Genomic DNA, 50,287 nt, shown 5'->3' with positions numbered 1-50,287 from the left:
CATTCACTTGTCTGGTGACAATGGCAAGGAGGTCACACCTGTTCCCATGCCGAACACAGAAGTTAAGCTCCTTAGCGCCGATGGTAGTTGGATTTACGTTCCGCTAGAGTAGGACGTTGCCAGGCAACTAAATCGTATGGATGCGATGAGCCGATATTGAGACCGAAGGGTCTCTTTTTTTATGTCTAAATTTAGCATCAAAGCCGAAGGCAAAAAGAAAGTAAAATAAAAGAATAAACGGCACAAACTTCGGTGAGAACATGTTAGCATCTATTTAACTTTGCGAAGAGAAAGCGATTGAAGCTGATGAATTGAGGAAAGAGAGCAGCGAGTTTAGTTGGGCTAAATGAGCCAACGAAAGACGAAAATGAAGAAAGATGCGACCGCTTGCCTCAAAGCAAAGGAAGCTCCATAGCGCCGATGGTAGCAGATTACGTTCCGCTAAAGGGATAGATTCAATTGAAGAGAGATTGAGACATTAATCATTTGTGCTCTGGGAAACCGATATACGGTGTCCCAAAAGTAGGATCCTCGGCAGATACTGTCACGATTCGACAAAATTTTGAGAACAATTTTGCTCATCGTTCGGTTCTGCTCAAATCCTAAACACTTTTGACCCAACCTCTTCTTTTTTGTTTTAAATAAATTAACTCTACATTCAATCATGCTAATGAAAAAACCAATGATTTGGTTTCCTATTTTTAAAATGTAAAAAGCCTCAATAAATCTATATTTGAAAAAGAACTATCACATTTATATCCCTCTTATATATAAAAATACCCAAAGCTAAAGTTGAAAATGTTGAATATCAAAGAACAATTGAAGACAAAATGAACGATAATGCAAGATATACATTTTAACAGTTTATTAACTATTTAAAGTTATAGTATAATATTTTTAAATAAATATAAATTTATATTGAAATCTTTTTATACAAATAGTATCCTATTGAATGACGATGCAAAGAAATAGAGAAGGTCATCTCCGAAAACAATTAAGGAGTAGAGAACTGTTATGGAAAGAAATAACAAGAAGGGATGGAATTTTCTATCAAATACACAAAATAAGTATTCTATTAGAAAATTCTCTGTAGGCATTTCATCAATTTTAATAGGATCTTTCATTATTTTTGGAGTCGATAATGAAGCACATGTCGCAGAACCAAATGATGCACAAAATATTTCTACAAATAATGACAAAAGTCATAATGAAACACAAATCACTCCAGACCAATCTGCGAATAAGCAAGAAGATACAAATTTGAAGTCATCTTCTCAAGCAAAACCTAAAGAGGAAAAGAGCGTTAATAGTGCTAAAGACGAAACGTTAACTCCTCAGGAAAATAATAGTGAGAGTAACTCACAAAATAATGCTGAAACTACACAACCTAAAGTTTCAAATTCAGCACCTACTACAAGCACTAGAAGTAGTAAGGATGATCAACCATCAGACAATTCAACGTCTAACCAAGTTGATGCAAGTCAACCAACTAGTGAAGATAGTGCTATAAAACCAAAAAGACGTGTGAGACGAGATGTTGATGATAGCAATGTTCAAGTAGTCGGCAAATTGGCATTTAGTGGTACTGATGATACTGAAAAATATTATACATTACCTCCGGATATTACAAATAACCGCCGTGAAATGAATCATAAATTTTCTTTTACAAGTTCAGGATCTAGTATTTTTAATAACGGGAAATTAATTTACGAAGTACCAAAACGTTTTGTTGTGGCACCGCCTGCATTTTCTAAATCAGAATATGTAACTAAGAAATCGGATCTATCCGATGCTACTACATGGCGCTATCAATTTGATTTAAGACCTATAGCAGGAGCGGCTGCGGGGGAAATTGATATTTCACAAATTGTTGGTGGAATGATTTGGTCAGGTCCAGGTGATGGAGACGTTATCACTTCTACTATGAAAATATATCAAGGCGATACTTTACTTGATACACAAGAAACTCATGCCACATTTGAAAATGTTAAAGGTGGACTTTACGCCGACCGTGGTCAAGTTAAACCAACGTCAATATGGCAAATTCCAGGTAATAAAAAAACCATAGCTAATTCAGAACCGACAATTGGAGTTCTCGAGGCAGATGGTACAGTTTCTGATAAATCAGATGACTATGACTATAAAGTGCCGTTTCCAAGTGATCATAATTTTTTAGAAAATGATAATGTGACTACTACTTCAAGAGATTATAGCCGATATACAGATTTCACTTATAGTATTTTAAATATTCCTAGTTGGCTTGAACTAGACCCTAACCCTTACATTACAAATAATAGATTATGGACTCAAGATGAAACTGGAATTCATTTACATTTAAGTGAAGGTCAAGATTTAACTAACACAGCGTATGAACCTTCTTTAAAATTAAAAAAATCTGCGCTCACTCCTGAGATTTTAAAAAAATTTAAAGATGATGGATTTGTTGTGGCTAATCTAATATGGCAAACGGTAGGTCGCTTACCAAATGGACAAGATTACGTACAATCTTTACCAGCCGATGGAGGCATTAAATTCAAAATGCTTAACAGACATGGTATACCTACTGGTCATGTAGCCCTCCACTCATTACGTATTCTCGACCCTTCGAGATTATTTACTAAAGCTGATCATAAACATGAAACCTTTAGAGTATTAAAATATCTGACTGATCGTGACCAATCTGACAACTATGCGCCAACGTATATGCATTCTATTCAAATTCCTAAAGGGCAGGACGGAGACTATTTTACAAAATTTGATTTCAACCTACGTTTTATAAAATATTTCCAAGACAAATGGGATAAATATGCAGGTAATAGTATTACTTTAAAAGAACCGTTTATTTTGTACGGAGTTAATAGTGACGGTTCGACAACAAAATTAGCCGAATGGAAAGAAATAAATAAAACGAATAAATCATATGAGTTTGGTGATAAACGCTATAATCATTTAGTGCTTCAAACGCCTATTATACGTGACACTGTTACGCCAAAAGGTGCAACAGAAAAAGATATTTTCGAATGGGGTACAGAAGTTACTTATGCAGTAGATGAGAAAAGATGGCAAGACGCTGCAAAAGATGATAACGTATCACAAATGCAAAATACGCTAATTTTAGATCAAGTGCCAGAAAACACGGTAGAGGCAGCTAGTGCTGTGCCAACACGTGGTTTATCTGATGAATTGTCTAGTCCAAAAAATTCATATATCCATACTAAAGACTTATTCAATCATACGTTGGCTAAACCTGTATTTAACAATACAAATGGTTTCCAAGGCAATATATTAAATTATAATGATAAAGCTAATGTAATAGTGAAAGCTAATGATAGTGATTACTTAAAGTATTTAAGTACAGACGTGACAGATTATCGCTCAGATATAGATAATAATCGACTAGATAATATAAAAAATGTTTATTTATCACTTAACGCTCCGGATGGGACAGCGATAGGTAATGTGAGAATATGGACTAATAAAGACTTAATCCGTAATGCGAACGATGCTGATTTCTTGTATCTTGGAAATTCAGCAACGCTTCAAGATAGACCAGTCATTGATCCTATCAAAGTCATTCCTAATTATAAGAATAGTGGACGAACATTATATGTTTATAAAGTGCCGGATGGCTATGATTGGAATAAAACGCTTAAAAACGATCGTAATTTATTCTTTTTAAGAGACACGCCTGAAATGACATTCGATATCTTTAACAGAGGTACCTTACCAAGTGGTTCTTATTCTATTCGTTACGCAACAATTTGGGATAAAGATTCTGAATTGGTACGTCCTATTCTAGACCAAACATTAAGTCGTAACCACATTGATTTATCGGAAGTTATTACCGATGATTTGAGCCCATTAACGAATGACAACAGAGTATCAGTTATCAACGTGCCATTTAACATTGCACTCGCAAGAGAATTTGCGTCTTCGTTAACGATTGGTAAAGATGCTACAGATAGTTTTGACAAATCACGTGTAGATGTTGGTTTAGGAGAAAATGTAAACTTACAAACAACTACAATTAACTTCACCAATAGCGTCGGCATATTAAAAGAAATTGTAGTAACTATTCCTAAAGATAATGTTCAAACTATATTAACTGAAACATTACCAAATACAGATAAATATCACGTGGTTTATACGACAGATAGTGATGTGACAAAAGGTACATATACTGAAACGCCAACAGATTTATCTAAAGTCACTGCAATTAAATATGTGTTTAATTCACCACTTGTAGTCAATAAAGATGAGGTCTTTAAAACAAATGTAAAAGTAACTGTACCAGTGGATGCCCCAATTTTAACAAAAGCGCATTCACAAATCTTTACACTAGGTATGGATAATGTATGGTTAGCAGGTAATAAGGTTGAATTAGAAACAGAAGATAACCGTGGCGCTTTAGTGGTGAGATACACAGATGAAGCAGGTAATGATGTTCAAAATAACACTACGTCTAAAGGTGCAAAAAATACAGAATATAATGTAGACATTCCTCAAATGATTAATAATCATAATCATCACTACAAATTCTTAAAAGTGGATGATCAATTTGACCCTATAAAAGGTTATTATGTGAAAAAACAAACAAAAGTTGTCCACTTAATTTATAAAGAAGTATTTGAAGTAAGTGTCTTTGCCGACTTTAAAACAACAACTGGCGAGGTATTAAGTCCACAAATTACAGTTCTAGACCATCAACTTGAAGGTACACATTATACGACAACAGCACCTACTTTTGCCGATAAAGTGGTTTATGAGAATAATAAAAACGGTCATATTAAGAAAACAATCCATTACCGTTTAGTAGCAATACCGAAAAATCAAAACGGTGAAGTCATTGGAAATCAAGATATCATGGTGCATTATGTTTATGAACCTGTAACAACATATGAACTCGTTCCAAACAATCCACCACAAGTAGATAAACCGCAATTAAAAGTGACACGTTATATTGATAGACATGGTAGAGATATTATTAAACCGAAAAAAGGTAAACATAAACCTTATCCTAATATTCCAGGCGGTTGGACATATACAGGTATTGTTGAAGCACATGATGGTATTACTACTTACATTTATGAAAAAGTTAAACATCATCCAACACCTAAATGTAAAAAAGTGACTCCACCAGTTAAACACCATGAAGCACCACCTATGAAACAACATGTTAAGGTGAGCTCACCTATCAAAAAAGAACATGTATCAAAAGAGAAACCACATAGTACTCATCATACAGTAGAATTACCAGAAACAGGTAAGCCTGAAGGTAACACGTCACTATTTGCGAGTCTCTTATTAGCATTAAGTGCAATCTTTATGTTTAGAAAAAAAGATCGAACATCTAAAACAAAATAATTAAATAATTTTAGAGGGTTAAGACAATAAAGTTTAAAGTGTCTTAGCCTTCTATCTATAAAATAGGCCAGAAATTTGGAAACTTAAAAGGAAGAATTATATTATATTGCGTTAAATAACTTTAATAATATAGATAAAAGAGAGAATTCATAGGCATATATGTTGATATAATATCAACTAAACTAAGTTATAATATAATATTTTTAATTAAATATAAAATTATATTGAAAAATTAGCATACAAATAGTATTCTATTGAAGACGATGCAAAAAATAGACAAGGTCATCTCTGAATAAATTAAGGAGTAAAAACAGCTATGAGAAATAACAACAAAAAGGGAGTTGATTTTTTGTCGAATAAACAAAATAAATATTCGATTAGAAAATTTTCTGTAGGCATTTCATCGATTTTAATCGGGTCATTTATTATTTTTGGGGTAAATAATGAAGCGCATGCTGCCGAACAAGAAAACAATTCAACTATTTCTACAAATAATGATACTAATCATCAAGCTTCTCAAGATGTTTCAAACAACACAACAGATAACCAAGAAGATACTAATGTAAAACCATCTTCTCAAGATGCTCAAGTAACGCCTAAAGAGAACAATGATACAACTACAGATAAAAAAGAGAACGGCACTTCTCAAGAAGCAAATAAGGATACTACTGCACAAACGAATGCTGAAAGTAACCAACCTAAAGAAACAGATGCTACGGCTACTACGAGTCAAAATAACGATAATAGCGAACAACCTACAGAAAATCCAACATCTAATCAAGTTGACGCACATCAACCAACAAGTGAAACAAGTTCTACAACACCCAAACGACGTGTAAGAAGAGATGTTGATGATGACGATGATGACGATGAGGGAGTAGAAGTTACAAGTAGGCTAGTATTTAGTGATACACATACCAATAATAAACATTTTAATTTAACATCAGATGTAAACAATCACCGTCGTGTAATGAGCACTACATATTCATTTGCGAGTTCAGGACATAATAGTATAGATAATGGGAAACTCGTCTATGAAGCACCAAAGAGATTTATTGTAGAACCACCAGCATTTTCTAAATCGGAATATGTAACTAAAAAGACAGATTTATCCGATGCAGATACATGGCGCTATCAGTTTGATCTTAGACCTATAGCAGGTGCAGCGGCTGGTGAAATAGAAATTTCACAAGTTATTGGTGGAATGATCTGGAGCGGCCCTAGTGATGGGGATACAGTCACTACATCTATGAAAGTGTATGAAGGCGATAATTTACTTGATTCTCAAGAAACTCAAGCTACATTCGATAACGTCAAAGGGGGACTTTATGCCGATTATGGTCAAACGAAACCTACGTCGATATGGCAAATTCCCGGAACCACTAAAAGTACAGCGAGTTCAGAACCAACTATTGGTATTATCTCGAAAGATGGTACAGTCTCTGATAAATCTGATAACTATCGCTATAATGTGCCATTGCCAAGTGATAACTGGTTCTTAGAAAATCGTGACGACGCAACTACATCAAAAGATTATGGACGTTACACTGACTTCACGTATAGCGTGTTAAATATACCTAGCTGGCTTGAGTTAGATCCAGAGGCTTCGGGTAATCAATATTGGACGCAAGACGATAAAGGTATCCATATGCATTTAACTGATGGGCAAAAATTACCTTTTGTAGCTTATAAACCGTCATTAAGATTAAAAAAATCTGCACTTACATCTGAGGATATACAAAAGTTTAAAAAAGATGGATATATCAACGTCAATTTATTATGGCAGACGGTTGGACGCTTACCAAATGGCCAAGATTACGTCCAAAGTTTACCTGCTGATGAAGGCATTAAATTTAAAATGATTAGCGAAGCGGGTTCGGAAGCTGGAGATGTATATTTCCAAGCCTTGAGACAACATGATCCTTCACGCTTACTATCTAAAGCCGATCATTTACACGAAACATTTAGTGTTATTAAGTATATTAATAACCGAGATCAATCTAATAAGTACGCTTCAACTTATATGCATTCTATTCAACTTCCGAAAGGACAAGAGGGAGATTATTTTACAACATTTAGTTTGCTCCCTGCTGGAGCGAGATATTTCAATGGTTCGTCAATAAAAACCTCTGAAAATGATACGTATGAGTTTAAAACACCTTTTATACTCTATGGGGTAAATAGCGATGGTTCAACAACTAAGCTCAATGAATGGACAACGTTAAATAAAGACAATTCTACATATAGAATTAATAATAGTCATTATAATCATTTAGTTCTTCAAACACCTGTACTTCGTGACACGATTTCAACAGCTGATGAAGCACAAAAAGATGTTTTCGAATGGAGAGCAAATGTTACCTATGCAGTTGACGAAAAAAGATGGCAAGATGCGGCTAAAGATGATAGCGTCACACAAATGCAAAACAGCTTGATTATCGATCAAGTAAAACAAAATACGGTTGAAGCAGCAAGTGCTGTGCCAACGCGCGGATTATCTGGTTCTTTATTCCATCGTAACTATTCTTATATTCATACAAAAGAAGCGTTTCCACATAAATTGGCGACACCTGTGTTAAAGAATACAAATGGTTTCACAGGAAATACATTAAATTACAATGATAAGGCTAATGTAATAATTAAGGCCGACACAAAAGACTATTTAAGATATCTAAGTAAAGATGTGTTAGATGATACTTCAGACATTGATAATACTAAATTAGATGATATAAAAAATGTTTATTTAACACTTAGTGCGCCAGATGGAACTGCGCTTGGAAATGTTCGTGCGTGGACTAATAACGAACTCATCCGTACTTCTTTCTGGTGGGATGATGCTTCATTGGAAAATACATCGAAATCTTCGCTTAAAGATAGACCAGTGATAGACCCAATTAAGGTAATCCCAAATTATAAAAACAGTGGTAGAACATTATATGTTTATAAAGCACCTGAGGGGTATAACTGGAATCAAACGAGTAAGACAACGGGCGCGTATCGCAGTTCATTAACACAGAATACTCCTGAAATTACATTCGATATCTATAATAGAGGGACATTACCAATTGGTTCATACTCAATTCGTTATGCGGCAATTTGGGATAAGGATTCCGAGCTTGTACGTCCTAGTGACGACCAAACATTAAGTAGTAATCATCTACTGTTATCGGATGTTATTACTGATGATTTAAGTGCGAATACAAATGAAAAACGAGTTTCAGTTATTGATGTACCATTCAAAATTGCACTTGCCAAAGAATTTGCGTCTTCGTTAACGATTGGTAAAGATGCGACTAATAGTTTTGATAAATCACGTGTAGACATCAATCTAGGAGAAACTGTTAACTTACAAACTACGACAATCAACTACACTGATAGCCCTGGTATCTTAAAAGAAATCATTGTCACTATTCCTAAGGACCATGTTCAAACGACATTAGCTGAAAAGATTCCTGATACAAGTAAATACCGTGTGGTTTATACAACAGATAGCGATGTGAAGAATGGTACATATACCTCAAATCCAACTGACCTATCTAAAGTCACTGCAGTTAAATATGTATTTGATACACCACTTGTAGTGAACAAAGGAGAATCTTTTAGTACTAACGTAAAAGTAACTGTGCCAAAAGATGCGCCAATTTTAACAAAAGCACATTCACAAATCTTTACTCTTGGTACGGATGATCTTTGGTTAGCTGGTAATAAGGTAACGCTTGAAACAGAAGACAACCGAGGCGATTTAGAAGTTAGATATACGGATGAAGAAGGAAACGCTATCCAAAATAACACAACTTCTAAAGGTGTAAAAAATACTGAATATAACGTAGATATACCACAAATTATTAATAACAATAATCGTCACTATAAATTTGTAAAAGTAGACGATGAACTCGATCCAATAAAAGGTCATTATGAGAAAAAACAAACAAAAGTTGTTCACTTAATTTATAAAGAAATTTTTGAAGGAAGTGTATATGCGGACTTTAAAACTACTGATGGTGAAGTGATAAGTCCACAAGTGACAATTTTAGACCATCAAGTGGAAGGTACGCACTATACAACAACTGCACCAACGATTGAAGATAAAGTCACTTATGAAGATAATGAAAACGGTCGTGTTAAAAAGACGGTTCATTATCATTTAACAGCAGTACCAGAAAATCAAAGTGGCGAAGTAGTTGGCAATCAAGATATTACAGTGCATTATGTGTATGAACCAATTACAACTTATGAACAAGTCCCAGATAATCCGCCACAATATGATTTACCAGAATTAAAAGTGACACGTTATGTCGATACAGATGGTAATGAAGTCCAAGACGCAGAAGAAGGTACACAACAGCCACCAGATGTTATTGGAGATAAATGGCAATATACATCACAAATGACTGAAGAAGATGGCATCACAACATATGTGTATGAAAAAATCAAAACAGAAGTGCCAAACGAAGCGCCACAATACGACTTACCAGAACTAAAAGTGACACGTTATGTTGATACTGAGGGTAATGAAGTTCAAGATGCGGTAGAAGGCACACAACAGCCACCAGATGTTATTGGAGACAAATGGCAATATACATCACAAATGACTGAAGAAGATGGCATCACAACATATGTGTATGAAAAAATCAAAACAGAACTACCAAATGAAGCACCACAATACGACTTACCAGAATTAAAAGTGACACGCTATGTCGATACAGATGGTAATGAATTGAAAGCTCCAGAAGAAGGATTACAAACACCACCAAGCGTTATTGGAGATAAATGGCAATATACGTCACAAATGACTGAAGAAGACGGTATTACAACATATGTGTATGACAGAATTCAAACAGGCGTACCAAATGAAGCACCACACTATGACTTACCACAATTACAAGTTACGTGTTATGTAGATAAGCATGGTAACCCAATTATGAGTGCAAGAAAAGGTAAGCAAAATCCATATGCTGATATTCCAAGTGGATGGAGATACACTGGTATTGTTAAGGAACAAGATGGTATTACAACTTATGTATATGAAAAGGTTAAAGAACAACCGGCTCATACGCCTAAATGTAAAAAAGTGGTTGCTCCAATTAAACCTGATGAAAAATTATGCCCACCACAAGAAATTAAGGTGACTGTACCAGTGGAAAAAGAACACCCACATAAAGCAACACAACATAGTACATCTCATAAAATGGAATTACCAGAAACAGGTAAAACAGAAGGTAATACATCAATTTTCGCGAGTCTACTATTAGCTTTAGGTACACTGTTTATGTTTAGAAAAAAAGATAGAGACACTAAAACAAAATAACCGAATTACTTTAGAATCACATTCTAAAGTGACTAAGCTCCCTTCAAAGTAAAAATTAAAACTTTTGGAGGGAGTTTTTCGTTTTCAAAAATTAAATAATAGTGCTTAAAAACTTATGATATTTTTTGACACTACAAGATATATTCAAGTAATGTTGAATCAATAAAAGAGTAATGGTGAAAAAATTTAAAATATATACCTTAATTCCAAAACCACAAGAAAGTGTGACTAAATTGAAGCATTCTCATCTTCCTATTACGACACAACTAAATAAATTAATAGATAATCATGCGATTTCTTTACATGTGCCAGGGCATAAAAACATGACGATAGGGCATCTTAAACAATTAAAAAGAGAAATGGATATGACTGAAATTACTGGTTTAGATGATTTGCATCACCCTGAATCAATCATTTTGGATAGTATGACAGAGATTGATAAACACCCAGATTATGATGCTTATTTTCTTGTAAATGGGACGACTTCAGGTATTTTAGCGGTCATTCAGGCGTTTTCAAATAGAGCTGGCAACTATTTATTAAGTAGAAATGTGCATAAATCTGTGTTTCATGGAGTAGATTTGACACGTCAAAGTGCAGAATTAATGCCTATGATTAAAAGTCAGACAAGCCAACATTATCTTCAACCAGATTTTGAACATATATCTTATAACGAACAGAAACTAGCCGTGATAACCTACCCTAACTATTACGGTGAATGTTTCGATATCAACAATAGCGTGCAGTCTTTACATCAACACCATATTCCTGTGCTTGTAGATGAAGCACATGGTGCGCATTTTGGGTTGCCTCATTTTCCTAAATCAGCGTTAGAAGTGGGTGCAGACTATGTCGTGCAGTCTTACCATAAGACATTACCAGCACTCACAATGGGGTCAGTCTTATTTATTCATAAAGATGCACCTCTCAAAGAAGAAGTCGTGCGCTATTTAGCGTATTTCCAAACCTCAAGCCCATCCTATTTGGTAATGGCAAGTATTGAATTAGCCCATCAATTTTACAAAGGTTATGAGAGCAGTACATTTTTTGAAAAAAGGGCACGATTCATCGATGTCTTAACTCAAACGGGATTTGAGGTTAAACACGTAGATGATCCATTAAAATTATTAATTCGTTACCCAGGTTATTCGGGATATGAAGTACAAACATGGTTTGAAGCGTGTGAGATTTATACAGAATTAGCAGATACACACCAAACCTTGTTGATATTGCCACTTTGGCATGAAGGTGATAGCTATCCTTTTCAAGAATTATTACATAAGATAGCAACAATGAAGTTACCTCTCAAAAAAGACAAAGCATTAAAATCGTTACCCTTAGTATTAGAAGAAGGATTCTATTCTTCAGAATCGCTTGAACACACGAAATGGATTGATATAGAATTAGCTGAAAATAAAATCTTAGCTAAACATTTAATTCCTTATCCGCCGGGGATACCTGTTTTCTTAAAAGGAGAGAAAATCTCACGAAATATGATAAAATTAATGCAATATTATCTTCAGGGCGAAGGCAGAGTTGAAGGCCTAAGCCATAACAAAATATTAGTTAAGGATGAATAGAATGTCAGCATTTATAACATTTGAAGGCCCAGAAGGTTCTGGTAAAACGACGGTTTTGCGTAAGGTATTTGAACAGTTAAGTCATGACTATGAAGTGATTACGACTAGAGAACCTGGAGGCGTACGTACTGGTGAAGCGATTCGAGAGATTGTATTAGAAGGCGATAACATGGATATTCGCACAGAAGCGATGTTGTTTGCGGCTTCACGACGAGAACACTTGGTAGAGAAGATATTACCTGCGTTAGACGAGAATAAAATAGTCTTATGTGATAGATATATTGATAGTTCTCTTGCATATCAAGGCTTTGCACGGGGTATAGGTATTTCAGAAGTGAAACAGTTAAATGAATTTGCGATTAATGGTCGATATCCTGATTTAACAATATATTTGGATATTACTGCGGAAGTAGGTCGAGACAGAATTTTAAAAAATCAACGAGATCAGAATCGACTTGATAAAGAAGATTTAGCTTTCCATGAAAAAGTAATCGAAGGATATCAACATATCATTCAAGAAACACCTGATCGTTTTGCGGTAGTGGATGCAACACGAAATGTTGATGAAGTAGTGACTGAAACTTATAGGATAATCTTAAATTTTTTAAAAAAATTATGATATAATATCAAGAAGAGGTGTTTTAAGATGAAAATGATTATAGCGATCGTTCAAGATCAAGATAGTCAAGAACTTTCAGACCAACTCGTAAAAAATAACTTTAGAGCTACAAAATTAGCAACTACTGGTGGATTCTTAAGAGCTGGTAATACAACATTCCTATGTGGTGTTGATGATGACCGGGTTGATGACATTTTAACAGTAATTGATAATACTTGTGGTAATAGAGAACAACTCGTTTCTCCAATGACACCAATGGGTGGTAGTGCAGAGTCATACATACCTTACCCAGTTGAAGTTGAAGTGGGTGGCGCTACGGTATTTGTAATGCCAGTTGATTCATTCCACCGCTTTTAATCTTTAAAATAATGAGTAATGTAGAAATTAGAAAACAAAGACACCTTAGATAACGATGCAATATTCGAGGTTGGGACATTAAAAGTTTGTGCTCTAGGACACCGACACGCGGTAGTCTAAAGCAGGTTTTTGTAGGATACATAATGATTCAACAAAATTTGAAATACAATTTTGTTTAGCGTTAGATTCTACTCAAATCCGAAAGCTTTTGTCCTGGCCTTTTTTCATATAAGAAGACGAATAAGGAGTATGCAAACATGGATGAACAACAAAAATTGGCTAACGCTTATCATTCAAATAAACTATCGCATGCGTATTTATTTGAGGGTGATGACGCACAATCAATGCAACATGTAGCGATGGAATTTGCAAAACTTATTCTTTGTAATGGGGACCAACAATGTGAATTAAAAGTAGATAACTATAATCAACCAGATTTTATCTATGTAGCTTCTGAAGAAAATACCATCAAGAAAGAACAAATCGAACAACTTGTACACCGTATGAACCAGCTACCTATAGAAGGGACACACAAGGTCTATATTATTGAAGACTTTGAAAAGTTGACTGTGCAAGGTGAAAATAGTATTTTGAAATTTTTAGAAGAGCCTCCTAAGAACACCATCGCGATTTTAATGTCTACGAAACCAGAACAAATATTAGATACCATACATTCACGTTGTCAGCACGTTTATTTTAAACCAAGTGATAAACAACACTTTATAGATAGATTAATAGAGCAAGATATTAATAGGGCTGTCGCTGAAATGTTGAGCACATATACAACGCAGTTAGACACAGCTAAAGATTTAAACGAAGAACACGATTTAGTCACGCTTAGGAAGTCTATCGTACATTGGTGTGAACTATTATTAACCAATAAACCTATGGCGCTTATAGCGATTATTGATTTGTTAAAGAACGCTAAAAATCGTAAATTACAATCGCTTACGTTAGCAGCGGTTAATGCTTTTTTCGAAGATATTATGCATGCTAAGGTAGGTACTGAGAACGACTATATTTATCCGGACTTAAAGGCAGAAGTTGAAAAGTACGCAAGCCAATTAACATTTAATCAAATTATATTAATGTATGATCAAATTACGGAAGCGCATAAAAAGTTAATGCAAAATGTTAACCCAACGCTCGTATTTGAACAAATTGTAATCAAAGGTGTGAGATAAAATGCCAATTATCGTAGGTGTACAATTTCAAAAGGCAGGGAAATTGGAATATTACGCGCCTAATGATTTAGGCGTCGACACTGACGACTGGGTAGTGGTCGAGTCTAAACGAGGCATTGAAATTGGGAAAGTAAAATTTCCACCAAAGAGTGTGGAAAATGGAGATGTGACACTACCTTTAAAAGAAGTGATACGTGTTGCAACTGAACAAGATATTGAAAGATATCATCAAAATGAAGAAGACGCTAGTAACGCATTAGCATTATGTAAAGAATTAGTGAAAGAACAACAACTAGATATGCGCTTAGTCAATTGTGAATATACACTAGATAAGTCTAAAGTTATCTTTAATTTTACAGCAGACGATCGTATCGATTTCCGTAAACTAGTAAAGAATTTAGCACAGAATTTAAAAACACGTATCGAACTTAGACAGATTGGTGTGCGTGATGAAGCCAAACTACTAGGCGGTATTGGACCTTGTGGACGTTCACTGTGTTGTGCTACGTTTTTAGGTGATTTTGAACCTGTATCTATAAAAATGGCTAAAGATCAAAACTTATCATTAAATCCTACGAAGATTTCAGGTGCTTGTGGACGCTTGATGTGTTGCTTAAAATATGAAAATGACTTATACGAAGAAGCTAGAGCACAATTACCAGATGTAGGCGATAAAGTAGATACCCCTGAAGGTAAAGGCCAAGTAGTTGGTTTGAATATACTAGATATTTCTATGCAAGTTAAGGTCGAAGGTTTAGAGCAACCTATGGAATATAAAATGGAAGAATTAGAAGCTTTAAATTAAGGAGGGTTTAGTACTCTTGAATCGTAATGACTTATTTGAAAAAGTTATACAACTTGAAAGCAATGTAAAGCAATTAAATCAAGATATGAGCGAACTCAAATCGTTGGCCATCCAACTTATTGAAGAGAATGTTACATTACAAGTTGAAAATGATAATTTAAAAACATTAATGGCTAAAAGTGAACAAGATGTTGAAGTAGCCAAAGTTTCTAATACTATTAACGATGATAAGAAAAAGACTGACAATACTAATGACACGAAACGGTCAATTAAAAACGTTAAAAAGCCTTTACCAAGTAAAGATAATTTAGCGGTACTTTATAGTGAAGGTTTCCATATTTGTAATGGTGAATTATTTGGGAAACACCGTTATGGCGAAGATTGTCTATTATGTATGAATGTGCTAAATAGCTAAGTATTCTTTTTATCGTAAAATATTATAATCACGGTTTACCAATAACATAAAAGATAGAAACTGATAATATATAGTTTGATAACAAGGGATGGATTTCAACACGCATGACTGCTAATTTGTGTTGTAAAGACATCCCTTTTTTAGGAGTAAAACGATGTTAAAAAATAACGAACGCTTTGACTACTTAATTAAAGAAAATTTAAAAATTATTCAAAATGATGATGTGTTTTCATTCTCTACGGATGCTTTATTATTAGGCCATTTTACAGAAGTTAGAAAGAACGACAAAATTTTAGATTTATGTGCTGGAAACGGGGTTATTTCCCTCTTATTATCTGCAAAAGGTCAACAAGCAATTGAGAGTATCGAAATTCAAGAGCAGCTTGTAGATATGGCAAGACGTAGTTATGAATATAATCATCTTACTGACCGATTACATATGCATCACATGGATTTAAAAGAGGTGTATCGAACGTTTAAACCGTCTCAATATACCTTAGTTACGTGCAATCCGCCTTATTTTAAAACGAATCAACTCAACCAACATCAAAAAGAAGCCCATAAAATTGCACGACATGAGGTGATGTGCTCCCTAGAAGATTGCATGCTAGCTGCTCGTCATTTATTAAAACAAGGTGGCCGTCTCATGATGGTTCATCGCGCAGATAGATTGATGGATGTCTTAACGGAGATGCGACGTGCGAACATCGAGCCTAAGCGTGTGATTATGATTTATAGTAAAATAAATAAATCAGCTGTAACGGTAGTGGTTGAAGGGCGTAAAAACGGGAAACAAGGTTTAGACATTGCCCCGCCATTCTATATTTACAACAGTGACGGACAATATAGTGATGAGATGAGAGATGTGTATTATGGATAAACACTATGTGTATATAGTAAAATGTAGCGATAATAGTTTATATACTGGTTACGCTAAAGATGTAGAAGCTCGAGTGGCGAAACATAATGCTGGAAAAGGCGCTAAATATACTAAAATAAGACGTCCGGTAGTGTTAGTTTATCAAGAATTATATACTTCTAAGTCTGAGGCATTGCGCAGAGAATATGAAATTAAAACGTTCACTAGACAACGAAAATTAAAAATGATTGAGGAGAATTGAGATGGCCACACTATATTTAGTTGGTACGCCTATAGGTAATTTAGGCGATATCACCTTTAGAGCAATCGAAACGTTGAAAAATGTAGATTTTATAGCATGTGAAGATACGCGAGTAACGAAAAAGTTGTGCCATCACTATGATATACAGACCCCTTTGAAATCGTACCATGAACATAATAAAGCGCAACAGACTGACTATTTAATTAGCTTGCTAACTGAAGGACATGACGTAGCGCTAGTTTCAGATGCTGGATTGCCTTTAATCAGTGACCCTGGCTATGAACTCGTAGTGGAAGCACATCAATATGATATTCAGGTTGAAACAGTACCGGGCCCGAATGCCGGTTTAACAGCATTAATGGCAAGTGGGTTACCTTCATATACGTATACATTTTTAGGATTTTTACCACGAAAAGATAAAGATAAAGTAGATATTTTGCAGGAAAGAATGTATCAAGATAGCACATTGATTATTTATGAATCGCCGTTTAGAGTGGTTGAAACGTTAAAAGCGATTATCAAAGTAGATCCTAACAGACGCATAGCTATTGGACGTGAATTGACTAAGAAATTCGAACAAATCGTTATGCGTGAGGCGACCACGCTATTGGATGCTTTGCAAGATGGCGATATACCTCAAAAGGGTGAGTTTGTTATCCTTATTGAAGGCGCACAACCATTGGAAACTGAACAATGGTTTGAAAGTTTATCAATTATCGAACATGTGAATCATTATATTTCGGAACAAGATTTAAAGCCTAAAAAAGCAATTAAGTTAGTAGCCGAAGACCGTCATATGAAGACGGGCGAGGTTTATGATATTTATCACGAAGTTAATTAATCTTATTTTTTGAAAATGAAGACCCCCTGGTTAAATCATTTTCAAAAAATAAAATGACAAGATAAGACGACTCCCATAAGACAATAAAATTATGGTAATGTAAATAAGATACGATACTAAACTTTCTATATAAGTTATAATTAAAAAGTAACGTAAAAATATGAGATTAAGTCATTATATTTGGCTTAAAAAATGTTAAACAATACTAAAATGAATTATTATTTGATGGAAACGAAGAGGAGGACCAGTGATGGTGAAAGAAACATTTTATATTACAACCCCTATTTACTATCCAAGTGGTAACTTACACATTGGCCACGCATATTCAACGGTTGCAGGTGACGTGATTGCACGTTATAAACGCATGCAAGGATATGATGTTCGTTACTTAACAGGTACGGATGAACATGGTCAAAAAATTCAGGAAAAAGCGCAAAAAGCAGGTAAAACTGAATTACAATACTTAGACGAAATGATTAGTGGCATTAAAAGCCTTTGGAATAAACTTGAAATCTCGAATGATGACTTTATTAGAACAACTGAAGAGCGCCACAAACAAGTTGTTGAAAAAGTCTTCGAACGTTTATTAAAACAAGGCGACATCTATCTAGGTGAATATGAAGGTTGGTATTCAGTGCCGGATGAAACATATTACACTGAATCTCAATTAGTAGATCCTGTATATGAAAATGGCAAAATCGTAGGTGGTAAAAGTCCAGATTCGGGCCACGAAGTTGAGTTAGTTAAAGAAGAAAGTTATTTCTTTAATATCAATAAATATACAGACAGATTATTAGAATTCTATGATGCTAATCCTGACTTCATTCAACCGCCATCAAGAAAAAATGAAATGATTAACAACTTCATCAAACCAGGTTTAGAAGATTTAGCAGTATCACGTACGTCATTCGACTGGGGTGTCCGTGTACCATCTAATCCTAAACACGTGGTATATGTATGGATTGATGCATTAGTCAATTACATTTCAGCACTTGGCTATTTATCAGATGATGATGAATTATTCCAAAAATATTGGCCAGCCGATGTACATTTAATGGCTAAAGAAATCGTACGTTTCCATTCTATTATTTGGCCAATCTTATTAATGGCTTTAGACTTACCACTTCCTAAAAAAGTGTTTGCGCACGGTTGGATTTTAATGAAAGACGGCAAAATGAGTAAATCTAAAGGTAACGTCGTAGATCCTAACGTATTAATTGACCGTTATGGCTTAGATGCGACACGTTACTACTTAATGCGTGAATTACCATTTGGTTCAGATGGTGTATTTACACCCGAAGCTTTCGTAGAGCGTACAAATTATGATTTAGCGAACGATTTAGGTAACTTAGTTAATCGTACAATCTCTATGATTAATAAATACTTCCACGGTGAATTACCGGCTTATGAAGGGCCAAAACACGAATTAGATGAAAACATGGAAGCTCTTGCGCTTGAAACAGTGAAAAGCTTCAACGACAGTATGGAAAGTTTCCAATTCTCTGTAGCACTTTCTACAGTATGGAAATTTATTAGTCGTACGAACAAATATATCGATGAAACAACACCATGGGTATTAGCTAAAGATGAAAGTCAAAAAGAGATGCTTGGTAATGTGATGGCACACTTAGTTGAAAATATTCGCTTTGCGACAGTATTATTGCGCCCATTCTTAACACATGCGCCAAGAGAAATTTTCAATCAATTAAATATTAATGAGACAGAGTTATTTGAATTAGCAAGTCTTGAACACTATGGTGCGCTTAAAGAACCTGTAATGGTCACTGAAAAACCAACACCAATCTTCCCAAGATTAGATACAGAAGCGGAAATTGCTTATATTAAAGAATCTATGCAATCGCCTAAATCTGAAGAAGTTGAAGAAGAAGTGCCAAGTAAACCTCAAATCGATATTAAAGACTTTGATAAAGTAGAAATCAAAGCTGCAACGATTACTGACGCTGAAAATGTTAAAAAATCGGACAAATTATTAAAAATCCAAGTCGATTTAGGCACTGAACAACGTCAGATCGTTTCTGGTATCGCTAAATTTTACCGTCCGGAAGACATTATTGGTAAAAAAGTAGCAGTGGTTAGTAACTTGAAACCAGCTAAACTTATGGGTCAAAAATCAGAAGGTATGATTTTATCTGCTGAGAAAGATGGCGTTTTAACATTAGTTAGCTTGCCAAACGCTATTGCAAATGGTGCAATTATTAAATAATTCACAAATTGAACGATAGGAGAGATAAAATGTTAATCGATACACACGTTCACTTAAACGATGAACAATATGATGAGGATTTAAATGAAGTCATTACACGCGCTAGAGAAGCAGGCGTGGACCGTATGTTTGTAGTAGGATTTGATACACCTACAATTGAACGTACAATGGAATTAATCGATAAGTACGACTTTGTTTACGGTATCATCGGTTGGCACCCAGTTGATGCAATTGATTTTACTGAAGAACGCTTAGAGTGGATAGAGCAACTAGCGAAACATCCTAAAATTATTGGCATCGGTGAAATGGGTCTAGATTATCATTGGGATAAATCACCTGCCGATGTTCAAAAAGAAGTATTTAGAAAACAAATTGCCTTAGCTAAAAAAGTGAACTTACCAATTGTGATTCATAATCGTGAAGCGACACAAGATTGTATTGATATCTTGATGGAAGAACATGCGGAAGAAGTCGGCGGTATTATGCATAGCTTTAGTGCTTCTCCAGAAATCGCTGGCGTTGTGATTAATAAATTGAATTTCTATGTGTCTTTAGGCGGACCTGTGACATTTAAAAATGCAAAACAACCTAAAGAAGTGGCTAAGCATGTGCCAATGGATAGATTGTTAGTAGAAACAGATGCGCCATATCTATCTCCTCACCCATATAGAGGAAAGCGTAATGAGCCTGAGAGAGTAACATTAGTTGCGCAACAAATCGCTGAATTACGTGATATGACATATGAAGAAGTTTGCCAACAAACAACTGAAAATGCTGAAAGATTATTTAAATTAAATCAATAATAGTGATGTGAGAAAGATGTTGAATAGGACTGTCGTAGTCTCGTTTTATAATAAATGGCGACATGACTTCATCTTTCTCATTTTTTCTATTTGTAGATAGTCTAAATATAATCATTCAATAGGATATTTGTCTCCATTTTCCCAAAAAGTGTGCATAATATGAGATAAAGGAAAGGTGATGGTACGGCAATATGAAGATTAATGAGTTTATCGTGGTAGAAGGCAGGGATGATACAGAGCGTGTTAAATCTGCCGTGGAATGCGACACGATTGAAACAAATGGGAGCGCCATAAATAAAGAAACATTAGCTGTGATACAAAATGCGCAAGAAACAAGAGGCGTTATCGTATTAACAGATCCCGATTTCCCGGGTGATAAAATTCGTAATACGATTACTGAACATGTTGCCGGCGTGAAACATGCTTATATTGATCGTGAAAAAGCAAAAAATAGACGTGGTAAGATAGGGATTGAACATGCGCATCCAAGAGATATTAGGGAAGCACTCATGCATGTGAGTTCTCCGTTCGAAGAAGCTGAAGAATCGATAGATAAAAATGTATTGATAGATTTAGGCTTAATTATAGGCAAAGATGCACGTCGTAAAAGAGAAATATTAGGTCAGAAATTACACATTGGACATTCAAATGGGAAACAATTACTGAAGAAGCTAAACGCATTTGGTTATACTGAAGCGGATGTACGTGAAGCTTTATCAATGGATAAGGAGAGTGACGCATAGGTGGAAAGAAAAGATATTGCTACGCCTTCGCGAACGCGAGAGTTATTAAATCAATTTGGTTTTAATTTTAAGAAAAGTTTAGGTCAAAACTTCTTAATCGATGTGAATATTATTCATAAGATTATCGATGCAAGTCAAATTGACAAATCTACAGGTGTGATTGAAGTAGGGCCGGGCATGGGCTCTTTAACTGAACAATTGGCTAAACGCGCTAAAAAAGTTATGTCATTTGAGATTGATCAACGCTTAATTCCTGTACTAAGAGAAACGCTCGCACCTTACGATAACGTGACAATTATTAATGAAGATATTTTAAAAGCAGATATAGCAAAGGCGGTAGAAACTCATTTAAGTGATTGTGATCATATTATGGTGGTAGCTAACTTGCCATATTATATTACAACACCAATATTGCTTAACTTAATGCAACAAGATATTCCAATTGATGGCTATGTAGTGATGATGCAAAAAGAAGTGGGAGAGCGTCTCAATGCGCAAGTAGGAACAAAAGCATACGGTTCATTATCTATCGTAACGCAATACTATACAGAGACGAGTAAAGTACTCACCGTACCTAAATCAGTATTTATGCCACCACCGAATGTTGACTCTATTGTAGTTAAATTGATGCAACGAGAAACACCGTTAGTCGAAGTGGATAATGAAGATGCATTCTTCAAGCTTGCTAAAGCAGCATTTGCGCAAAGACGTAAAACCATCAATAATAACTATCAAAATTTCTTTAAAGATGGCAAAAGTCATAAAGAAAGTATATTAAAGTGGTTGGAACAAGCTGAGATAGATCCGAAAAGACGTGGAGAAACACTTTCAATACAAGATTTTGCACGATTGTATGCAGAAAAGAAAAATTTCCCAGAATTAGAAATTTAAATTGTTGACAAAGTGCTATTACCTTGATAAAATTTAAATTTTATTTGACGAAACACCTCAAAATATGGTATTATGTAACTTGTAGCGAGGTGGAGCAATATGCCAAAATCAATTTTGGACATCAAAAATTCTATTGATTGTCACTTAGGAAATCGTATTGTACTAAAAGCCAACGGTGGTCGTAAAAAAACGATTGAACGTTGTGGTGTGTTAAAAGAAACATATCCTTCAGTTTTTGTTGTTGAATTAGACCAAGATAAGCATAATTTTGAAAGAGTTTCGTATACATATACGGATGTTCTTACAGAGAACGTACAAGTTTCATTTGAAGAAGATAATCATCAAGAAGTAGTTGCACACTAATTTGAACATATAAACATAGAGTTGCTTAGTGTAATTCGTACTCTATAATAAAAAATGTGGGTGTTGGGCTTATATAAGTTCAACACTCTTTTTTGATATAATGAAAATTTCTATTAAAGCGTTTTTTTACAAATTATTTTACATAATATTTATTTTGACATCTTAATTTTTATCGTAAAACGGATATTAGTAGAAATTAAAATGTCTTTCATTAAGATTTTACATAAATTTGTGTTGTATCTATCAAATATTTTAATTCTTTATGTTAAAATCATTTTATTACTATTGATGAAGAGAGGGCGGAAAAATGATATATGAAACGGCACCTGCCAAAATAAATTTGACGCTCGATACACTTTTCAAAAGAGATGATGGATATCATGAAATTGCCATGGTAATGACTACAGTTGATTTGAATGATAGATTGTCTTTTCAAAAGAGAAAAGATAAAAAGATTGTGGTAGATATTGAACATAATTATGTGCCAGATGATCATAAAAATCTTGCTTATCGTGCTGCAAAATTGATGATGGACACCTACAACTTAGAGCAGGGTGTCACTATAACGATTGATAAAGATATACCAGTATCTGCAGGATTAGCTGGAGGATCTGCTGATGCGGCGGCAAGTATGCGTGGTATCAACCAGTTATTTAATCTGAATCGACCACTTAAAGAGTTAAGTGACTTGGGAATACAGATTGGTACAGATATTCCGTTTTGTATTTATAATAAAACTGCAATTTGCGAAGGTAGAGGCGAAAAGATTACTTTTTTAAACAAACCGCCTTCTGCATGGGTAATATTAGCAAAGCCTGATTTAGGAATTTCTTCTCCTGATGTTTTTAGAGCTTTAAATCTGAATGAGGTACATCATGTAGATACACGTATGTGTGAAGAGGCGATTACTACCGGGGATTATCAAATGTTATGTCAAAGCTTATCAAACCGTCTAGAACCAGTATCGATGGCTATGCATCCCGAAATTAAAAAGATAAAAAATAATATGTTGCAATGTGGCGCTGATGGGGCATTAATGAGTGGAAGTGGCCCTACGGTATACGGCCTTGCGCAAAAAGAGAGCCAAGCAAAGAAGATTTATAACGCTGTTAATGGATGTTGTAACGAAGTGTATTTAGTTAGACTATTAGGATAGAAGGGTTGAACAATATATGAGGTATAAAAGAAGTGAACGTATCGTCTTTATGACGCAATATTTAATGAATAATCCCAATCAGTTAGTGCCTTTAACTTTTTTTGTAAATAAATTCAAACAAGCTAAGTCTTCGATCAGTGAAGACGTACAAATCATTAAGAATACGTTCCAAAAAGAAAAATTAGGAACGGTTATTACGACTGCCGGTGCAAGTGGCGGGGTCACTTACAAACCAATGATGAGTAAAGAAGAAGCTACCGAAATCACCGAAGAAATTATTTCACTACTTCAAGAGAAAGAACGCCTACTACCAGGTGGTTATTTATTCTTATCTGACTTAGTGGGTAATCCTTCACTTTTAAATAAAGTTGGTAAATTAATAGCGAGTATTTACATGGAAGAAGAGCTCGATGCCGTCGTAACAATTGCTACAAAAGGTATATCGCTTGCCAACGCGGTGGCTAACGTATTAAATTTACCTGTAGTGGTAATTAGAAAAGACAATAAAGTTACTGAGGGTTCTACCGTATCTATTAATTATGTTTCAGGATCATCACGCAAAATCGAAACAATGGTACTTTCTAAGCGAACTTTAGCTGAAAATTCTAACGTTCTTGTAGTGGACGACTTTATGAGAGCTGGAGGCTCAATTAACGGGGTTATGAATCTGATGAATGAGTTTAAGGCTCATGTAAAAGGGGTATCAGTACTTGTAGAATCAAAAGAAGTTAAACAACGATTGATTGAGGATTATACTTCTTTAGTAAAGCTATCTGATGTTGACGAATATAATCAAGAATTTAAAGTAGAACCTGGTAATAGTTTGTCTAAATTTTCTTAAAGGAGTTTTTACATCATGAAAACAATAAATACAAATAAAGCGCCAGAAGCTTTAGGACCATATTCACACGCTATGGTTGTGAACAATTTAGTCTTCACGTCTGGACAAATCCCATTAGATACTGAAGGGAACATTGTTAGCGAAGACGTGAAAGAACAAACGAAACAAGTACTAGAAAATTTATCAGTAGTACTTGAAGAAGCTGGTTCAGACTTAAACTCAGTTGTAAAGGCAACTATTTTCATCTCTGACATGGATGAATTTCAACAAATTAATGAGGTTTATGGTAGCTACTTTAGTGAACATCAACCGGCACGTAGTTGTGTGCAAGTAGCACGATTACCTAAAGACGTTAAAGTTGAAATTGAAGTTGTAGGTAAAGTTAAAGGATTATAATTTCCTTAATTAATAAATTGTCAAGCTTCTAACTAAACAAAGATATATACTAGGGGGGCTCACTGCATGAAAGTGACAGATGTAAGACTTAGAAAGATACAAACAGATGGTAGAATGAAAGCGCTTGTTTCAATTACGCTTGATGAAGCTTTTGTAATTCATGATTTACGTGTAATTGAAGGCAACTCAGGTCTTTTTGTTGCTATGCCAAGTAAACGTACACCAGATGGTGAATTCCGTGATATCGCGCATCCAATTAACTCTGAAATGAGACAAGAAATTCAAGATGCGGTTATGAAAGTATATGATGAAACAGATGAAGTTATCCCTGATAAAAATGCTTCTTCAGAAGAATCAGGCGAAGCTTAATTAAACTAATAGATAAAGCCACAGGTTCAGCACTTAGATATGTTGAACCTGTTTTTTTATTAAAGAGAATGGGTATGAAACGTTTAGGCTAGAGGAGGCTGAGACATTAATAACTTGTGTTTTAGGAAACTGATGAACGGTGTTACGCCTATTTTACTCACAGAAATTTTTAATGACTGAAAAGTTTCTATGTTTGGCTATATTAATATACATAATAAAACTAATTTTTATAATTTAATGACGCTTAATTTACAAAATTTTTTAAATCTTGAAACTAGAACTTGAGTTAAATTATAATAAATAGGAAGTGTAAAATTTATTGGAGGGTTACCATTCATGCAAAGAAATGCGGTAATATTAGCGGCTGGAAAAGGTACTAGAATGAAATCAAAGAAATATAAAGTACTACATGAGGTTGCTGGTAAAACAATGATTGAACATGTGTTAACGAACGTTAAGAATGCAGGGGTTAATCAAACTGTGACGATAGTAGGTCATGGTGCAGAAGACGTTAAAAACACATTAGGCGATCAATCATTATATAGTTATCAAGAAGAGCAACTAGGGACTGCACACGCTGTAAAAATGGCACAAGAGCATTTAGAGAATGAAGAAGGAACAACATTAGTTGTATGTGGAGATACACCTTTAATTACTGCTAGCACGTTACAACAGTTAATTGAACATCATGAGGCTACACAAGCGCAAGCAACGGTATTATCAGCGACTGCACAGATTCCTTTCGGTTACGGACGCATTGTTCGTGATGACAATCAACAACTTAAACGCATCGTGGAAGAAAAAGATGCGACAGAGGAAGAAAAATCAATCACAGAAATTAGTTCTGGTATTTTTGCGTTTGATAATAAAGTGTTATTCAACAAATTAGCACAAGTTAAAAATGACAATGTGCAAGGTGAATATTACTTGCCGGATGTGATTTCCTTAATTTTAGAAGATAAAGGAAAAGCTGAGATTCACCATACTGATGATTTCGATGAAGTGATGGGTGTAAATGATCGTATAATGTTAAGTAATGCAGAAAAAGCTTTACAACAACGTTTGAATATTCAACATATGAGAAATGGTGTAACTATTATAGACCCAACTACAACGTTTATTGGGCCGGATGTAGAAATCGGTATGGATACAATCGTAGAACCAGGTGTACGCATTAATGGTCAAACAACTATTGGTGAAAATACGGTTATCGGTCAATATTCGGAAATTAATAATAGTCGTATAGGTTCTGGAGTTGATATCAAACAATCTGTTATCAATGACTCGGTCGTTGGCGACAAGACGAAAGTTGGTCCTTTTGCACAATTAAGACCAGGTTCAAATTTAGGTACAGAAGTTAAAGTCGGTAACTTTGTCGAAGTGAAGAAAGCCGACCTTAAAGACGGCGCTAAAGTATCGCATTTAAGCTATATCGGTGATGCTGAAATCGGTGAACGTACAAATATCGGTTGTGGTTCAATTACAGTTAACTACGACGGCGTTAATAAATTTAAAACTGTCGTTGGTAAAGATACATTTATCGGATGTAATACGAACTTAGTAGCACCTGTAACAGTAGGCGATGGCGTTCTCATTGCAGCGGGTTCTACCATTACAGATAATGTTCCAAATGATAGTTTAGCACTAGCGCGTGCGCGACAAGTTACCAAAGAAGACTATAATAAAAAATAAATAAGTTAAAATTTTAGAATGAAATTAAGTATCTCTTTTTTAAATTTTTTGTCGAACATAGTAAAAGCTACTGATTTTTTATATAATGAAAGTGTCTAAGTTAAAAATTGGAGGACTATAAATGTTAAATAATGAATATAAAAATTCATCGTTAAAGATCTTTTCTTTAAAAGGAAATGAGCCATTAGCACAAGAAGTTGCTGATCGTGTTGGGATTGAATTAGGTAAGTGTTCTGTAAAACGCTTTAGTGACGGGGAAATTCAAATCAATATTGAAGAAAGTATTCGTGGATGTGACGTCTTCATCATCCAACCAACGTCAAATCCGGTTAATTTACACCTTATGGAATTATTAATTATGATTGATGCATGTAAACGTGCATCTGCAGCGAATATTAATATTGTAGTTCCTTATTATGGATATGCACGTCAAGATAGAAAAGCACGTAGCCGTGAACCTATCACAGCGAAATTAGTGGCTAACTTAATTGAAACAGCTGGCGCTAATCGTATGATTGCTTTAGATTTACACGCACCACAAATTCAAGGTTTCTTTGATATTCCGATTGACCATTTAATGGGTGTACCTATCATTGGGCAACATTTTGAAAATGACCCTAACATTGATCCTGAAGAAATCGTTGTCGTATCACCTGACCATGGTGGTGTAACGCGTGCACGTAAACTTGCAGACATTTTGAAAACTCCGATTGCAATTATTGATAAACGTCGTCCTAAACCAAACGTAGCAGAAGTTATGAATATCGTAGGTGAAATTGAAGGACGTACAGCTATTATCATTGATGATATTATTGATACAGCAGGTACGATTACATTAGCTGCCCAAGCTCTTAAAGACAAAGGTGCTAAAGATGTTTACGCTTGTTGTACACACCCAGTATTATCTGGTCCTGCAAAAGAACGTATCGAAAATTCAGCAATAAAAGAATTAATCGTTACAAACTCAATTATGCTTGATGATAGCCGTAAACCATCTAATACTAAAGAACTTTCTGTAGCAGGATTATTAGCGCAAGCCATTATTCGTGTATATGAAAGAGAATCAGTAAGTGTATTATTTGACTAAAGTTTACAAATGGGTTTGACTTAAGTTATTTAACCATGTATAATACATTCGTTCGTGGTTTTACGAACTAATAAACACTTGCAAGCAACTGTCTCAGTTGATGGGTAAGTGAAGGGAAGTCTTGATATGCATGTTCTTAGGAGAACACATATTGCGACTTAAAAATGAAAGGTGGAAATACGAATGGCTTCATTAAAGTCAATCATCCGTCAAGGTAAACAAACTCGTTCTGACCTTAAAAAATTACGTAACACAGGTAAAGTACCTGCAGTAGTTTATGGTTACGGTACTAAAAATACTTCAGTTAAAGTTGATGAAGTTGAATTCATCAAAGTGATTCGTGAAGTTGGACGTAATGGTGTAATTGATTTAGGCGTAGGTTCAAAATCAATTAAAGTAATGGTATCTGATTACCAATTCGACCCATTAAAAAACCAAATCACTCACATTGACTTCTTAGCAATCAACATGACTGAAGAACGTACTGTTGAAGTACCAGTTCACTTAACTGGTGAAGCTGTCGGCGCTAAAGAAGGCGGCGTAGTTGAACAACCATTATTCGACTTACAAGTTACAGCAACTCCAGAAAATATCCCAGAAGCAATCGAAGTAGACATTTCTGCATTAGAAATTAATGACAGCTACTCAGTTGCAGATATTAAAGTATCTGGTGACTTCACTATCGAAAACGATCCTGAAGAATCTGTAGTAACAGTAGTTCCTCCAACTGATGAACCTACTGAAGAAGAAGTAGAAGCTATGGAAGGTGAATCAGCTACTGAAGAACCAGAAGTAGTTGGTGAAGACAAAGAAGAAGATAGTGAAGAAGACGGCAAAGAAGAAAACAAAGACGAAGAATAATTCGTGTTTTAAGACTTTAACGTCATAACTATACTTCAGACTATTTATAGTCCAAGCACTGTGCTTATCCTAATAAGCATAGTGCTTTTTGTGTTATTATAGGGAATGTTATAGAATAAAATAATGATTAAACGATATCACTAACTACAGTTTTGTAGATGAACATATAAAATGAAATTCAATGGAGGTACAACGCATGAAATGTATTGTGGGTCTTGGAAATATAGGTAAACGTTTCGAATTAACAAGACACAATATCGGCTTTGAAGTGGTTGATTACATCTTGAAAAACAATCATTTCTCGCTAGATAAACAAAAGTTCAAAGGCGCCTACACAATTGAACGTCTTAATGGAGAAAAAGTCTTATTTATAGAGCCTATGACAATGATGAATTTGTCAGGTGAAGCCGTAGCGCCTCTTATGGACTATTATAATGTGGAAGTAGATGATTTAATCGTCTTATATGATGATTTAGATCTATCTCAAGGAAATATTCGTTTACGCCAGAAAGGTAGTGCTGGTGGACATAACGGAATGAAATCGATTATTAAACATCTTGGTACAGATCAATTTAAACGTATTCGTATTGGCGTAGGGAGACCAACAAATGGTATGTCAGTTCCTGATTATGTATTACAGAAATTTTCTAAAGAAGAAATGATGACAATGGAGAAAGTGATTGAACATTCAGCGCAAGCCGTTGAAGCATTTATCGAAAGTTCACGCTTTGATCATGTTATGAATGAATATAATGGAGAAGTCAATTGAGATCGGTTATTTCAGATTATATTCAGAATGACAAACGTTTCCAGGAACTTGACGATGTCTTCGGGCAAGAGAATATTCTCGTTACAGGCCTTTCTCCCTCAGCCAAAGCTACAATTATTGCTGAAAAGTATTTAAAAGATCAAAAACAAATGCTGTTGATTACTAATAATTTATACCAAGCTGATAAATTAGAAACAGATATTTTACAATATGTAGATCATTCAGAAGTTTATAAATATCCAGTGCAAGATATTATGACTGAAGAATTTTCAACACAAAGCCCTCAACTTATGAGTGAACGTGTTAGAACACTGACTGCCTTAGCTCATAATGAGAAAGGGTTATTTATCGTTCCATTAAATGGTTTGAAGAAATGGCTCACACCGGTGGATATGTGGAAAGAGCATCAAACGACTTTAAAAGTGGGCGATGATATTGATATTGATGACTTTTTAAATAAATTAGTGAATATGGGATATCGACGTGAAAGTGTCGTCTCCCATATCGGAGAGTTCTCTCTACGTGGAGGGATTATCGATATCTATCCACTTATTGGGCAACCTGTCCGCATCGAGTTGTTTGATACCGAAGTCGATTCAATCCGTGATTTCGACGTTGAAACACAACGTTCTAAAGAGAATGTTGAAGAAATAGAGATTACTACGGCGAGTGATTACGTTATTACAGATGGAGTCATTCAACATCTTCAAACCGAATTGCAAGCAGCTTATGAACATACACGTCCGAAGATTGATAAATCTGTACGTAATGATTTGAAAGAAACATATGAAAGCTTCAAACTGTTTGAATCTACATTCTTTGATCATCAATTACTACGACGTCTGGTGTCATTTATGTATGAGCAGCCTTCTACATTGATAGATTATTTCCAAAAGGATGCCATCATTGTAGCTGACGAATATAACCGTATTAAAGAAACGGAGAAAACATTAACGACCGAAGTGGATGATTTTATCCAGAATTTAATAGAGAGTGGGAACGGTTTTATAGGGCAATCATTTATGCAGTATGATGGCTTTGAAACGTTGTTGAATGATTATCCGGTAACCTATTTTACGTTGTTTACATCATCTATGCCGGTCCAACACCAACACATTAATAAATTTTCATGTAAACCCGTTCAACAGTTCTACGGTCAATACGATATTATGCGTTCAGAATTTCAACGCTTCGTACATAATGACTATACAATTGTCGTGTTAGTTGAAACGGAAACGAAGGTTGACCGTATCCAATCTATGCTAAATGAAATGCATATTCCAACCGTAACAAATGTTCATAGCGACATTGAAACTGGCCAAGCTATCGTAGTAGAAGGCAGTTTATCTGAAGGCTTTGAACTACCGTATATGCAGTTGGTAGTAATTACGGAGCGAGAGCTTTTCAAAACGAAACAGAAGAAACAACGTAAGCGTACGAAGACGATGTCGAACGCTGAAAAAATCAAATCTTATCAAGATCTTAATGTAGGTGACTATATTGTTCACGTACATCATGGTGTTGGACGTTACTTAGGCGTGGAAACATTAGAAGTTGGCGATGTCCATCGAGACTATATTAAGTTGCAATATAAAGGGACAGACCAACTCTTCGTGCCTGTCGATCAAATGGATCAAGTTCAAAAATATGTGGCTTCAGAAGATAAATCACCACGGTTAAATAAATTGGGCGGCACCGAATGGAAGAAGACGAAAGCGAAAGTTCAACAAAGTGTTGAAGATATTGCCGATGAACTTATTGCACTATATAAAGAACGCGAGATGTCAGTAGGGTATCAATATGGCGAAGATACAGCTGAACAAAGTGCATTTGAAATGGATTTCCCATACGAGTTAACGCCTGACCAAGCGAAGTCTATTGAAGAGATTAAAGGTGATATGGAACGTGAACGTCCAATGGACCGCTTATTATGTGGTGATGTGGGTTACGGTAAGACAGAAGTTGCGGTACGTGCTGCGTTTAAAGCAGTAATGGAAGGAAAACAAGTCGCCTTCTTAGTGCCAACAACGATTTTAGCCCAACAACATTACGAAACATTAATTGAACGTATGCAAGATTTCCCAGTACAAATTGAATTGGTTAGCCGCTTCCGTTCCACTAAAGAGATTAAAGAAACAAAAGAAGGCTTGAAATCTGGCTATGTAGATATCGTCGTGGGTACGCATAAACTACTAAGTAAAGATATTCAATATAAAGATTTAGGCTTACTTATTGTCGATGAAGAACAACGATTTGGTGTACGCCACAAAGAGCGTATTAAAACGATGAAAACGAATGTCGACGTGTTAACACTAACAGCAACACCGATTCCAAGAACGTTACACATGAGTATGTTGGGCGTCCGCGATTTATCCGTTATTGAAACACCACCGGAGAATCGTTTCCCAGTCCAAACCTATGTGCTAGAACAAAACAGTAATTTTATCAAAGAAGCATTAGAACGAGAATTATCACGTGACGGCCAGGTATTCTATCTTTATAACAGAGTGCAATCGATTTATGAGAAACGTGAACAATTACAGATGCTAATGCCGGACGCGAATATTACAGTCGTTCACGGACAAATGACTGAACGTGACCTGGAAGAAACGATGTTGAGCTTTATCAATGGTGAATACGATATCTTAGTGACAACGACGATTATCGAAACAGGCGTCGACGTACCGAATGCGAATACGTTAATCATTGAAGAAGCTGATCGCTTTGGCCTTAGCCAGTTGTATCAATTGCGAGGCCGTGTTGGACGTTCAAGTCGAATTGGCTATGCTTATTTCTTACATTCAACGAATAAAGTATTAACCGAGACGGCAGAAGAGCGTCTCCAAGCGATTAAAGAATTTACCGAATTAGGCTCAGGATTTAAAATTGCAATGCGCGATTTAAACATTCGAGGTGCTGGTAACTTATTAGGTAAGCAACAACATGGCTTTATCGATTCTGTCGGCTTTGACCTCTATTCACAAATGTTAGAAGAAGCGGTTAATGAAAAACGCGGTATTAAAGAAGAGGAGCCGGATGCACCTGAAGTTGAAATGGAATTGCATCTTGACGCCTATTTACCGGCAGAATATATTCAAAATGAACAAGCTAAAATTGAAATATATAAAAAGCTTCGTAAAGTCGAAACGCAAGAACAATTAATGGATATCAAAGACGAATTAATCGACCGCTTCAATGATTATCCGGTCGAAGTAGAACGCTTGTTAGAAATGGTTGAAATTAAAATTCATGCTTTACACGCAGGTGTGACGTTAATTAAAGATAAAGGTAAACAACTTGAAGTCTTCTTATCTGCTAAAGGCACTGAACAAATGAATGGTGAAGAATTATTCAAACAGACGCAGCCATTAGGACGCGCTATGAAACTAGGCGTAAAAGAAGGTAAAATGCAAATCACGCTAACTAAATCTAAACAGTGGCTCGAGAATTTAAAATTCTTAGTTAAATGTCTTGAAGGAAGTATGGTTATTGAAAATGAACTCTAAGCAATCGCTTAAACCTGAGAATGTGCAAACCGACACATCATCGCAACAGTCATCGACATTCAATGGGGTAGTCATTTTGACGGTAGCATTGATTATAGTAAAGGTGTTAAGTGCCATTTATCGCGTACCTTACCAGAATGTACTTGGAGATACTGGTCTATATGCGTATCAACAAATTTATCCGATTGTCGCATTAGGCATGATACTCTCCATGAATGCTATACCTAGTGCAGTTACTCAAACACTAGGCAACAATGGTGAGGCGTCAGCATTTTCCAAAGTGCTAATCTGGTTTCAAGTTATAGGCGCAATCATTTTTGGGATTACCCTCATCTTGGCGCATCCATTGGCTACATTAATGGGGGACCCGCGTCTCGCACCTATGCTTAGAATGGCAAGTTTAAGCTACTTTTTCATTGGTGTACTCGGCGTGTTCCGTGGCTTTTATCAAAGTCGACAACGTATGAACCTGCCGGCTATTTCTCAGGTAATAGAACAATTTATTCGCGTTAGTTTTATTATTGTAGCCATTGGATTATTTATGGTAAGAGATTGGACTGTTTACCAAGCTGGTACCATCGCTATCTTAGCATCGTCACTCGGATTTTTAGGTTCTAGTATCTTTTTAATGTTTACAAGACCTTTCCCTTTGAAAATGCAGACCCGAATTAACGCCATTCCTTGGCAACGCTTGTTTATGGCCACGCTTATCTTTGCGTTGAGTCAATTACTAGTCATTCTATGGCAATTTATTGATAGCTTCACGGTAGTCCATACCTTACAAGCATACGGTTTACATTTTAAAGAAGCGATTACACAAAAAGGGATTTATGATCGAGGAGCTTCGTTTATTCAAATGGGGCTTATCGTAACAACAACATTTAGCTTTGTCCTCATTCCATTGTTAACAGAAGCTATCGCGCAACATAATCATGTAAAAATGAACCGTTACGCCAATGCCTCATTGAAAATTACAATATTAATCAGTGCAGCGGCAGGTATCGGATTAATCAATTTATTACCTATGATGAATCACATCTTCTTTAAAACGAATAGTCTAAGTGCCACACTAGGCTTTTACATGTTAACCGTAATTTGTGTCTCGCTGATTATGATGGATATTGCGCTATTACAAGTACTTAATCGTATTCAACCTATTTTGATTGGTGTTGTCATCGGTCTAGTATCTAAAGCATTATTCAATGTAATCTTCATCCATCATATAGGTATCTTAGGCGCAAGTGTAAGTACAGTACTGTCACTCACACTCTTTGGGATAATCTTACATTATGAGGTGACGAAGCATTATCGATTTACTCGTATGCGAAGATTTATTTTGAAAATGATTGCTGCACTCGGCATCATGACCCTTATCATTCAAACGGTCATGCATATATTGCCATCTGTCGGTCGTTTAGGTGGGCTTGTTGAATTATTGATTGTAGCTATGATAGGTGTTGCCGTATTATTAATAGCAGTAGTATATATGAACATTTTAGAATATAAAGAATTAAAACATTTACCGATTGGTGATAAGTTGTATCATATGAAGAAAGGAAGACGTTAATGGGACATACAATTACAGTTGTTGGCTTGGGAAACTATGATCTTGAAGACTTGCCGTTAGGAATTTATCGTTTCTTAACGCAACAACCACACGCATATGCACGTACACTCGACCACCCAGTGATTAAAAGCTTACAAGACGAACTTCATTTCGAAAGTTTCGACCACATTTATGAAGCTAACGAAGCGTTTGATGATGTCTACCAACAAATTGTAGACACATTAATTGAGAAAGCTCAGACAGAGGATGTGGTATATGCAGTTCCTGGCCATCCCCGTGTAGCTGAAACGACGACAGCTAAGTTGCTTGAATATAACGCAACACACGACGATATAGACGTTAAAGTTCTAGGCGGTAAAAGCTTTATCGATGACGTCTTTGCGGCTATTGGCGAAGACCCTAACGACGGTTTCACCTTATTGGATGGTACTGCACTAGCTGAAAATGCCTTGAACATACGTACACATACATTAATTACACAAGTATATAGCGCTATGGTAGCAGCAGACATCAAAATTACGTTAATGGAACGTTATCCTGATGACTTTTTAGTGTCGATTGTAACCGGTGCGCACAGTACAGGGGCTTCTGTACTTAGAGTGCCATTGTATGAACTCGATCATCATGAAGAGGCATTTAATAATTTAACAAGTGTCTTTGTACCTAAAGTGACTGACGAGGAAGCGATGTATCAAGACTTCGACTTTGCCATTCAAATTATTGATCGATTAGTTGACGACGAAAAAGGTTGCCCTTGGGATCGTATACAAACACACGATTCATTAAAACGTTATTTAATCGAAGAAAGCTTTGAATTATTTGAAGCGATTGATAATGAAGACGATTGGCATATGATAGAGGAACTTGGTGACATCTTGTTACAAGTGCTCTTACATGCAAGTATCGGTAAAAAAGAAGGCTACATTGATATTAAAGAAATCATTGAAAGTTTAACTGCTAAGATGATTCGTCGTCATCCACACATTTTCGGAGAAGAAAACGCAGAGTCAGTTGAAGATTTAAATGAAATATGGAAGACAGCCAAAAGTAAAGAAGGTAAAACGCCTCGCATGAAATTTGAGAAAGTATTTGCAGACCATTTCATGTCATTGTATGATAAAACCAAAAATAAGGATTTTGACGAAGAAACCCTTAGAAATTATTTGCAACAAGGGGAGAGAAATTCATGAGATTAGATAAATATTTAAAAGTATCACGACTTGTTAAACGTCGTACGCTAGCTAAAGAAATCAGCGATCAAGGCCGTATCACAGTTAACGGCAATGTCGCTAAAGCTGGCACAGATGTTAAAGTTGAAGACGAATTAGTCATTCGTTTCGGCCAAAAGCTTGTCACAGTAAAAGTAACTGGTTTAAGTGAACATGCATCGAAAGAGAATGCTAAAGGAATGTATGATTTGATAAAAGAAGAGCGCATTAATAATAATCAAGTTGATGACGAATAGATTGAAGGAGGTGACAAGCTATGAGTAAAAAGGTAGAAGAAATCGGTAACCAGTATACCTCTGAGAGAAATCGTAAAAGAAAGCGTCAACAGAAAAAAATGAAAATTGTACGACGCAGAGTCACTGTCTTTGGAGGTCTATTGTTAGCGATTATAGTCATTCTATCCATCATGCTTGTCTTCCAAAAACACAGCAATGATCAAATGGCGGTTGAACGTAAACAAAAAGAAGAACAATTTCAAAAGAAACAAGATGAAGAAATTGCTTTAAAAGAAGAACTGAATAATTTAAACGATAAAGATTATATAGAAAAAGTCGCTAGAGATGATTATTATTTAAGTAATAAAGGTGAGGTTATTTTCAAATTACCAGATAAAGATGATAAGTCTTCTAAATCTAAATCTTCCGATGATAATTCAAAATAATCGAGCTTAATTATTGTTGTCTCGGACGGGTTTAAAATAATCGTTTTATAGCATTGTGAAAAAGTTAAAACAGGAATATAATAAGGTTAAAATCGAAACAAAATCGGGAGGATTCATTTAGAATATGTCAATCGAAGTAGGAAACAAGCTAAAAGGTAAAGTTACAGGTATCAAAAAATTTGGTGCATTTGTAGAGTTACCTGAAGGAAAAAGTGGCTTAGTTCATATCAGTGAAGTGGCTGATAACTATGTTGAGAATGTTGAAGATCACTTATCAGTTGGAGATGAAGTTGAAGTTAAAGTGTTATCTATCGCAGACGACGGTAAAATTAGCCTTTCAATTAAAAAAGCGAAAGACCGTCCTCGTAGACCACATCATAAAACTAGTCAAAATAAACCACCACAACCAAAAGGTGAAGATTTTGAAAAGAAATTAAGTAATTTCCTAAAAGATAGTGAAGATAAATTAACTTCTATCAAGCGTCAAACTGAATCTCGACGCGGCGGTAAGGGTTCTAGACGTTAATTAATATATTCTTGTGATAATAACTAGGTAAGCTATCGAGATTGAGATATAGGGAAATCGGGCTCTAGGAAGCCGGTCAACGGTGTCCAATCTCTACATCCTAGATAATTTAATAAGATAACGATTGTTGCACTAGAAGAAAGCCATAAGATATTATATGAGCTTAGTTACTTTGTGCGGGGTGGGACATAGAATTCAATGTTGAATTTTAGTTCCACTCCTTTTTTCATGAGATAATAAGAGTGAGGCAAGGAATGATAGTACATTAAGATAAGAAGGTGAATGACGTGAAAGTGAATACGCCACTTTGGAAAGAAACAGATCATATTGTCCTCGCAGTTTCAACAGGCGTAGACAGTATGTGTCTATTACATCGTTTACTATTTGAATTACGCCACACCTATAAAAAACTTACATGCTTACATGTTAACCACGGTTTACGACAAGCATCGCAACAAGAAGAACAATTTATCAAAGATTACTGTGCACAACATAGCATCTCTTGTTATATTAAACATTTAGATCTTTCAGACTTAGTCGCACAAGGTAAAAGCATTCAAGTAGACGCTCGACATAAGCGCTATGAGTGGTTCGATACTATGATGCATGACTTAGAAGCGGATGTTTTAGTCACAGCTCATCATTTAAATGATCAACTTGAGACAATTTTTTATCGTGTGTTTACTGGACGCTCAACACGGAATGCATTAGGTATAGCCGATACTTCTTGGCGCCATCATTATAAAATATGTCGGCCATTATTAGATACATTTAAAGATGATATTCGTGCTTACCAACAACGCCACCAGGTGCCATATTACGAAGATCATTCAAACCAGGATAATAAATACACACGTAATGATATTCGTAACCGCATCTTGCCTATGATTGATAGCAATGTAGATCTTGATAGTGTACAACTGTTAAAATTAAAACATTGGCATGATACCCAACTACGTCTTACTCACCAACGTGTAGAGCGCTTTATGAATGCTAATATACATAAAGACAGTCTAGAATATTTTCAATGTAAGAGAGATGAATTTAATGCCCTTGATGAAATAGCTAAAATGGTGTTATTAGATAAATTAATTGAACATATACATCTAGATAAAACCTTTTCAGAAAAGAATTATCGAGAATGGTTTGAACAAATCTCAAGTCAAACAGCACAATTTGAAATAACTCTTTCTGAAAAATGGATAATTCAAATTGCTTATGATAAATTTATACTAATGGCAAAAAATAAGGAACCTATATTAGACGAGCAAATCATTACGCACGCAGATACATATCGATTTGGACATTATCGTATTACGATTTCTTCAGATTTGGCTATGCAACATTTCCCTTTAACGATTCGAACACGTCGTAATGGTGATAAATTTAAATTAAATGGTCAAAATGGCCATAAAAAAGTAAGTCGGCTACTGATAGATTATAAAATTGATAATGACGACCGTGCCCAAATGCCATTAGTTGAAGATCAACAACACAATATTATTGCCATAGGTGATTTATATATTGCTGAGGCATACGATAAATATATCGAGATTAAGAAATTGGAGATGAATGAGAAATGAAGAACGATTTAAAAGAAATTTTGTTAACCGAAGAAGATATTCAAAATATCTGTAAAGACTTGGGTGAACAATTAACTAAGGACTATAAAGACAAACCACTTGTATGTGTAGGAATTTTAAAAGGATCAGTAATGTTTATGGCAGATTTGATTAAACGTATTGATACACACTTAGCAATCGACTTTATGGACGTTTCAAGCTATCACGGTGGTACTGAATCTACTGGTGAGGTTCAAATTTTAAAAGATTTAGGTTCTTCTATTGAAAATAAAGACGTCCTAATCATTGAAGATATCTTAGAAACTGGTACAACTTTAAAATCAATTACCGAACTTTTACAGTCACGTAAAGTGAATTCACTAGAAATTGTAACTTTATTAGACAAACCAAACCGTCGTAAAGCAGATATCGAAGCTAAATATGTTGGTAAGAAAATTCCTGACGAATTCGTTGTAGGCTATGGTTTAGACTATGCTGAACATTACCGTAACTTACCTTACATTGGCACATTAAAACCAGAAATTTATAGTAAATAAATTAATGAATTTCGATTTTAAAGATATTAAATAGGGTTTAAGATATAATAACTATACTTAAATATCAATTTGGTGTAGACTCATTTTATATTCTTAAATTCCTATTCAAAATATAGAATATTTTTATCTGGTATATGCTTACATTTTTCAGATAGAAGTAGTTTCAAACGATTGATATTATGGGGAATTTGAAAAGTGATACAAAAGTTGAAATGCTAGCCTTTAAAAGAAGTATTGTGTTACAATTTTTGTTAGCTTTATTATAGAAATAGGAGGAAATGACGCATGCAGAAAGCTTTTCGCAATGTGCTAGTTATCGCAATTATTGGCGTTATTATATTCGGCGTATTTTCTTACATAAATGGGAATGGTAATACTCCGAAACAACTTTCCTATTCACAATTTGTAGAGAAATTGGATAAAGGTGACTTGAAAACCTTAGAAATCCAACCTGAACAAAATGTGTACTTGGTAAGTGGTAAAACTAAAAATGATGAAGATTACTCTTCAACTATTTTATACAACAACGAAAAAGACTTACAACAAATTACAAATGAAGCCAAAAGCCAAAAGGGATTAGATTTTACAGTTAAAGAAGAAGAAAAACAAAGTGTCTTTGTAAGCATGTTAACTACACTTATTCCTGTATTAATTATCGCTTTATTATTTATATTCTTCCTTAGCCAAGCACAAGGTGGCGGCGGTGGCGGTCGTATGATGAACTTTGGTAAATCCAAAGCTAAAATGTACGATAACCAAAAACGTCGTGTACGTTTCTCTGATGTTGCTGGTGCAGACGAAGAAAAACAAGAGTTAATTGAAATTGTAGATTTCTTAAAAGATAATAAGAAATTCAAACAAATGGGATCAAGAATACCTAAAGGGGTATTACTTGTAGGCCCTCCAGGTACTGGTAAAACATTATTAGCACGTGCCGTAGCGGGAGAAGCTGGCGCACCTTTCTTCTCAATCAGTGGTTCTGATTTCGTTGAGATGTTTGTGGGTGTTGGTGCAAGCCGTGTACGTGACTTATTCGAAAACGCTAAGAAAAACGCACCATGTATCATCTTTATCGATGAAATTGATGCGGTTGGTCGTCAACGTGGCGCCGGTGTTGGTGGCGGTCACGACGAACGTGAACAAACGCTTAACCAATTACTAGTTGAAATGGATGGTTTCGGTGAAAACGAAGGCATCATCATGATTGCTGCAACTAACCGTCCTGATATTCTAGACCCTGCGTTATTACGTCCAGGTCGTTTCGATAGACAAATTCAAGTGGGTCGCCCAGATGTTAAAGGCCGTGAAGCTATTCTTCATGTACATGCTAAGAACAAGCCACTTGATGAAACGGTAGACTTAAAAGCAATCTCACAAAGAACACCAGGTTTCTCTGGTGCCGACTTAGAGAACTTATTAAATGAAGCTTCATTAATTGCTGCGCGTGAAGGTAAAAACAAAATTGACATGCGTGACATTGAAGAAGCAACGGACCGTGTTATCGCTGGACCAGCTAAAAAATCACGTGTTATTTCTGAAAAAGAACGTAATATCGTAGCACACCACGAAGCTGGACATACGGTTATCGGTATGGTGCTTGATGAAGCAGAAGTGGTACACAAAGTTACCATCGTGCCACGTGGTCAAGCTGGCGGCTACGCAATGATGTTACCTAAACAAGATCGTTACTTAATGACTGAACCAGAATTATTAGATAAGATTTGTGGTCTCTTAGGTGGACGTGTATCTGAAGATATTAACTTCCACGAAGTATCTACAGGCGCATCTAATGACTTTGAAAGAGCAACGCAAATTGCCCGTTCTATGGTAACTGAATATGGTATGAGTAAAAAACTCGGACCATTACAATTCTCAAGTAGTAGCGGCGGACAAGTGTTCTTAGGTAAAGATATGCAAGGCGAACCTAACTACTCAGGTCAAATCGCTTATGAAATTGATAAAGAAGTACAACGTATCATTAAAGAACAATATGAACGTTGTAAACAAATCTTATTAGAACATGAAAAAGAACTTAAACTTATTGCTAAAACATTATTAACTGAAGAAACATTAGTAGCAGAACAAATTCGCTCATTATTCTACGACGGTACTTTACCAGAAGTGGATTACGATTCTGCACGTGTTGTTAAAAAAGATGACGATTCAGATTTTAATGATGGAAAATATGGTAAATCTTACGATGACATCCGTGAAGAACAACGTGATGACGATAACGAAGATGACCACGGTCATCGTCATGATGATAGTGAAGACGCTCGTAGAGATCAACAAAGAGATGGTAGAGATAACCATGCTGGCCATGATCGTTTACGTGACGATTCACACGATAGAAATCATAGAGATTCAGATGACCAAGATGAAACAGGTTATGAGCAATCTCCTAATATCGACAAACCATTTAATCCAAACAATCCAGACAACAGATAATTGATAAAGTTTATCGTTTAAACTCAATCTCCTTCACTAAGGTTAATCCCCTTAGTAGAAGGAGATTTTTTGTTTTTTCAATAGATTTAATAATTGTAGTCGTCTAATTTTAATTTTACGTTATAATAGTTATGTAAAGCGCACAATAATATATTAATGTTCAATTTATAATCAGCAATATGAATTATTTTATATTATGTAACTTACATCGACCGTCTCATTAAATGTTGAAACTATAAGGAGGAGGAATTTTGAGAAAAGTACTTACAACGCTAATGATGTTATTAATATGTTCATTAGTTATGTCACCTGTTGTTCAAGCACAACAATCACCAGTCGATATTGCTAAACAACAGAATAAATACATAGATGAAAAATATAACCCTAAAGGCATGGTAGTAACAGCCGATAATGGGCAAATAGTATATGAATATCATAAAAATAAAAAAGTTGATCCTGCATCGACAACTAAATTAATGACTATGTTTTTAATATATGATGATATTAAATCCGGTAAAATTAAAATGGACGATAACGTTAAAATTACGTCTAGATACGCTGCTATGTCGCAATTACCCAATCTAACTACATTTCCGCTTCAACAGGGACAAACGTTCACTATTAACCAATTGTTAAAACAAGCAGCACTTGAATCGAGTAATGCAGCTACATTAGTGTTAGCAGAACATATCGATGGTGATTCATCTAAATTTACGGATCGCATGAACGATAAAGCTAAAAAGTTAGGAATGAAAGATACATATTTCACTAATCCAAGTGGTGCCAATAACAATCTTATTAAACCTTTTGACCCTAAAAGTTATAAAGATGAGACTGTTTCACGCACTACAGCATATGATATGGCATTGCTTGCTAACCAAATACTGAAAGCACATCCTGAACTCTTAGACATTACAAAACTTACAAGTGATACGCAAAAGAACATTGAATTACATAATACTAATACTTCATTACCTAATGAGGTAGATGGGATGAAAGATGTTGATGGTTTGAAGACGGGTACAAGTACGCAAGGGTATAATCTTGTGTTAACTGCCGAACGTCATCATTTAAGAATTAATACAGATATCTTTAATATTCAGCCTTATCCTGATGACACCGCGAAACATGCGCGTCAACAATTAGCGAACATACTAACAGAACAAGCATTTGAAAAATATGAATATCGAAAAGTGATGACAAAAGGTAAACATGAAATTGGCGATAAAAAAGTGATTGTTGAAAAAGATTTATATGATTTAGTGCCTAAAGATAAAAGTAAATACAAATTGAAAATTTCAGAAGATCAACGCTTATATGTTGATTACAATCGTGATTTTATTAAAGGACATCATGCGCCTAGTGTAAAAGTTGAAAACTATGAAAGTCCTCTTAAAGTATTTTTTCATATCTGCCTAGCAATTTTCGGGCTAATTTTATTCGCTTTCTTAGTAATGTTTGGTATTAAAATATATATTAAGAACAATTAGATACATGAATTTTTAAAAGTTATTTAATTTATAGAAGAACATTGAAATCATTGAAAATGTTATTGGTTTCGGTGTTCTTTTTAGTTTAAAATAGGCTTAATGTACTCATTTATATACCAAAGCAAGTTACTTCATATTCTTATTAAACAAGTGTAGAATAAATATCCTTAAAGATAAGACATTACTCAGTACACATTTTAAAAATAAATAATATAAAATTAGATGTAATAAAGGAGATAAACACAATGACACATGATTATATTGTGAAATCATTAGCTTTTGATGGAGAAATTCGTGCGTACGCGACAATCACTACAGAATCGGTACAAGAAGCACAAACACGTCATTATACATGGCCGACTGCTTCAGCTACGATGGGCAGAACGATGACTGCTACACTCTTAATGGGTGCGATGTTAAAAGGTGACCAAAAATTGACTGTCACAGTAGATGGTAAAGGACCTATCGGACGTATTATCGCGGATGCAGATGCTCAAGGTAATGTACGTGCGTATGTAGATAAACCTCAAACTCACTTCCCATTAAACGAACAAGGTAAATTAGATGTAAGACGTGCAGTAGGTACAGACGGTTCAATTCAAGTCGTTAAAGATGTCGGCATGAAAGATTACTTCTCTGGTGCTAGTCCGATTGTCTCAGGAGAATTAGGTGAAGATTTCACATACTACTTTGCGACAAGTGAACAAACACCTTCTTCAGTGGGGTTAGGCGTGCTAGTTAATCCTGATAACTCTATAAAAGCTGCCGGCGGATTTATCATTCAAGTTATGCCTGGCGCTAAAGATGAAACAGTAACTAAATTGGAAAATGCCATTAATAATATGAAACCAGTGTCTAAACTAATTGAAGAAGGTTTAACACCAGAAGGTCTGTTAAATGAAATTCTAGGTACAGAGAATGTGCAAATGTTAGAAACAGTAGATGCACAATTTGAATGTAACTGTAGTCATGAGAAATTCCTTAATGCCATTAAAGGTTTAGGAGAAGCTGAAGTTCAAGATATGATTAAAGAAGATCACGGTGCCGAAGCGGTGTGTCATTTCTGCGGTAATAAATATAACTACTCTGAAGGCGAATTAGAAGAATTATTGACTACAATGAAAGCTTAAAAATAGGGGGAGTTGGGCTATCAACCTCCTAGACTATTGATTTAAGGCGGTAAACAAGTGTTTATCGTCTCTTTTTTAGGGGAAAATTAACGACGTAAACGTAAAAAGTAACTTTTTATGGCCTAACGAAAGAATTAGCTTTGTCTTTTTAGAAAATTCTGATAGAATATAAGTATATCCGATAAAACAACTAAGTTTTAAATTAGAATGATAAAGGAGCGTTTTTCAATGGCACAAAAACCAGTAGATAATATTACGCAAATTATTGGTAATACACCAGTCGTAAAATTAAGAAACGTAGTAGACGAAGATGCAGCAGATGTTTATGTAAAATTAGAATATCAAAATCCAGGCGGCTCAGTTAAAGACCGTATCGCCTTAGCGATGATTGAAAAAGCTGAAAAAGAAGGCAAAATTAAACCTGGCGATACAATCGTTGAACCAACAAGTGGTAACACAGGTATTGGTTTAGCTTTCGTATGTGCTGCTAAAGGTTATAAAGCAGTATTTACAATGCCTGACACAATGAGTTCTGAACGTCGTAACTTATTAAAAGCATACGGTGCAGAATTAGTCTTAACACCAGGTTCAGAAGCTATGAAAGGCGCTATTAAAAAAGCCAAAGAATTAAAAGAAGAACACGGCTATTTCGAACCACAACAATTCGAAAACCCAGCTAACCCTGAAGTACATGCATTAACAACTGGTCCAGAATTAGTTGAACAATTTGAAGGTAAACAAATTGACGCATTCTTAGCAGGTGTAGGTACTGGTGGTACATTATCTGGTGCAGGTAAAGTCTTAAAAGACAAATACCCTAACATTGAAATCGTTGCGATTGAACCAGAAGCATCTCCAGTATTAAGTGGTGGAGATCCAGGTCCTCATAAATTACAAGGTTTAGGTGCAGGTTTCGTACCTGATACATTAAACACTGAAATTTATGATAGCATCATTAAAGTTGGCAACGAAACAGCAATGGAAACATCTCGTCGTGTAGCTAAAGAAGAAGGTATCTTAGGAGGTATCTCTTCAGGTGCTGCTATCTACGCAGCTATCCAAAAAGCAAAAGAATTAGGTAAAGGTAAAACAGTTGTAACTGTACTACCAAGTAACGGTGAACGTTACCTATCTACACCATTATATTCATTCGAAGATTAATCGAATATTATATCGTTTTAGGCTGGGGCATTTATTTAAAATGTCTCAGCTTTTCTTTTTTGAAAAGGTAGTAACCTTATATGTAATATTGCATGGGACATGCGTAAGTACAGATACTGAAATCATTGCCGATAGAATGGTATCATTAAATATAAGTAAAGGTTAGGACACAATAGTGCTTTGGAGACAAAGTTAATACGTTTCTAAAGTATAAATTATCGAAGACCTAGGTCTATTCATTTTCAAATTTAGCAAAGGGTGACAAAAATGACTAAAACAAAAATTATGGGTATCTTAAACGTGACACCAGATTCATTCTCTGACGGAGGCAAATACAATTCAGTTGAAAAAGCCGTGGCTCGCGCAAAAGAAATGATTGAAGAAGGCGTGGATATTATTGATGTAGGGGGCGTATCTACACGACCTGGCTACACAGAAATTTCAATAGAAGAGGAATTAGAGCGTGTTGTACCTGTAGTTAAAGAATTAGCTCAATTTAACGTTCAAATTTCTGTAGATACATATCGAAGTGAAGTGGCGGAAGCGTGTTTAAAACTTGGTGCAACAATGATTAATGACCAATGGGCTGGGTTATATGATCCTAAAATTTTAGAAAAAGTAGCTGAATATAACGCGGAGATTGTGCTCATGCATAATGGCGACGGACATCGAGAACAACCTGTTGTCGAAGAAATGCTATTATCATTAATGACACAAGCAAATAAAGCGGAAATGGCTGGCATTCCTCAGCATAAAGTATGGTTAGATCCAGGTATTGGTTTCGCCAAAAGTCGTGAAGAAGAAAATGAAGTTATGGCACGCTTAGACGAACTTGTAGCCACAGAGTATCCCATCTTATTAGCGACAAGCCGTAAACGTTTTATTAAAGAAATGATTGGGAGAGAAACAAAGGCGCATGAACGCGATGAAGCAACAGCAGCGACAACGGCCTATGGTATAATGAAAGGCGTTAAAGCCGTACGCGTCCATAATGTGCAATTAAACGCACGTTTAGGTCAAAGTATGGACTTCTTAAAGGAGAATGAAGATGAACGACACAATCTTTCTTAATGGAATGCAATTTTATGCATATCACGGAGCTTTACCTGCAGAGAATGATATCGGTCAAATCTTTAAAGTAGATGTGACGTTGAAGGTTGATTTAGCAGAAGCGGGCGAATCCGACGAGGTTACTGATACAGTACATTATGGAGAGGTGTTCGAAGATGTTAAAGAAATCATGGAAGGACCACCATGTAATTTAATAGAACATCTAGCTGAACGTATTGCAAAACGTATAAATTCACACTATAATCGTGTAATGGAAACGAAAGTCAGAATCACTAAAGAAAATCCACCCATACCAGGATATTATGACGGTGTAGGAATAGAGATAGTGAGGGAGAATCGTTAAATGGTACAAGCGTATTTAGGTCTGGGGAGTAATATTGGCGAAAGAGAACAACAATTGCAAGAAGCTATCAATATGCTAAATAATAGTGACGGCATTGAAGTTGTAAATGTATCTCCAATATATGAAACCGCTCCTGTAGGTTATACGGAGCAACCCAATTTTTTAAACTTATGTATAGAGATCGCCACAGAATTGACGCCACAAGCACTCCTGAAAAGTTGCTTTGAAGTAGAACAACGATTACATCGTGTGAGAGAAATTCGTTGGGGTCCGAGAACGCTAGATGTTGATATCTTACTTTACGGAGATGACATAATAGAAGAAGAAAATCTTGTGGTCCCACACCCACGCATGAGTGAGCGTGCCTTTGTATTAATACCGCTTAATGATATTGCATCAGATAAGATTGAACCTCGTTCACAAAAACCAATCAATGATTTGGTAATGGCAGACGAGACGGTTAAGAAATATAAAGGTTAAAAGCTTTAATTATGTGGAACATTGAAGTAATGAAATGATTTAAGAATGCTTCATTTACCTTATAGATGTTAAAGGCGACAAGAAGTACATATAACGCTAAACCAAATTAATACTGAATAAAAATGATAGATATCTTGCAAAAATTCCAAAAAACTATATGGAACTATTAGCAGAAAAACAAGAAGCTTAAAGGAGAGAAAGTTATGTCAGAAGAAATGAATGACCAAATGCAGGTCCGCCGTCAAAAACTACAAGAATTAATCGATTTAGGAATTGACCCATTTGGTAAACGCTTTGAACGTTCAGCTACTGCTAGTGAATTAAAAACACAATGGGATGAATTCTCTAAAGAAGAACTACATGACAAAGAAGAAGAAAGTCATGTCTCAATTGCTGGTCGTTTAATGACGAAACGTGGTAAAGGTAAAGCTGGTTTCGCACACGTACAAGATTTAACAGGTCAAATCCAAATTTATGTACGTAAAGACCAAATTGGCGAAGAAGATTTTGATAATCTTTGGAAAAGTGCTGACCTAGGAGATATCGTAGGTATTGAAGGTGTAATGTTCAAAACAAATACTGGTGAATTATCAGTCAAAGCCAAAACATTCACTTTATTATCTAAAGCTTTAAGACCACTACCAGACAAGTTCCATGGTTTACAGGATATTGAACAAAGATATCGTCAACGTTACTTAGATTTAATCACCAACCAAGATAGTACACGTACATTTATTAACCGCAGTAAAATTATTCAAGAAATGCGTAATTTCTTAAATAAAAAAGGCTTTTTAGAAGTAGAAACACCAATGATGCACCAAATCGCAGGTGGTGCTGCGGCACGTCCATTCGTTACGCATCATAATGCTTTAGACGCGACATTGTATATGCGTATTGCGATTGAACTACACTTAAAACGTTTAATCGTCGGTGGACTTGAAAAAGTTTACGAAATTGGCCGTGTATTCCGTAATGAAGGTGTATCTACACGTCATAATCCTGAGTTTACTATGATTGAGTTATATGAAGCATATGCTGATTATCACGACATTATGGATTTAACTGAATCTATGGTTAGACACATTGCTCAAGAAGTATTTGGCTCAGCAAAAGTTCAATACAATGGTGAAGAGATTGATTTAGAATCTGCATGGACACGTTTACACATTGTAGATGCTGTTAAAGAAACAACTGGTGTGGACTTCTATCAAGTTCAAACTGACGAAGAAGCTAAAGCATTGGCTAAAGAGCATGGTATTGAAATTACTGACAATATGAAATATGGTCATATCTTAAATGAATTCTTTGAACAAAAAGTAGAAGAAACGTTAATTCAACCTACATTCATTTACGGTCACCCTATCGAAATTTCACCATTAGCTAAGAAAAATCCGGAAGATCCAAGATTCACAGATCGTTTCGAACTATTTATAGTAGGTAGAGAACATGCCAATGCATTTACAGAGTTAAATGATCCAATCGACCAACGTCAACGTTTTGAAGCACAACTTGTTGAAAAAGAACAAGGCAATGACGAAGCACATGAAATGGATGAGGATTACATCGAAGCATTAGAATATGGTATGCCTCCAACAGGTGGACTAGGTATCGGTATTGACCGACTAGTAATGTTATTAACAGATTCACCTTCTATTAGAGACGTATTATTATTCCCTTATATGAGACAAAAATAAATCCAGATGATTTAAGAACGCTAACTGCTAATGTGGTTAGCGTTTTTTACATTTTTAAAAGTAATAAAAGATAGGTAGACTTCAAATGAAATTAAATAAGGAGAGGGATTGATCTTAAAGATTGTAAATCACAGTAGCATATGTAACGTCTTTTGATTTATTGGACTCGGGCACAATACTTTATAGTCTAAGCTATGACTTTTAGGGCGTAATAGTATGTAAAACGAAAGAATAAAGTGATAGTAGTGCATTTATGATTACATAAGTAAAAAAGAGGGGAACTTTTCCAGGAAAGTTAAGTAAAAAAGAGTAGTCAGAGCGCTAACGATGTGCTAATATATTATGAGTGTTCGAAAAACACAGTGTTAGTTAAAACTTTTATTAATAAAAGTTGAAAAACTAATTGACATGAACTTTTGGATATTGTAAGATATAAAAGTCGTCAAAAACGAAAGTTAATTTTGTAAACAACTTGTAAACGAAAGTTTAAGAAAGTGTAAAATTAACTATTGAAAATTAAAACAAACAACATTATAATTGATTGAGTAAGTTATTGTCTGGTGACAATGGCAAGGAGGCCACACCTGTTCCCATGCCGAACACAGAAGTTAAGCTCTTTAGCGCCGATGGTAGTTGGATTTACGTTCCGCTAGAGTAGGACGTTGCCAGGCTTACAAATTGGAGAATTAGCTCAGCTGGGAGAGCATCTGCCTTACAAGCAGAGGGTCGGCGGTTCGAACCCGTCATTCTCCACCATTCAATTATATTGCCGGCCTAGCTCAATTGGTAGAGCAACTGACTTGTAATCAGTAGGTTGGGGGTTCAAGTCCTCTGGCCGGCACCATCTTTGAGCCATTAGCTCAGTTGGTAGAGCATCTGACTTTTAATCAGAGGGTCAGAGGTTCGAATCCTCTATGGCTCATACGATTATTTTATAATCGTTAATGCGGAAGTAGTTCAGTGGTAGAACACCACCTTGCCAAGGTGGGGGTCGCGGGTTCGAATCCCGTCTTCCGCTCCATTATTTTGCCGGGGTGGCGGAACTGGCAGACGCACAGGACTTAAAATCCTGC

Annotated in this window: 40 protein-coding genes, 4 tRNA genes and 2 rRNA genes; all 46 read left to right on the top strand. The window is 35.4% G+C overall.

Going from position 1 to position 50,287, the window contains the following annotated elements; translation table 11 throughout:
- The first annotated feature begins 10 nt into the window (after positions 1 to 10).
- Positions 11 to 125 (top strand): 5S ribosomal RNA (rrf, locus tag HS848_RS12140).
- 889 nt (positions 126 to 1,014) lie between these two features.
- A complete protein-coding gene (locus HS848_RS12135; protein ID WP_198612495.1) occupies positions 1,015 to 5,364 on the top strand; it encodes a YSIRK-type signal peptide-containing protein in 4,350 nt (1,449 codons plus the stop codon).
- Positions 5,365 to 5,713: 349 nt separating this feature from the next.
- Positions 5,714 to 10,672 (top strand): YSIRK-type signal peptide-containing protein, encoded by a 4,959-nt coding sequence (locus tag HS848_RS12130; protein ID WP_269814429.1) that lies wholly within the window; start codon positions 5,714 to 5,716, stop codon positions 10,670 to 10,672.
- 233 nt (positions 10,673 to 10,905) lie between these two features.
- Entirely contained in the window at positions 10,906 to 12,252 is a 1,347-nt protein-coding gene (locus HS848_RS12125) for an aminotransferase class V-fold PLP-dependent enzyme (protein ID WP_232806185.1), read from the top strand.
- Between the two features lies 1 nt (position 12,253).
- The gene (gene tmk / locus HS848_RS12120) at positions 12,254 to 12,871 is read left to right on the top strand and encodes a dTMP kinase (protein ID WP_198612492.1); all 618 of its coding nucleotides are present in this window, start codon (positions 12,254 to 12,256) and stop codon (positions 12,869 to 12,871) included.
- Between the two features lie 27 nt (positions 12,872 to 12,898).
- Positions 12,899 to 13,228: a cyclic-di-AMP receptor gene (locus HS848_RS12115; protein ID WP_198612491.1), complete on the top strand. Its 330-nt coding sequence runs from the start codon at positions 12,899 to 12,901 to the stop codon at positions 13,226 to 13,228.
- A gap of 257 nt (positions 13,229 to 13,485) precedes the next feature.
- Positions 13,486 to 14,412, top strand: coding sequence for a DNA polymerase III subunit delta' C-terminal domain-containing protein (locus HS848_RS12110; protein WP_198612490.1), 927 nt, complete (start codon positions 13,486 to 13,488; stop codon positions 14,410 to 14,412).
- A gap of 1 nt (position 14,413) precedes the next feature.
- Positions 14,414 to 15,217 (top strand): PSP1 domain-containing protein, encoded by an 804-nt coding sequence (locus HS848_RS12105; protein WP_198612489.1) that lies wholly within the window; start codon positions 14,414 to 14,416, stop codon positions 15,215 to 15,217.
- A gap of 16 nt (positions 15,218 to 15,233) precedes the next feature.
- Entirely contained in the window at positions 15,234 to 15,632 is a 399-nt protein-coding gene (gene yabA, locus HS848_RS12100; RefSeq protein WP_198612488.1) for a DNA replication initiation control protein YabA, read from the top strand.
- 154 nt (positions 15,633 to 15,786) lie between these two features.
- Entirely contained in the window at positions 15,787 to 16,512 is a 726-nt protein-coding gene (locus tag HS848_RS12095; RefSeq protein ID WP_198612487.1) for a tRNA1(Val) (adenine(37)-N6)-methyltransferase, read from the top strand.
- Entirely contained in the window at positions 16,505 to 16,753 is a 249-nt protein-coding gene (locus HS848_RS12090) for a GIY-YIG nuclease family protein (protein ID WP_107508177.1), read from the top strand. The genes HS848_RS12095 and HS848_RS12090 overlap by 8 nt, the downstream gene beginning before the upstream one ends.
- 1 nt (position 16,754) lies before the next feature.
- The gene (rsmI, locus tag HS848_RS12085; RefSeq protein ID WP_198612486.1) at positions 16,755 to 17,594 is read left to right on the top strand and encodes a 16S rRNA (cytidine(1402)-2'-O)-methyltransferase; all 840 of its coding nucleotides are present in this window, start codon (positions 16,755 to 16,757) and stop codon (positions 17,592 to 17,594) included.
- A gap of 250 nt (positions 17,595 to 17,844) precedes the next feature.
- A complete protein-coding gene (metG, locus tag HS848_RS12080) occupies positions 17,845 to 19,818 on the top strand; it encodes a methionine--tRNA ligase (protein WP_198612485.1) in 1,974 nt (657 codons plus the stop codon).
- A 29-nt stretch (positions 19,819 to 19,847) separates the two neighbouring features.
- Complete coding sequence (locus HS848_RS12075) at positions 19,848 to 20,621, top strand: TatD family hydrolase (protein ID WP_198612484.1); 774 nt, start codon at positions 19,848 to 19,850, stop codon at positions 20,619 to 20,621.
- A gap of 191 nt (positions 20,622 to 20,812) precedes the next feature.
- Positions 20,813 to 21,364 (top strand): ribonuclease M5, encoded by a 552-nt coding sequence (gene rnmV, locus HS848_RS12070; protein ID WP_198612483.1) that lies wholly within the window; start codon positions 20,813 to 20,815, stop codon positions 21,362 to 21,364.
- Entirely contained in the window at positions 21,365 to 22,255 is an 891-nt protein-coding gene (rsmA, locus tag HS848_RS12065; protein WP_198612482.1) for a 16S rRNA (adenine(1518)-N(6)/adenine(1519)-N(6))-dimethyltransferase RsmA, read from the top strand. It begins immediately after the preceding gene.
- Positions 22,256 to 22,354: 99 nt separating this feature from the next.
- The gene (gene veg / locus HS848_RS12060) at positions 22,355 to 22,618 is read left to right on the top strand and encodes a biofilm formation stimulator Veg (RefSeq protein ID WP_011276767.1); all 264 of its coding nucleotides are present in this window, start codon (positions 22,355 to 22,357) and stop codon (positions 22,616 to 22,618) included.
- A gap of 307 nt (positions 22,619 to 22,925) precedes the next feature.
- The gene (ispE, locus tag HS848_RS12055) at positions 22,926 to 23,774 is read left to right on the top strand and encodes a 4-(cytidine 5'-diphospho)-2-C-methyl-D-erythritol kinase (RefSeq protein WP_198612481.1); all 849 of its coding nucleotides are present in this window, start codon (positions 22,926 to 22,928) and stop codon (positions 23,772 to 23,774) included.
- Positions 23,775 to 23,790: 16 nt separating this feature from the next.
- Positions 23,791 to 24,615 carry a pur operon repressor gene (gene purR, locus HS848_RS12050; protein ID WP_107508158.1) on the top strand — a complete coding sequence of 275 codons (825 nt, stop codon included), beginning with the start codon at positions 23,791 to 23,793 and terminating at the stop codon, positions 24,613 to 24,615.
- 15 nt (positions 24,616 to 24,630) lie between these two features.
- A complete protein-coding gene (locus HS848_RS12045; protein ID WP_103165610.1) occupies positions 24,631 to 25,011 on the top strand; it encodes a RidA family protein in 381 nt (126 codons plus the stop codon).
- Positions 25,012 to 25,077: 66 nt separating this feature from the next.
- Complete coding sequence (spoVG, locus tag HS848_RS12040; RefSeq protein ID WP_103165611.1) at positions 25,078 to 25,380, top strand: septation regulator SpoVG; 303 nt, start codon at positions 25,078 to 25,080, stop codon at positions 25,378 to 25,380.
- A 336-nt stretch (positions 25,381 to 25,716) separates the two neighbouring features.
- Positions 25,717 to 27,072, top strand: a complete 1,356-nt coding sequence (gene glmU / locus HS848_RS12035) for a bifunctional UDP-N-acetylglucosamine diphosphorylase/glucosamine-1-phosphate N-acetyltransferase GlmU (RefSeq protein ID WP_198612480.1) — start codon at positions 25,717 to 25,719, stop codon at positions 27,070 to 27,072.
- Between the two features lie 121 nt (positions 27,073 to 27,193).
- Positions 27,194 to 28,159: a ribose-phosphate diphosphokinase gene (locus HS848_RS12030; RefSeq protein ID WP_103165613.1), complete on the top strand. Its 966-nt coding sequence runs from the start codon at positions 27,194 to 27,196 to the stop codon at positions 28,157 to 28,159.
- Positions 28,160 to 28,342: 183 nt separating this feature from the next.
- Positions 28,343 to 29,020 carry a 50S ribosomal protein L25/general stress protein Ctc gene (locus HS848_RS12025; RefSeq protein ID WP_107508156.1) on the top strand — a complete coding sequence of 226 codons (678 nt, stop codon included), beginning with the start codon at positions 28,343 to 28,345 and terminating at the stop codon, positions 29,018 to 29,020.
- A gap of 196 nt (positions 29,021 to 29,216) precedes the next feature.
- Positions 29,217 to 29,789, top strand: a complete 573-nt coding sequence (gene pth, locus HS848_RS12020) for an aminoacyl-tRNA hydrolase (RefSeq protein WP_198612479.1) — start codon at positions 29,217 to 29,219, stop codon at positions 29,787 to 29,789.
- Entirely contained in the window at positions 29,786 to 33,295 is a 3,510-nt protein-coding gene (mfd, locus tag HS848_RS12015) for a transcription-repair coupling factor (protein WP_198612478.1), read from the top strand. The genes pth and mfd overlap by 4 nt, the downstream gene beginning before the upstream one ends.
- Positions 33,285 to 34,862 carry a putative polysaccharide biosynthesis protein gene (locus HS848_RS12010; RefSeq protein ID WP_198612496.1) on the top strand — a complete coding sequence of 526 codons (1,578 nt, stop codon included), beginning with the start codon at positions 33,285 to 33,287 and terminating at the stop codon, positions 34,860 to 34,862. Before mfd ends, HS848_RS12010 begins: the two co-directional genes overlap by 11 nt.
- Complete coding sequence (locus HS848_RS12005) at positions 34,862 to 36,052, top strand: MazG nucleotide pyrophosphohydrolase domain-containing protein (protein ID WP_198612477.1); 1,191 nt, start codon at positions 34,862 to 34,864, stop codon at positions 36,050 to 36,052. The genes HS848_RS12010 and HS848_RS12005 overlap by 1 nt, the downstream gene beginning before the upstream one ends.
- Positions 36,049 to 36,327, top strand: a complete 279-nt coding sequence (locus HS848_RS12000; RefSeq protein ID WP_107508152.1) for an RNA-binding S4 domain-containing protein — start codon at positions 36,049 to 36,051, stop codon at positions 36,325 to 36,327. The genes HS848_RS12005 and HS848_RS12000 overlap by 4 nt, the downstream gene beginning before the upstream one ends.
- Positions 36,328 to 36,347: 20 nt before the next feature.
- A complete protein-coding gene (gene divIC / locus HS848_RS11995; RefSeq protein WP_103165619.1) occupies positions 36,348 to 36,752 on the top strand; it encodes a cell division protein DivIC in 405 nt (134 codons plus the stop codon).
- 124 nt (positions 36,753 to 36,876) lie between these two features.
- Positions 36,877 to 37,278 (top strand): S1 domain-containing RNA-binding protein, encoded by a 402-nt coding sequence (locus HS848_RS11990; protein ID WP_107505805.1) that lies wholly within the window; start codon positions 36,877 to 36,879, stop codon positions 37,276 to 37,278.
- Between the two features lie 287 nt (positions 37,279 to 37,565).
- Positions 37,566 to 38,861 carry a tRNA lysidine(34) synthetase TilS gene (gene tilS / locus HS848_RS11985; protein ID WP_198612476.1) on the top strand — a complete coding sequence of 432 codons (1,296 nt, stop codon included), beginning with the start codon at positions 37,566 to 37,568 and terminating at the stop codon, positions 38,859 to 38,861.
- A complete protein-coding gene (gene hpt, locus HS848_RS11980) occupies positions 38,858 to 39,397 on the top strand; it encodes a hypoxanthine phosphoribosyltransferase (protein WP_107508150.1) in 540 nt (179 codons plus the stop codon). Before tilS ends, hpt begins: the two co-directional genes overlap by 4 nt.
- A 285-nt stretch (positions 39,398 to 39,682) precedes the next feature.
- Complete coding sequence (gene ftsH / locus HS848_RS11975) at positions 39,683 to 41,845, top strand: ATP-dependent zinc metalloprotease FtsH (RefSeq protein WP_198612475.1); 2,163 nt, start codon at positions 39,683 to 39,685, stop codon at positions 41,843 to 41,845.
- 251 nt (positions 41,846 to 42,096) lie between these two features.
- A complete protein-coding gene (gene pbp4 / locus HS848_RS11970; RefSeq protein ID WP_198612474.1) occupies positions 42,097 to 43,335 on the top strand; it encodes a penicillin-binding protein PBP4 in 1,239 nt (412 codons plus the stop codon).
- A 245-nt stretch (positions 43,336 to 43,580) separates the two neighbouring features.
- Positions 43,581 to 44,465, top strand: a complete 885-nt coding sequence (hslO, locus tag HS848_RS11965) for an Hsp33 family molecular chaperone HslO (protein ID WP_198612473.1) — start codon at positions 43,581 to 43,583, stop codon at positions 44,463 to 44,465.
- Positions 44,466 to 44,693: 228 nt separating this feature from the next.
- A complete protein-coding gene (gene cysK / locus HS848_RS11960) occupies positions 44,694 to 45,626 on the top strand; it encodes a cysteine synthase A (protein WP_103165624.1) in 933 nt (310 codons plus the stop codon).
- A 267-nt stretch (positions 45,627 to 45,893) separates the two neighbouring features.
- Positions 45,894 to 46,697, top strand: coding sequence for a dihydropteroate synthase (gene folP, locus HS848_RS11955; RefSeq protein ID WP_198612472.1), 804 nt, complete (start codon positions 45,894 to 45,896; stop codon positions 46,695 to 46,697).
- On the top strand, positions 46,675 to 47,040 hold the full coding sequence (gene folB / locus HS848_RS11950) for a dihydroneopterin aldolase (RefSeq protein ID WP_103165626.1): 366 nt from the start codon (positions 46,675 to 46,677) through the stop codon (positions 47,038 to 47,040). The genes folP and folB overlap by 23 nt, the downstream gene beginning before the upstream one ends.
- Complete coding sequence (gene folK / locus HS848_RS11945; protein ID WP_198612471.1) at positions 47,041 to 47,520, top strand: 2-amino-4-hydroxy-6-hydroxymethyldihydropteridine diphosphokinase; 480 nt, start codon at positions 47,041 to 47,043, stop codon at positions 47,518 to 47,520.
- Between the two features lie 203 nt (positions 47,521 to 47,723).
- Positions 47,724 to 49,214, top strand: coding sequence for a lysine--tRNA ligase (gene lysS, locus HS848_RS11940; protein ID WP_198612470.1), 1,491 nt, complete (start codon positions 47,724 to 47,726; stop codon positions 49,212 to 49,214).
- A 556-nt stretch (positions 49,215 to 49,770) separates the two neighbouring features.
- A 5S ribosomal RNA gene (rrf, locus tag HS848_RS11935) occupies positions 49,771 to 49,885 on the top strand.
- A 9-nt stretch (positions 49,886 to 49,894) separates the two neighbouring features.
- Positions 49,895 to 49,970 (top strand) — tRNA-Val (locus HS848_RS11930).
- A gap of 12 nt (positions 49,971 to 49,982) precedes the next feature.
- Positions 49,983 to 50,058 (top strand) — tRNA-Thr (locus tag HS848_RS11925).
- A gap of 5 nt (positions 50,059 to 50,063) precedes the next feature.
- Positions 50,064 to 50,136 (top strand) — tRNA-Lys (locus HS848_RS11920).
- Positions 50,137 to 50,160: 24 nt separating this feature from the next.
- Positions 50,161 to 50,235, top strand: a tRNA-Gly gene (locus HS848_RS11915).
- Positions 50,236 to 50,287 lie beyond the last annotated feature (52 nt).

Source organism: Staphylococcus caledonicus (assembly GCF_016238465.1).
GTDB lineage: Bacteria > Bacillota > Bacilli > Staphylococcales > Staphylococcaceae > Staphylococcus > Staphylococcus caledonicus.
This window is presented reverse-complemented; position numbering and strand designations above follow the sequence as displayed.

What these genes read in the sequence shown, in the direction of transcription:
- folK (WP_198612471.1), top strand. Translation starts at nt 47,041, where the DNA reads ATGGTACAAGCGTATTTAGGTCTGGGGAGTAATATTGGCGAAAGAGAA.
- HS848_RS12110 (WP_198612490.1), top strand. Translation starts at nt 13,486, where the DNA reads ATGGATGAACAACAAAAATTGGCTAACGCTTATCATTCAAATAAACTA.
- HS848_RS11990 (WP_107505805.1), top strand. Translation starts at nt 36,877, where the DNA reads ATGTCAATCGAAGTAGGAAACAAGCTAAAAGGTAAAGTTACAGGTATC.
- rsmI (WP_198612486.1), top strand. Translation starts at nt 16,755, where the DNA reads ATGGCCACACTATATTTAGTTGGTACGCCTATAGGTAATTTAGGCGAT.
- HS848_RS12000 (WP_107508152.1), top strand. Translation starts at nt 36,049, where the DNA reads ATGAGATTAGATAAATATTTAAAAGTATCACGACTTGTTAAACGTCGT.
- glmU (WP_198612480.1), top strand. Translation starts at nt 25,717, where the DNA reads ATGCAAAGAAATGCGGTAATATTAGCGGCTGGAAAAGGTACTAGAATG.
- HS848_RS12095 (WP_198612487.1), top strand. Translation starts at nt 15,787, where the DNA reads ATGTTAAAAAATAACGAACGCTTTGACTACTTAATTAAAGAAAATTTA.
- HS848_RS12090 (WP_107508177.1), top strand. Translation starts at nt 16,505, where the DNA reads ATGGATAAACACTATGTGTATATAGTAAAATGTAGCGATAATAGTTTA.
- HS848_RS12135 (WP_198612495.1), top strand. Translation starts at nt 1,015, where the DNA reads ATGGAAAGAAATAACAAGAAGGGATGGAATTTTCTATCAAATACACAA.
- divIC (WP_103165619.1), top strand. Translation starts at nt 36,348, where the DNA reads ATGAGTAAAAAGGTAGAAGAAATCGGTAACCAGTATACCTCTGAGAGA.
- rnmV (WP_198612483.1), top strand. Translation starts at nt 20,813, where the DNA reads ATGAAGATTAATGAGTTTATCGTGGTAGAAGGCAGGGATGATACAGAG.
- HS848_RS12045 (WP_103165610.1), top strand. Translation starts at nt 24,631, where the DNA reads ATGAAAACAATAAATACAAATAAAGCGCCAGAAGCTTTAGGACCATAT.
- HS848_RS12010 (WP_198612496.1), top strand. Translation starts at nt 33,285, where the DNA reads ATGAACTCTAAGCAATCGCTTAAACCTGAGAATGTGCAAACCGACACA.
- ftsH (WP_198612475.1), top strand. Translation starts at nt 39,683, where the DNA reads ATGCAGAAAGCTTTTCGCAATGTGCTAGTTATCGCAATTATTGGCGTT.
- metG (WP_198612485.1), top strand. Translation starts at nt 17,845, where the DNA reads ATGGTGAAAGAAACATTTTATATTACAACCCCTATTTACTATCCAAGT.
- HS848_RS12025 (WP_107508156.1), top strand. Translation starts at nt 28,343, where the DNA reads ATGGCTTCATTAAAGTCAATCATCCGTCAAGGTAAACAAACTCGTTCT.
- lysS (WP_198612470.1), top strand. Translation starts at nt 47,724, where the DNA reads ATGTCAGAAGAAATGAATGACCAAATGCAGGTCCGCCGTCAAAAACTA.
- veg (WP_011276767.1), top strand. Translation starts at nt 22,355, where the DNA reads ATGCCAAAATCAATTTTGGACATCAAAAATTCTATTGATTGTCACTTA.
- hpt (WP_107508150.1), top strand. Translation starts at nt 38,858, where the DNA reads ATGAAGAACGATTTAAAAGAAATTTTGTTAACCGAAGAAGATATTCAA.
- HS848_RS12105 (WP_198612489.1), top strand. Translation starts at nt 14,414, where the DNA reads ATGCCAATTATCGTAGGTGTACAATTTCAAAAGGCAGGGAAATTGGAA.
- folP (WP_198612472.1), top strand. Translation starts at nt 45,894, where the DNA reads ATGACTAAAACAAAAATTATGGGTATCTTAAACGTGACACCAGATTCA.
- spoVG (WP_103165611.1), top strand. Translation starts at nt 25,078, where the DNA reads ATGAAAGTGACAGATGTAAGACTTAGAAAGATACAAACAGATGGTAGA.
- ispE (WP_198612481.1), top strand. Translation starts at nt 22,926, where the DNA reads ATGATATATGAAACGGCACCTGCCAAAATAAATTTGACGCTCGATACA.
- folB (WP_103165626.1), top strand. Translation starts at nt 46,675, where the DNA reads ATGAACGACACAATCTTTCTTAATGGAATGCAATTTTATGCATATCAC.
- purR (WP_107508158.1), top strand. Translation starts at nt 23,791, where the DNA reads ATGAGGTATAAAAGAAGTGAACGTATCGTCTTTATGACGCAATATTTA.
- hslO (WP_198612473.1), top strand. Translation starts at nt 43,581, where the DNA reads ATGACACATGATTATATTGTGAAATCATTAGCTTTTGATGGAGAAATT.
- HS848_RS12115 (WP_198612491.1), top strand. Translation starts at nt 12,899, where the DNA reads ATGAAAATGATTATAGCGATCGTTCAAGATCAAGATAGTCAAGAACTT.
- HS848_RS12075 (WP_198612484.1), top strand. Translation starts at nt 19,848, where the DNA reads ATGTTAATCGATACACACGTTCACTTAAACGATGAACAATATGATGAG.
- HS848_RS12005 (WP_198612477.1), top strand. Translation starts at nt 34,862, where the DNA reads ATGGGACATACAATTACAGTTGTTGGCTTGGGAAACTATGATCTTGAA.
- pth (WP_198612479.1), top strand. Translation starts at nt 29,217, where the DNA reads ATGAAATGTATTGTGGGTCTTGGAAATATAGGTAAACGTTTCGAATTA.
- tmk (WP_198612492.1), top strand. Translation starts at nt 12,254, where the DNA reads ATGTCAGCATTTATAACATTTGAAGGCCCAGAAGGTTCTGGTAAAACG.
- cysK (WP_103165624.1), top strand. Translation starts at nt 44,694, where the DNA reads ATGGCACAAAAACCAGTAGATAATATTACGCAAATTATTGGTAATACA.
- HS848_RS12030 (WP_103165613.1), top strand. Translation starts at nt 27,194, where the DNA reads ATGTTAAATAATGAATATAAAAATTCATCGTTAAAGATCTTTTCTTTA.